Source organism: Paeniglutamicibacter sp. ORCA_105 (genome assembly GCF_045798545.1).
GTDB lineage: Bacteria > Actinomycetota > Actinomycetes > Actinomycetales > Micrococcaceae > Paeniglutamicibacter > Paeniglutamicibacter sulfureus.
Window position 1 is genome coordinate 55,114 of record NZ_JBIXLM010000008.1, and the last position, 56,052, is coordinate 111,165.

Below are 56,052 nucleotides of genomic sequence, written 5' to 3' on the forward strand. Positions count from 1 at the left end.
CTTTCCTTGGGGGAGCGGTGCCCGCAACGACGGGGTCCGCCCTGGAACTCGAAGGCGCAGCCTACCGGCCGCTACCCTGACCCTAAGCCACCCAACTCACTAAGTCGATAGCTATTCACACGAAAATCAGGCCGCGCCCGCCCGACGGTGATCGAGGTGAGGGTCCACAGGTTGGCGAGGCGCAAAAGATTAGTTCCAAACTCTCCCCAAATCACTATCAAAATAGGTAGTATGCGACGTACATCACTCGTCATTCGGGGAGACCCCCGAGAATCCTGGAGACCAGCATGAAAAAGATCAAGGGGGCCCTGGCCCTGCTTGCGGCATTGAGCCTGGCCGCCTGCGGCAGCGGATCGCCGTCGAGCGGCCCGGCCGAATCGTCCACGGGGGCGGCGACCGGCAGTGGTGCGGCCACCGCGCTGGAACAGATCGAGGTTGGCGTGATCCCGATCGTCGACGTTGCCCCGATCTACCTTGGCGTCAAGGAGGGGCTCTTTGAAAAGGAAGGCCTAGACGTCAAGCTGACCCTGGCCCAAGGCGGAGCGGCCATCGTCCCGGCCATCACGAGCAAGCAGATGGACTTCGGCTTCTCGAACGTCACCTCCATGATCGTGGCCCGTTCAAAGAACCTGCCACTGAAGATGGTGGCACCCGGGGGCAGCTCCACCGGCGACACCAAGGCGGACTTTGCCGCGGTGATGACCAAGCCGGACAGCGGCATCAAGGACATCAAGGACCTGGTGGGAAAGAAGGTCGCCGTGAACACCCTGAACAACATTTCCGACTCCACCATCAGCGAGGCCGTGAAGCTGGCCGGCGGAGACTACACGAAGGTTCAATTCGTGGAGATGGGCTTCCCCGACATGGCGGCACAGCTCGCTGCCGGCAACGTCGATGCGATGGCGGCGGTCGAACCCTTCGTGACCATCTCCGAGGCCGACGGAAACGTTCCGGTCTTCTCCAACTACGCCGAGCCGGTCGATGACCTGACCGTCGCCGTCTACTTCACCTCGGATGAGTACATCGAGGAGAATCCCGAAACGGTGGCCAAGTTTGCCCGGGCCATGATTGCCTCGCAGAAGTTCGCCGATGAGAACCCGGATAAGGCCAAGGCGGTTCTGCCCGACTATACCTCGCTGGAACCGGACGTGATTGAGAAGCTCACGATGCCCCGCTTCTACACCGAGGTGAATGAGGCTTCCATTGAGAAGATTGCCGAGATCTCGCTGGACCGCGGGCTCATCGAGCAGGTCCCGGATCTTGCGGCACTGATGCCTGTCAAGTAGCACGCAGCTGACATGACGGCGGTGGCCCGCCGGGAATGGGATTTCCCGGCGGGCCACCGTTGTCGCATGTTGTTGGGCGTCAGTGATGTGCGGCGACCCAGTCCGCGGTCGTCTCGATGCCGCCGAAGGTGTAGAAATGCAGCTTGACCTCACCGTGGACTTCCGAATCATAGTGCCGTGCCAGATCGGCGATAAAGCGCTCGGGACCGGCGGTCCCGAGCAGATTGCCCAACGAAAACCCGTAGCGCTTGGCGACCCCGGCGGAGGAGACCACCCCGAACCTTCGTGCGTAGCCCAGCAGACGCTTGATTCCCGCGGGGCCCGGGACTCCGATGCGCGCCGGCAGCGTGATTCCACGGCCACGCAGCTCAGAGAGCCAGTCCAGCACCGGAACGGTGTCGAATCCGAACTGGGTGATGATTTCCCCCTGCAGGCCCTGCTCTCGCAACGCTGCGTTCTTGGCCTCGAGTGCGGACCAAAGGGATTTGGCCTCGATATCAGCGTGGCCATCGGGATAGCCGGCGATCGACACCTTTTCCACGCCGAATGCCTCGAGCCGGCCGGAGGTGATCAGCGACAGGGAATCGGGAAAGGGGCCGAGGGGCTCGGCCGGATCGCCTCCCACGGCAAAGACGTGGCTTGCCGCCTCGACTTGCCCCAATGCCTTGAGGAAACCGTCAAGTTCAGCGTGGGATGAAAGCCTGCGGGCCGAAATGTGCGGCACGGGATGAAGTCCGGCCTTCTTGACGGCCGCGGCGGCCGCCACCCGCATCTCCAAGTCCTCGTTGCCTAGAAAGGTGACGTTGACCGGGGTTCGGGGCGGCAGTGCGGGTGCCGCAGCCTCGAGTGCCGGGATGTCCTTGCCTGTCATTTCCAAGGAAAATCCGGCTAGCAGGTCGCCGACCGTGACGCTGGAATGGTCCGTTGCCATCGGTGTAGCCCCTTCCGTGCCCCGTGGGGCAGATCGACGTCATTGCCTATGTCCATAGGTATATCCCGGATGCCGGCCAGTGTCCATGGCCCGAGGTGGTGCGGCGGCACAGCGCAGTGCTCGAGGTAGACATCCGACTACGGGCTCTGGCCGTCATCAAGGGCTATGCGATGTTAGTCCGCTGGGGGCGAGGGGAGTCGCTGCTCGCTGTTGAGCCGATCGACGAGCTTGAGCCCGCGCCGCGCCCAGGCGATCTCGGCTTCGGCCTGAGTGATGAGTCCCTCGTAGGTGAAGGTCTTGTAGGCCTTGGTCTTCTCGCGGTCCGCATCTGAAGTCTTGGACAGGCGCCGGTTGAGCATGGCGCTGGTGCCGTCTTCTATCTCCGTGATCTTTTCCCGCCACTGTTCCAGCAGTCCGGTGTGGTGCTCGATGTGGACGCGCAGTTGTTCCTTGGCTGCCTCCGGGTCCGCCCATTCCAAGTAGGCGGCCTTCAGGTGCGCGGGGTCGCGGGTGCGCGCGTATTCCAACGGGGTGTTCATCCAGGTCCTGAATGCCGCCTTGCCCGCCTCGGTGACGTGGTACTGGCGTTTCTTGCCGCGCGGGCCCCAGGGGATCTCCTCGCCCTCGAGCAACCCCTCGGATTCCATGCGCTTGAGCTCCGGATAGATCTGGGAGTCGGGGGCATGCCACACATGTCCGACCGAGGACTCGAACTGCTTGTGCAGGTCGTATCCGGTCATCGGTTCGACGACGAGCAGGGCAAACAATGCGTTACGGAGACTCATGGCAACTTTCCTCGGACGCGGGTGTTGCAAATCACTATATCCGCAGTTAGTCTTTGACCAACGCCACTAACTATGTCGATAGGTAGTTAGCTACCGTATCGAAAGGAAAATCCCATGACCGTCGTCTCCGCCACCAGCTCCACCACCAACAAGGTCCTGCCACACCCGCTGAACGCCTGGTACGTGGCCGGCTGGGACCACGAAGTCACCCGCAAGCCGATGTCCCGTCGCATTGCCAATCGCCCGGTGGCGCTTTACCGCACCGAGGACGGCAAGGTCGTTGCGCTGGCCGATGCCTGCTGGCACCGACTGGCCCCGCTGTCAAAAGGCAAGACCGTGGGCAAGGACGGGATCCAGTGCCCATACCACGGCATCGTCTACAACTCGGCCGGTCGCTGCGTCTCCATGCCCGCCCAGGAAACCATCAACCCGTCCGCCACGGTTCCGTCGTTCCCCATCGTGGAGCGCTACCGTTACGTGTGGATCTGGATGGGCGACCCCACACTGGCCGACCCGGACCTGGTGCCGGACATGCACCAGATGACCAGCGACGAATGGGCAGGCGACGGGCTGACCATCCACGCGGCCTGCAACTTCCAGTTGGTGCTGGACAACCTCATGGACCTCACCCACGAGGAATTCGTCCACTCCTCCTCGATCGGGCAGGAGGAGCTGAGCGAGTCCGACTTCGTCACCGTGCGAGAGGGCAACAAGGTGACGGTCACCCGCTGGATGCGCAATATCGATGCCCCGCCGTTCTGGCTGAAGAACATGCGCGACAAGTTCCCCGGCTTCGAGGGGAAGGTGGACCGCTGGCAAATCATCAACTTCGAGGCCCCCTCCACCATCAACATCGACGTGGGCGTGGCCAAGGCCGGAACCGGCGCGCCCGAGGGCGACCGCAGCCAGGGCGTCAACGGGTTCGTCATGAACACCATCACCCCGGAAACCGACAGGTCCTCCCACTACTTCTGGGCGTTCATGCGCAACTACGCACTGGACAGCCAGCTGATCACCACCCAGCTGCGCGACGGCGTGCACGGGGTCTTCGGCGAGGACGAGGAAATGCTCATGGCCCAGCAGGCGGCCATCGACGCCAACCCCGACTACGAGTTCTACAACTTGAACATCGACGCCGGCGGCATGTGGGTGCGCCGCATCCTCGAATCCATGCTGGCAGCCGAAGGGCGTCTGGCAGTCTCCGCCTAACGGCGCGACAGACCTGACACGGACGGAAAACGGACAAGAACCATGGCTGCAACAAACATCGAAACCTGGCAATCGGCAACCGTCATCGAGACCATTCCCGTGGCCGACGGCATCGCACGCATCGTGCTCGAGCCCTCCCTGCCGATCAAGGCCGAACCCGGATCGCATATCGACCTCATGGTCGAGATCAACGGGGAGCCGACCAAGCGCTCCTACTCGGTGGTCGAATCCACCGACGACGGAACTCGCCTGGTGATCAGCGTAATGAGGGCGCCGCTTTCGCGCGGTGGCTCGATCTTCATGCACGGGCTCGTGGCGGGCCAACGGCTGGAAATCACCCAGCCCCTGCAGAACTTCCCGCTGCGCGTCGGAGCGCAGCGCTACATCCTGCTCGCCGGCGGCATCGGCATCACCGCCATCGCCAACATGGCCGCGGTGCTCAAGCGGCTCAAGGCCGACTACACCCTGGTGTACGTCGGGCGCAGCCGCGGTGCTATGGCCTACCTAGGCGAGCTGGCAGAAGTACACGGGGAAAGGCTGCAGGTCCACGTCGATGACGAGGGAAGCTCGCTGAAGGTCGCCGAGCTGGTGGGGCGCGCGGACGCCGGCACCGAGCTGTACATGTGCGGGCCCATCCGCCTGATGGATGCGGTGCGCCGCACCTGGGTCGAACGCGAACTGGACCTGCCGAACCTGCGCTACGAGACCTTCGGCAACAGCGGCTGGTACGACCCCGAGGAATTCATCGTCAAGGTTCCGAAGCTCGACCTCGAGGTCAGGGTCCCGCAGGGCCGCTCCATGCTCGAGGCCCTCGAGGACGCCGGGGCGGAGCTGATGTTCGACTGCCGCAAGGGCGAATGCGGTCTCTGCGAGGTGCGCATCATTGAGCTCTCCGGGACCATCGACCACCGCGACGTGTTCTACTCCGAACGCCAGCAGCGGCTCTCCACCAAGATGAACTGCTGCGTCTCGCGCGCCGTCACCTCCGCCACCGGTGCCCGCTCCGACGCGGCCCACGCGGGCCCGGCCGTCATCACCATCGAGCCGAACTAGCCCCTTCCCCGAGCGATACATCGCCCCCAAGAATCCAGTCGGGAGCCTTGGGGGTGATTTGCCGAACCCAAATCACGGAAGTCCACCCCAACCCCGAGCGCGTTGATCTTTTCGGCGATTCCGGGCATTCAACCGGTAATGACGGAACGAGCCGGCGGGTAGCAATAACAGCAATAGTGGGGAAGAAACCACTCGAAAAGACCGGCAAGGGCACAGACTCCAACCCCGTCCGCCCTCGACTTCGTGGCAACGATCGACATCGAGGTCAGCCCAACCATCGATATCGGCACCACTGCCCAGGGCATCCTTCGTGTGGCACCGATCCGCGGGGGCAGGGTGAGCGGATTCGGGAAGTCCGGGAAAGTGCTCGACGCTGGAGCCGACTTCCAACGGTACCCGACGGCCGACCTCGCGCACTTGGAGGCGAACTACGTCCTCGAGCTGGACGATGGCCACCGGATCCTGGTGGAGAACCGTGCCGTGCGCTCGGCAGACCCCGAGGACCTGAACCGAATGATCGCCGGTGAGACAGTGGAGCCGTCACGTGTCTATTTCCGTTGCGTTCCGGCTCTTTCCGCCGATGACTCGGGACCCCACGCGTGGATGAACCGCACGCCGTTCGTCGGTCACGGCGAACGCATCGCTACCGGGGTCCTCATCGACGTGTTCCGCGTTCGGTAGGCATCCCGCCACAGGTCCGCATGGGGCCGGGCACACCGATGCGGCTGCCAACCCAAGGAAGCTGTGTACCGGCCCGGCATGTACACAGCTACTTCAATGTTCTGCGGGTCAGCCGACGACCGCGATTGCATTGGCATGTGCCTTGGGATCGAACCCCGGCTCGCGGCATTGCTCGGGTGTCACCCCGGATCCATGGTCCAAGATCTCATTGGCGGCAACGTGGTCGCCCGGTCGATTGACGGATTGGACCGCAGTGAGCGTGTCCGAGTTGAAGCAGAAGACTGAGAGCTTGCTGTTTTCCGGATTTCCCCTGAACACCGTTTCGTTGCCCGGGGATGCCAAACCTGCAATTTGCAGGCGTGCATTACCTTGGATTGGCCGGAACCACGGACGACGCACGTTCTCCCTCGGTGTAGATGTCGGGATCTTGGGTTCACGGCCTCTCATTCACGATGATTCCGATCTCGAATGTCTGGCCCGCGCACTGCGCCATTGCCTTATGGTGAGCAACGCCGAGATCTACCACCACCAGATTCACCGGACATCGAGTACTGGTTCTCTAAACGACTGAACCAGTCAGTTGAACCGGAAATGCCCGGGACAAACCGTTCAACACGGTTTGTCCCGGGCATTGGTCCGCATGTGCGGGTGGCTCAGCTTTGGATGGCCGCGCTGCTTTCGCGGCGGATCGGTTCGGCAGTCGGGCCATGAGCAACGGTGCCCATGTCCGCATCCAGGTTCTGGATATCGGATCCGGAGCGGTCCTTGGAATACAGCAGGGCAACCAGCGACATGGCCGAGAAGGACATCCACAGCAGGGCAACCAGCCAGAGGTCCCCGCCACCGGCAATGACCAGGGCGGTGGCGATCATGGGGGTGAACCCGGCGCCCAGCGTCGATGCCATTTGGTAGCCGATGGAGGTCCCCGAGTAGCGCACCGCAGTCGGGAAGAGCTCGCCGGCGAAGGCACCGTAGGGGCCTGAGGTGAAGCCCTGAACCAGGCTCAGGCCCAGCACAATGGCCAGCATGAACGCCATGGTGCTGCCCATGTCGAGCAATGCCATCACCGGGAAGGCCAGGACGATTGCTCCGGCGTTGCCCCAAATGAGGATCTTTCGCCGGCCGAGCCTATCGCTGAGCTTCGAAGCGGTGATGATGGCCAGCACCGTGAAGACGCCGCCGATGGCCTTGATGTTCAGCACCTCGGTCTGGGCCAGGATGGCCTGCTGCACGGCGAAGGAGATCGCCCAGGCACCCATAAGACCCTGTGCCATCTGGCCCGAAAGTCCCGAAACCATGGCGATCAGCAGCGGCTTGCGGTGATCCCGGAACAGTTCTGCCACCGGGATGCGCCTCTTGGACTTCTCGGAAGCCGCGGAAACCTCGGTGAAGATCTTGGACTCGGACACCCGCATGCGGATGAAGATGGCCAACATCATCAGTACTGCGGAGAACACGAACGGGACACGCCAGCCCCAGGCCAGGAACTGGGCCTTGGGCAGGGTGGACATGGCGGAGAGGATCAACGTGCCCAGAATGGTTCCCGCGGGTGCGCCCATGTAGGCAAAGGCCGATGCGAAGCCACGGGAACTCTTTTTGGAGTTCTCGAAGGCCAGGAGCATCGCCCCGCCCCATTCCCCGCCCACGGCCAGGCCCTGGAAGATGCGCAGCGAAACCAGCAGGATGGGAGCCCAGACGCCGATCTGTGCCGTTGTCGGCAGCAGCCCGATGAGGGTGGAGGCGATGCCCATGGCCAGGACCGTGGTGATCAGGATGGCCTTGCGGCCGATCTTGTCGCCCAGGTTGCCGAACAGGAATGCCCCCAGCGGCCTGGCAATGTAGCCCACGGCCAGGGTCCCGAAGGATACGAACAGCGCCGCATTCGGGTCGAGCCCCGCAAAGAACACCTGGTTGAACACAATGCCTGCGGCCGTGGCGTAGAGGATGAAGTCGTAGTATTCGACGGCCGTTCCCAGGAAGCTGGAGAACAGGATCCGGCGCATCTCCCTTGGACTGGCGTGATAGACCGTTCCTTCCGGTGCCGGGCTTGCGGGGACGGAACTGCTGCTGTGGCTCATGGCTAAGTCCTTTCAGTGCGTGACGTTGGATGCTAGCGACTGGTGGTGCTGGGCTCTGAAGCAGGCGCGGCGGCGCGGGCTGCGGGGCCGAAGGGGATGACCTGGAGGTCATCGGGAATCGAGAGGGGTCCTTCGAAGGCCGTGCGGGCTTCTTCCCACGCTTCCGGAGGGGAATAGCTCGGCACGAGGTGGTGCAAGGCCAAATGCGCGACTCCGGCATCGGTGGCGATGCGACCGGCTTCGGCGGCCGTGGTGTGGGCACGGCGGTGGTGGTCCATCGTCGCCTGCAGCATCTGCGCGTCGGAGTATTGTGCGGCGAGGACTTCCAGGTTGATGGCCTCGTGCAGCAGCAGGTCGGTGCCCCGGGCCAACCGCACCATGTTGGCGCACGGAGCCGTGTCCCCGGAAATGGTCACGGAGCCGCCAACGGTCTCGAAGCGGAACGCGTAGGCGGGTGCCGTGGGGTGGTGTGAGACCAATATGGCGCTCACCGTCACGTTCCCATCCCGGAAGACTTCGATTGGTTCCATCTCTGGTGCCACATTGATATCGGGATCGAAGCCAAGCCCTTCGGGCAGCTGGATCTCCCTCGGATCGAACTGCACCGCGGGAGAAACCGCCAGTGAATCGAAGATGCGGTCGTTGCAATCAGTCGCATAAGCGGACAGGATGCCCGAGACCAGGCCCTCGATGCCCGGGGTCGGGCGGTTCGGGGCAATGGGCGTCGGGGTGGTGGTGGCCCGCGGGGAAAGCGGGGGAAGCTTGCCGCGGTCGCCCGGTCCCACGACGGGGATCGGTCCGCGGGGGCTGTTCTTGAGCTCGAACGCGCCGAAGAGCAGGAGCGAGGGCAGGTCAACAGTGTGGTCGGAATGCATGTGGGTAATGAAGATGCCGCCGAGGTCGGTCATGGACAGGCCCGCCGCATTCGCCTGGCGTCCGGCGCCCTGCCCGCAATCGACCAAGTACCAGGTCTGACCCACCACCACGGCGGTGGCTATGCCAAACCTCGGTGTCCCCTCGTGGTCCTTCCACCAGCGCGGGCCACCCGCAGTTCCCAAGGTGACAACGTAGGGAATCAGCGGCACGTGCTTGGTTTCGGTCATGGTGAAGGTTCTCGCTTTCGGCGGGTGCAAAGAGGGGTGTCGGTCCTGCCGGACTCCGGTAGGGGAGGCGGGGGCGACTGCTTGCTTCCTTCCAGTGTGGTGGCGTCGATCACATTTGCCTAGCTAGTATTACTGGACAAGGCCATAAGGAGAACTAATGAGCGAAGTAACGCTGCGACAACTGGAGTATTTCGCTGCGGTCGCCGAAACCCAGTCGGTCACCAACGCGGCCCGCTTGTGCCATGTCAGCCAAGGTGCGGTCAGTCTGGCGTTGGGGCAGCTTGAGCATGCGCTGGGGGTGACACTTGCCATGCGGCAACGCGGACGTGGCATAGCGCTGACACCGGAAGGCCAGGAAGTGGCAACGCGTGCGCGGTTCATCACCGAGCAAGTCGAGCGGCTGCGCGAAGCCGTCGCCCAGGTGCACACCGGTTTGTCCGGGCGGTTGGCCATCGGCGTTTTCACCACTGTTGCCGTCCACGTGGTCCCGCACTTGATTGACTGGTTCTGCACCCGGCACCCGGACGTCCAGTTGGTGTTCGTGGAGGGCAGCGGTCCGGAGATCCAGGAAGCCCTGTTTGCCGGACGCACACAGCTGTCCATTGGCTACGAGGCGCAATTCGGGCAGGACTGCGACAGCGAGGTCATCCACGAATTCCATCGCAAAGTGCTCTTGAGCCCGTCGCATCCACTGGCGGAGTTCGACGAGATCAGTTTCGCGCAGCTGGCCCAATACCCTGCGGCGTTTCTGGACCTGGAGCCCGCACTGCAATATACATTGGCCGAATTCCAGCGCTATGGGGTCAGCGCAAATGTGGGCTGGTTGTTGGCAAATGTTCCATCGATCCACTCCGTGGTGGGCCGTGGATTGGCCTACTCGCTGCTCATGCAGCCCGCCGAAAGCAGTGTGGAAGACCGACCCCTGGTGTTCCGCCCACTTTCCGATGCGACGCATTCAAATTCCTTGGTGGCGGCGATGCCCGTTGGCATCAGCCGAAGCGCCATGGTCTCGGAGGCAGTGGCCTGTCTGCATGCCCAATGGACGTGACGTCGTTCGGGCAGGGTGCCTCACGGACGGCAGTCCGTGCAAAAACATTCCACCGCGGAACTTGCCCCTGTTGTCACGGACGGCGCAACGGACCCCCGCCAAATTCCGCACGAGGAAGGCCTCGGGGTCGAGCCGGATTCCCTCGATCCCGGAAACATATCGACGGCGGTGCAGCCGGGGTCAAGCCATCTCGATAGCCCGCACACCCAGCGCATAATCGCTCCTGGCCGCCTTGCCGGTCCGGCGAAGGATTGCCGTGACCAGTTTTTCCGGCTGTTCGTGGTCCGGAAGGGCGGCAAGATACGCCTTGTGCGCGCCGAGCGAGGCGACTGCGCGGTCCACCGACTGCTTGCCGACGGGTATGGCGTGGGTGTCTTGGGAACCGGCGACCAGCAGCAAGGGGACTGCCCACGCTTTGGACCCCTCACCCGTGCGCTGGGTGCGAAAAAGCCAGGGGTTGGCGGCATCCCGGATTGCGTCCACGACGGAAAGGCCCGCAACCCTGTGGTCCACGTGGTTGATCCCCCACGGGGTCTCCAGGTCCCAGGTCATGGTCACGACCACATCGGGTTTGAACCGGCGGATGTGGTGGACTATCCGTTCCCGCAGCGCGAGCCCCGGCTCCAGCAGCCCATCGGGAAAATCCAGGATGGCAAGGTCCGTCACCCCCACGAGTTCGCAGGCACGCTTTTGCTCCTCGGCACGCAGCGGGCCCGCGATTCCCGGGTCCATCGTGCGTATGCCTGCTTCGCCGGAGGTCAGCAAAAGGTAGCCCACCTCGATTCCCCTGGACGTCCACTCGGCCACGACAGCCGAGGCCCCGTATTCCATGTCATCGGGGTGCGCCACCACGCACAACACGCGCTGTATGGCTGAATCGTCCAAAATCGGCAGCGGGATAGTCTGCCCGGCATGTTCTGGATCCGCGGAATTGTTGCCCATTCATTGAGTGTAGGGGCTCGGTGGATTGCGCGGGAAGCTGGATTGGCCGGATCCCCGGCGGGCGCCCCGGGGGACACGACGCGGCAATTTAACTGTCCGCACCCGGGCCCAACGCCCGCGAGATGCCGCGTGCCGCGGTGCGCAAGGCCATGACGGCGGCAGGCAACAGGTCCGCCCCGCGCGGTACCACCACGGCCAAAACCGCCAGTGCATATCCGCGCTCGTCGAGGATCGGTACCGCGGCCCCGGTGGTGTCGGTGTCGATGAAGCCGTCGAAGGTCGCGTATCCGGTGCGCCTGATCTCGGCCAGTTCGTGCCGCAGCCTGGGGTGCTGGCCGAGCATGGTTTCGCCGTGGCGTTCCAAATACCCTTCCAGCACATTGGCGGGGGAGTAGGCCAGAAGAGCCATGCCCATGGAAGTCAGGTGCACCGGCATGCGCCCGGCGACATTGGCCTGGTTGACCACCGAGCCGGGGCGGGAAAGCCGCTCGATGACCAACACGTCGTCCTCGTGCAGCACGGCGAGCTGGGTATTTTGCCCCACCAGCTGGTTGATGTCCTCCATGAAGGGCAGTGCCGCTTGGCGCAGGTTGAGCGTGGAGGCGCTGCGGTTGGCCAATTCCCACAGCCGCAGTCCCAGGCGTACCTGCCCGTCGGAATCGCGGGCCAGCAGGCCGTGCGACACCAGGTTCTCCAACAATCGGTAGGTGGTTGCCCTCGGCACATCGGCCCGGCGGGCCAGCGCATTGACCGTCAACGTGGGATTTTGCGCGTCAAAGGCATCAAGGATCCGCACGAGGCGGTCCAGCATCGAGTCCCCGCTCGGAGAATTGGCCATGAAACCACTGTAGAACAGTCGGCTTGCCCCGTTTGCCCCGGGGGATCCGTGGGCCGGCGACGGCCCTCGCGGGGTGGTCCAGGCTCCCTGCATCGCGAATCAGGGTCGGCGGCGCGGTCGCTGGAGATTAAGGTAACCACGGCCAATCTTCCTGATCCGAGGAATGAAAGCCTACGATGATGAAGCAAGACAACCAGGTGCACACCGGTCTATCCGACCGCCGCTCATTGGGTTTGACAAGCGGTTCTTGATTTTTTGGACGGCCAACCGGCAACACCCTGGTCCACAGAACAAAGGAGAACCACGTGGCCGAGCCAGAAGACCCACAGATGTCGGGGAGCGAGCGGCCCCAGCCCATGGTGGAGCGCAGCCGCTTCGGCGTCAGTGAACGGCGCAAGGACCCGGTCGCCGAGGAATTCCGTGCCCCGATCACCAGCACCGAACTGAGCAAGGGGCCCGGCGAACTCGTCGAGCATGCTGGCCCCACGGTCAACTGGCGCGTCTTCCTGATCTCCGCGGCCATCATCCTCGCCTTTTCCATCTGGGCCATCATCGTGCCGGACAACGCTGCTGCCTCGATGCGGGCGGCTGTCTCCTGGATCTCGATCAATCTCGGCTGGTTCTACGTCGTGACGGTCACCCTGGTCGTCCTTTTCGTCCTCTGGGTTGCCTTCTCCAAGGAGGGCAGCGTCAGGCTGGGACCCGACCACTCGCGACCGCAGTACAACCTCTTCACCTGGGTTGCGATGCTCTTTGCCGCCGGCGTGGGCATCGACATGCTCTTCTACTCGGTGACCGGACCCATCACCCAATTCATCGCCCCGCCCTCCGTCGACGCCGAGTCGGCCGCCGCAGCCCAGGACGCGGTCGTGTGGACGATGTTCCACTACGGCATCGCCGGCTGGTCCATGTATGCGCTGCTGGGCATGGCCATGGGCTACTTCGCCTACCGCTGGGGCATGCCGCTGTCGATCCGGGCCGCGCTCTACCCGCTGCTGGGCAAGCGCGTGCGGGGAGTGACGGGCGATGTCATCGACATCTTCGCCCTGGTCGGCACCGTGTTCGGCGTGGCAACCTCGATGGGCATCGGCGTGGTGCTGCTCAACGTCGGGTTCTCCTGGCTCTTCGGCCTGCCCGAGGGCCTGGCCCTGCAGATCGCCCTGGTGCTGGTGGCGGTCATCATGACCATTGCCGCCTGCACTTCCGGGGTCGACAAGGGCATCCGGCTGGTCTCCGAGCTGAACCTCTGGTCTGCGGCGGCCATGATGCTCTACATCCTGATCACGGGCAAGACGTCCTTCCTGCTCACCGCCCTGGTGGAGAACATCGGGCGCTTCATCTTCACGCTGCCCGAACGCACCCTGCAGACCTTCGCCTACGAGGACGGCGGGGCCGAGTGGATGGGCAGCTGGACCCTCTTCTTCTGGGCATTCTGGCTGGCCTGGGGCCCATTCGTCGGGCTCTTCCTGGCCCGCATCTCGCGCGGGCGCACACTGCGCGAATTCGTCATTGCCGCGATCACCGCACCGGTGCTCTGCGACTTCTTCATCGTCTCGATCTTCGGCAACAGTGCCATGAGCGAGGTGCTGGGCGGCAACACGGAATTCGCGAAGCTGGCCATCGAGAGCCCTGAACACGGCTGGTACGCGCTGCTGGAGATGTTCCCCGGCGCCCCGTTCCTGATCGGCCTGGCCACGCTCTCGGGCCTGCTTTTCTACCTGACCAGCGCCAACTCCGGCGCGATGATCATGTCCAACTTCTCCTCATCCATCCCCGACCCCTCGCAGGACGGGGCCAAGTGGCTGCGCATCTTCTGGGCGCTGGTCACCGCGGTGCTGACCGTGGCGATGCTGATTGCCGGCGGGGTGACGACCATGGAGCACGCGACGCTGATCTTCGCGCTGCCGGTGACGATCATCGCCTACCTGGTCATGGCATCCTTCTCCAAGGTCCTGCGGATGGAGCGTGCCGAGCGCGAGGGCCAGGTCATACGCCGCCGCTCGGTCGCCGCGCACGGCGGTGCCGCCCCGGAGAAGACCTGGCGCCAACGGATGGCGCAGCTGCGCGCCTACCCGTCCAACAAGGCCGTCGCGCAGTACGTGCAGCGGACCATCCACCCGGCCCTGGAAGAGGTGGCGGGCGAGTTCAACGAGCTGGGCTACCAGGCGGAGCTGACCTCCACGCCCAACGCCAAGACGCACATCGACGAGCACACGCTGCTGGTCCACATGCACGACCACCGCAATTTCCACTACCAGGTGGCGGCGGTGGAGGCCCCGGTGCCCGCGTTCGGCGCGCGCACCGTGTCCCGCGAGGTCGATGTGTACTTCCGCCTCGAGGTCTTCACCCAGACAGGAACCGAGGGGTACGACCTGATGGGCCTGAGCAAGCAGCAGGTCATCAACGACGTGCTTGACCGCTACGAGGCGCACCTGTCGTTCCTGAAATACTCCTCCGAGCACGACTACGCCTCGATGCTCACGCCCCCGCGTCCGGCCACGGGCATGATCCCGCAGGTGCCCGAGGACCCCGACCATGAGGACGGCAAGGGCAGGGAGTAGTCCCTTGGAACACCGCGGCCGGCCCGAGGTGTTCCAAGGCATCCTCAGGAGCGTCTCCCGTGGAAGTCGCGAATCGACGGCGCACTGCAATACTTCCCAAACCCCTTGATGGGAGCCGGGCCACCTGATAAAGTTCATTTAGTGAACAAGCGTTCGCGATGCGAACAAATTGACCAGGAAGCCAGGACACACACCATGAAGCAGGCGTACCTCTACGACGCGATCCGCACCCCCTTCGGCAAGATCGGCGGAAGCCTTTCCTCGCACCGCCCCGACGACCTGGCCGCGCACGTGGTCCGCGAGCTCGTCGCCCGCGCGCCGCAGCTGGATCCGGCTTCCATCGACGAATCGATCTTTGGCAACGCCAACGGCGCCGGCGAAGAAAACCGCAACGTGGCCCGCATGGCCACCCTGCTGGCAGGCCTGCCCACCTCGCTGCCCGGCACCACCATGAACCGCCTCTGCGGCTCCTCGCTGGATGCGGCCATCGCCGCCTCCCGCCAGGTCAACACCGAGGACGCGGACTTGGTCCTGGTCGGCGGCGTCGAATCCATGAGCCGCGCCCCGTGGGTGCTGCCCAAGACCGAGCGCCCCTTCCCGATGGCCAACCTGGAACTGGCAAACACCACCCTGGGCTGGCGCCTGGTCAACCCGGCCATGCCCAAGGAATGGACCGTGTCCCTGGGCGAGGCCACCGAGCAACTGCGTGAAAAGTACCAGGTCACCCGCGAGGACCAGGATGAGTTCGCGGCCCTTTCGCACACGCTGGCTGCCGCGGCTTGGGCCGACGGCAAGTACGACAACCTCGTCGTCTCCGTGCCGCCTGCCAACAAGCGCGGCACCGAGGTGACCATGGATGAGACCATCCGCCCCGGCTCCACCGCCGAGACCCTCGCCGGACTGCGCCCCGTCTTCCGCGATGCCGCCACCGGAACCGTCACCGCGGGCAACGCCTCGCCGATGAACGACGGAGCCTCCGCAGCCTTCATCGGCTCCGAGCGCGGCGGCGAGCTGCTGGGAGCGGCGCCGCTGGCCCGCATCGCCGGCCGCGCGTCCTCCGCCCTTGACCCGCAGTACTTCGGCTTCGCCCCGGTCGAAGCCGCCAACAAGGCGCTGGCCAAGGCAGGCATCTCTTGGTCGGACGTCGCCGCCGTGGAGCTCAACGAGGCCTTCGCCGCCCAGTCGCTGGCCTGCATCCGCGCCTGGGACATCGACGCGTCAATCGTGAACGCCTGGGGCGGAGCGCTGTCCATCGGCCACCCGCTGGGCGCCTCCGGCCTGCGCATCCTGGGCACCCTGGCACGCCGCCTGCAGGAGAACAACCAGCGCTGGGGCGTTGCAGCCATCTGCATCGGCGTCGGCCAGGGCCTGGCCGTCGTGCTGGAAAACCCGAACGCCACCGCCTAAGCACCCTCGGGGGAGTTGAACCCCCATCCCCTGACCGAACAGATTTAGGAGAGAACAACCTATGGCACCACGTATTGCCACCTCCGCCGCGGACGCCGTTTCCGGCATCCAGACCGGCGCCACCGTGCTCATCGGAGGGTTCGGCAACGCCGGCCAGCCGATGGAACTCATCGACGCCCTGATGGACTGCGGCGCCACGGACCTGACCGTTGTGAACAACAACGCCGGGCAGGCCGACGCCGGCCTGGCCCTGCTCATCAAGGAACGCCGCGTCAAGAAGGTCATCTGCTCCTTCCCGCGGCAGTCCGACTCCTGGCACTTCGATGAGGCCTACCGTGCCGGGGAAATCGAGCTCGAGCTCGTCCCGCAGGGCAACCTCGCCGAGCGCATCCGCGCCGCCGGCGCCGGCATCGGCGGCTTCTTCACCCCCACCGGCTACGGCACCATGCTCGCCGAAGGCAAGGAAACCCGCGTGATCGACGGCAAGGGCTACGTGCTCGAGACCCCAATCAGCGCCGACTTCGCCATCATCAAGGCACTGCGCGCCGACACCCTGGGCAACCTGGTCTACCGCAAGACCGCACGCAACTTCGGACCCATCATGGCCACCGCCGCGAAGAAGTCCATCGTGCAGGTTTCCCAGATCGTTGAGGCCGGCCAGCTGGACCCGGAAAACGTCGTCACCCCCGGCATCTTTGTCGACACCCTTGTCACCATTGGAGGCACCAAGTAATGAGCGAATACACCTCCACCGACGCCGCGCTGACCCGCGACGAAATGGCCAAGCTGGTCGCCGCCGACATCCCGGCCGGCGCGTTCGTGAACCTTGGCATCGGGCAGCCGACCAACGTGTCCAACTTCCTCACCTCGGAGCAGGGCGTCACCCTGCACACCGAGAACGGCATGCTGGGCATGGGCCCGGTCGCCACCGGCGATGACATCGACGAGGACCTGATCAACGCCGGCAAGATCCCGGTGACCGAGCTGCCCGGCGCCAGCTACTTCCATCACGCAGACTCCTTCGCGATGATGCGCGGCGGGCACCTGGACGTCTGCGTGCTCGGCGCCTTCCAGGTCTCGGCCGAGGGCGACCTGGCCAACTGGCACACCGGCGCCCCGGGCGCGATCCCGGCAGTCGGCGGGGCCATGGATCTTGCCATCGGCGCCAAGCAGACCTGGGTCATGATGGGCCTGTTCACCAAGACCGGCGAGTCCAAGCTGGTCGAGGCACTTTCCTACCCGGTCACCGGGCTGGGTTGCGTTTCGCGCATCTACACCGAGTCCGCGATCTTCGTCATCGACGAATCCGGGGTCATCGTTCGTTCGACGCACGGCATCACCTTCGAGGAACTCGACGCCAAGATCCCGGTGGACCTGATCAAGGCATAGCCCTGCAAGTCTGAAAGAATGGGGGCCGCCGAAAGAACGCCCCCATTCTTTTTGCCTTCCCTCGTCCATGCATTTTTGGGCGGCAACCACCGATGAATACACAGGAGCCATTAGCCATGAGCCAGGATGAAGGAACCACCGCAGCTGGCGGCTCCACCTCGGTCCAGTCCCTGGCCCGAGGCCTGGATGTCATCTGCGCCTTCGACGCCGAGCACCCCTCGATGACCCTGAGCGACGTCGCCAAGCGCACCAACCTTTCCAGGGCCACGGCCCGCCGCTTCCTGCTCACCCTGCAGGAACTTGGCTACGTGCGCGGGGACGGGAAGTTCTTCGAACTCACCTCCAAGGTCCTGCAGCTGGGCTACTCCTACCTCTCCAGCGCCACGCTGCCGCAGCTGATGGAACCGGTGCTCGAGGAACTTTCCTCGCAGGTCCATGAATCGGCCTCCGCCTCGGTGCTCGAGGGCAGCGACATCCTCTACATCGCGCGGGTGCACACCCGCTCGATCATGCGCGTGGGTATCAGCGTCGGTACGCGCTTCCCCGCGACCAACACCTCGATGGGCCGGGTGCTGCTGGCCTACCAGGCACCCGGGGTGCTGGAGCAATTGCTGTCCGCGGGCGTCAGCGCCCCGACCGGACACGGGATCAACACCGTCGAAGAGCTGCGCGCGGAACTGGAGCGGGTGCGGGCCCAGGGCTTCGCGATCGTCGATCAGGAGCTGGAGATCGGGCTGCGCTCGGTCGCGGTTCCGGTGTTCGCGGCCGACGGAAGCGTCGTTGCCGCCATGAACGTTTCCATGGGCGTGGGCCCGCAATCGCACGTCAGTGCCCAGGACGCCGCGCAGGGTGTCTTGCCCGCGCTTCAAAAAGCGGCGCTACAGGTCCAGGACGCGTTGGCCGCGAGCCGCTGACCCCCCGTTCCGCACACGGCTGCCCGCGAAGCAGGCAGGCATTGGATGTTGTGTGCATCGCCGCACGGCACATGTGCCCAAACGGACGATGTCATCCCTGGTGCAACCGCTTCCAACTTTGATGTGACCTGGGCCATACTCGTGGGGTGATCGGCAAGCGGCAATTGCCCCAAGTGCCATCCATGGAACCTTCGGAGGTTGGAAGTGGCTTCATCTCGCCCCAGCAGTGCCAGTATCCAGGAGCGTAAAGGACTTAAGCGCGTGGTCGTCGCCTCGATGGCCGGAACGGTCGTCGAATGGTACGAGTTCTTCCTGTACGCAACGGCCGCGACCTTGGTCTTCAACAAGATCTTCTTCCCTGAAGCGGCAAACGAGCTGGACAACATCATCAAAGCGTTCCTGACCTACGCCGTCGGCTTCATTGCCCGTCCGATCGGCGGCATCGTCTTTGGCCACTTCGGTGACAAGTACGGCCGCAAGCACCTGCTGCAGGTGGCCATCATCCTGGTGGGCGTCACCACCTTCCTGATGGGCTGCCTTCCGACCTTCGACGCAATCGGCTACGCGGCCCCGATCCTGCTGGTGGTCCTGCGCTTCTTCCAGGGCTTCGCGGTCGGCGGCGAATGGGGAGGGGCGGTGCTTCTGGTCGCCGAGCACGCGCCGGACAAGGAACGCGGGTTCTGGGCATCCTGGCCGCAGGCCGCGGTGCCGGCAGGCAACCTGCTCGCAACCATCGTGCTGCTGGTGCTCTCCTCGACGCTGTCCGAGGAAGCCTTCCTGGCATGGGGCTGGCGCATCGGCTTCTGGCTCTCGGTCATCATCGTGGCCGTGGGCTACTACGTCCGCACGCGGATTTCCGACGCCCCGATCTTCCAGGAGGCCAAGGCCGAGCTGGAGCAGAACGCGGAGGCCGGCTACGGCGTGGCCGAGGTCTTCCGCCGCTACCCGCGTGGCGTGTTCACCGCCATGGGCCTGCGGCTGGGCGAGAACATCCTCTACTACATGGTGGTGACGTTCTCGATCACCTACCTGAAGACCCAGTTGAAGATGGACACCTCGACCATCCTGCTGCTGATGCTGGTGGCACACGCGATCCACTTTGCCGTGGTTCCGCTGATCGGTCGCTACACGGACAAGCTGGGCCGCCGCCCGGTGTACGCGCTGGGCGCCTCCCTCATGCTGGTCTGGGGATTCGTTGCCTTCCCGCTGTTCAACACGCAAAACGACTTCGTGATCCTGCTGGTGGTCGTCGCGGGCCTGCTGGTCCACGGCCTGATGTACGCCGGGCAGCCGGCCATCATGGCGGAGATGTTCCCGACCCGCATGCGCTACTCCGGAGTCTCCCTGGGCTACCAGGTGACCTCGATCGTGGCCGGCTCCATGGCCCCGATCATCGCCACCTTCCTGCTGAGCATCTACGGGTCGTGGGTGCCGGTGGCCATCTACATCGGCATAGCGGCGATCATCACCCTGGCCGTCGTGTACTCCATGCGTGAAACCAACGGTATTTCCCTGCACGACATCGACGAGGCCGACCGGGCCCGGACGATCGTCATCAACACGGAGGCTTCGGAGGCCGCGGCGCGCGACAGCGTGAAGTAGTCCCGAGACATGAGGCAACAATGCCTGTGGGAAGCGGCGATGGCCGCTTCCCACAGGCATTTGCGCGCCAGGTTTCTTACGCGGTGGCATCTCCCATGGCAGCAACCGCAGCCAGCACCGCCGGGTTGCGCAGCGACTCTTCGCGCCCGACCACCCAATAGGTGGCGGCATACGCATAGTTGCCCGGCAACAGACGCACCAGATCGGTCTCGAGGTCGGCCAGGAAGTCCGGCAGGATGCCGATCCCGGCCGAGGCCTTGGTCGCCGCAATATGGGAGAACACGCTGGTGGAGGTGATGCCCCGGGGCATCGGCGGCAGTGATTCGGTCGCGCTGTCCAGCTCGTCGATGGTCAGCGCGGATTCAACGTAGTAGTTCAGGCGGTGCGAGACGAGATCGGCAAGACCTTGCGGTTCCCCGTGGTCGGCAAGGTACTCGCGGGAGGCGTAGAGCCCCAGGCGGTAGGTGAGCAGCTCGGTCGCCACCGCCTTGTGCACGTGGGGCTTGCCCACCACCACTTCCAGGTCGACGCCCGAACGGGTTTGCCTAGCGCGCTGGCTTGCGCTCATCAGCTCGACGGCCAGCCGTGGATGCTTGCGTTGCAGGGCGGCCATGGCAGGGGTCGCAAAATGCGCGGCGAAGGCGTCAGGCACCCCGATGCGAACCGTTCCGGCGAGTTCGCCGGTGGCTCGTGTCTCGGTGAGGCCCGTTAGTGCCCGCTCGATGTCCTCGGCGACCCCCAGGGCGCGACGTCCCAGGTCTGTGACCTCCCAACCGGAGGGTGTGCGCGTGAGCACGCGGCCGCCCACTGCCTTTTCGAGGGCGGCAATGCGGCGCGACACGGTCGAATGGTTGACGCCCAGCACGTCGGCCGCCGCGGTGTAGCGCCCGAGTCGCGCCACCGAAAGAAAGGTGATCAAGGATTCCAGGTGGTGGTGGTCAAGGGTGCGTTCCATGTACTCATTGTGCGTTGACGCACATGAGTGGTGCAAACCTGGGCCCATCTTGTGCGTTGAACGTCAAGAAGTGGACACATAGTGTGGTGGCTATCACAGCCCGATCGGGCGGACCACGGCGCAGGAGGAATCATGGCAGTTTACGGCTGGATCGGACTAGGAAACATGGGCGGGCCAATGACCGCAAATCTCGTTGCGGCCGGACACCAGGTCAAGGGATACGACCTCAACCCGGAGGCCTGCATCGCAGCGAAGGAACACGGCGTCGAAATCGTTGGCTCCATTGCCGAGGCGGTCCAGGGATCCGATGCGGTCTTCACCATGCTCCCCAAGGGCGAGCACGTCCGCAGCGTCTACGAGGGCAATGACGGAATCTGGGCCCACGCCACCGCGCAGACGCTGCTGCTGGACAGCTCGACGGTAGACATCGAAACCTCGCGCTTTTGCCACGAAGGCTCGCTTGAACGCGGCCTGAAATTCGTCGACGCACCGGTCTCCGGGGGAATCTCGGGGGCCGCCGCCGCAACCCTGGCCTTCATGGTCGGGGGAATCCCGGAGCACACGGCCGAAGCGGTGGAGCACATCAAGCCGCTGGCGGGCAAGACCATCGTGGCAGGCGGGGCCACGACCGGCATCGCCGCCAAGATCTGCAACAACATGATGCTCTTCATCGACCTGATGGCCTCGGCCGAGGGCTCCCAGTTGGCCGAGAAGCTGGGGCTGGATCCCAAGGTCTTCTGGGAGATCGCCTCGGTCTCTTCGGGACGCTCGTGGGCGCAGCAGACCTGGTACCCGGTGCCGGGCGTCATCGACACCTCGGCTGCAAACAACAACTTCGATGCAACGTTCCGGGTGGACCTGGCCCGCAAGGATGTCGGGCTGGCCCTGGACGCCGGCGAGATGACGGGAGTCAAGCTCCCCGCGGCGACCCTGGCACGCGAGCACTTCGACGCACTGATCGCCGAAGGCCTGGGAGACAAGGACTGCTCCCTGATCGTCAAGAACGTTTCCCCCAACGGCACCGTAGCCGGCTACACCCAGGAGAAGAACTAACCATGTCGCAAACCCTTGAACACCTAGCCGTGTCCACCATCGGCCACCACATCGGAGGAACGTCCGTCACCGACTCCGAACGCTTCGGCCCGGTCTACAACCCGGCCACCGGGGAACAAACGGGCCAGGTCGCCCTTGCCAGCGCACAAACCGTCCGTGAGGCAACCACGACCGCGGCTGCGGCACAGCGCGGTTGGCGCCGCCTGGGACTGGCCAAGCGCAGCCAGATCCTCTTCACGGTCCGCCAGCTCATCGACGAGCGCCGCGGCGAACTCGGCGCCATCATCACCGCCGAACACGGCAAGGTCCTTTCGGATGCCGACGGGGAGATCGTCCGCGGCCTGGAAAACGTGGACTTCTGCACCGGGCTGATGCACCACCTCAAGGGCGAATACGCCGAACAGGTCGCCACCGGCGTCGATGTCCACCAGACCCGGCAGCCCCTGGGCGTGGTCGCCTGCATCACCCCCTTCAACTTCCCCGCCATGGTTCCGCTATGGATGATCACCACCGCCATCGCCGCCGGCAACGCGGTCATCCTCAAGCCCAGCGAGCGCAACCCCTCGGCGGCGAACTGGATCGCCTCGATCTTCGAGGAGGCGGGTCTGCCGGCCGGGATCCTGAACGTCGTGCACGGTGACAAGGAAGCCGTCGACGAGATCCTCGCCAACCCCGGGATCACCGCAGTATCCTTCGTCGGATCCACGCCGATCGCCAAGTACGTGTATTCCACCGCCGCTGCGAACGGCAAACGGGTCCAGGCGCTGGGAGGCGCGAAGAACCACATGGTCGTGATGCCCGATGCGGACCTGGATGCCGCCGCGGATGCCGCGATCTCCGGTGCCTATGGCTCGGCCGGGGAACGCTGCATGGCCGTTTCGGTCGTCGTGGCCGTCGGCTCCATCGCCGATGAACTCGTTGCCAAGATCTCCGAGCGCATCCCCGGGCTCAAGGTCGGCGACGGGACGCACCCGGACTCGGAGATGGGCCCGCTGATCACCGCCGCCGCCCGGGACCGGGTGGCCGGATTCATCGCCTCGGCCCAGGAAGAAGGCGCCGAGGTGTTGGTCGACGGCCGAAACCAGCACTTCGACTCCAACGGCTACTTCATCGGCGTCTCGCTCGTTGACCACGTGAAGCCCGGGATGCGGGTCTATGACGAGGAGATCTTCGGACCCGTCCTGGCAGTGGTGCGCGTGGATGACTACGCGCAGGCCGTTGAGCTGATCAACTCGAACCGCTTCGCCAACGGCACGGCGGTCTTCACCCGCGACGGCAAGACCGCCCGGGAATACGAGTTCGACATCGAGGTCGGGATGGTGGGCATCAACGTGCCGATCCCGGTGCCCATCGGCGCCTTCAGCTTCGGCGGGTGGAAGGACTCGCTCTTCGGCGACACCCACATGTACGGCCCGGAGTCCTTCAACTTCTACACGCGGCGCAAAGTCGTCACCAGCCGCTGGCCCGACCCGAGCGAATCCCAGATCGAGTTGGGATTCCCCACGCACTGACCGAGTTTCCTCGCCAGGATGGGTCGGGAACCCCCACGGGGGCGCCCGACCCATCCTGCCGTGGGGACCATCGAACACAGCCATAGATTTCGATTTAACCCAGAACAGGATGACGCGACATGCCCGAGACCATGAACGCCGTGGTGGTTTCCGAACACGGAGGCCCGGAAAGCCTTGAAATCCAGCAGGTCGGACGTCCTGCCCCCGATACCGGGCAGGTCCTGGTGCGGTTGTCCGTCGCCGGGGTGAACTACCTCGACGTCGCCCAACGCAAGGGGGCCACGCCGCTGCGGGCCCCGTTCCCTGCAGGGGTCGAGGGCGTCGGCGTCATCGAGGCACTGGGCGAGGAGGTCACCGGGCTTGCGCCCGGACAGCGCGTTGGGTGGCTTGCCGGAGGCCAGGGGAGCTTCTCCGAGTTCGCGGTGGTGGATGCCTCCAAGGTGGTGTCGATCCCCGACAGTGTCGACGACGCCACCGGCGTGGCGGCACTGATGCAGGGCATCACTGCCCACTACCTGGTGCACGACACCTACGCCGTCGGTCCGGGCGACACCGTGCTGATCCATGCGGCCGCCGGGGGAGTGGGCCAATGGCTGACACAAATCGCAAAGCTGAAGGGTGCACGGGTCATCGGGACGGTTTCCACCAAGGCCAAGCAGGACGTGGCCCTGGCCAACGGGGCGGATGAGGTCATCGGCTACGACGGGTTTGCCGACAAGGTCCGCGAGTTCACCGGAGGGGAAGGCGCATCGGTCGTTTACGACGGGGTTGGGAAGGCGACCTTCGACCAAAGCCTGCGGGCCCTGCGGATACGCGGCGTGCTGGTCGCGATCGGCGGCGCCAGCGGACCGATTCCAACCCTGGACGTGAACTCGCTGGCCGGGCTTGGTTCCCTGTTCGTCACGCGGCCGACCGTGGTCCACCACGTGCGTACGGCGGAGGAAATTGCCGGGCGCGCCTCGGACATCTTTGACTGGATCGCTTCGGGGGCCATCAAGGTTCCCCAGGTGACGCAGTACGCCATCGCCGACGTCGTCGAGGCGTTCAGGGCGCTGGAATCCCGCGGCACCACGGGCAAGGTGGTCCTGAAGCACGCGGCGGACAGCAGCCACATGGAGTAACCGTCGTGCCCGGGCGGATGGGTCCGAATCCCGCCGGCTCCCGGGGAAGTCAATCCTGTCCGACGGCGTCGTACGCGGGATCTTAATGCGCGGTTCACCTCACCGTGGCCGCAGCGTTGTTCGGGACGGGCAGCGTGGTGGGTGTCCGTCCCCGACATCGAAGGATCCCCATCATGAGGCTTCGCACCATCACCCTTGGAACACTCACCGCATGCCTGGCCGCAGGGCTGGCAGTCCCGGCCGTTGCCGCGCCAGTCGTACCGCAGGAGAACGAGGCGCCGATCCTGATCGGCCACCGCGGAGCAGCCGGCGTCGCACCGGAGAACACCCTGGCCGCAGTCAAGGCCGGCAGCCAGTCGGGTGCCGACTTTGTCGAGATCGACGTCCAGCTGTCCAGCGACGGCATCCCGTTCATCTTCCACGACAACACCCCCGCACGCACCACCAACGTCGCCGAAGTGTTCCCGGAGCGCGTGAACGACCCGATCACTTCCTTCAGCTGGAACGAGCTGCAGCAGCTCGATGCCGGATCCTACTTCTCGGCCGACTTCGCCGGCGAGAAGATCCCGCACTTCGATGCCGTGGCCGACGTTCTCACCGGGGAGACCGGCGTGTTCGTCGAGATCAAGTCCCCGTCCCAGTCCCCGGGCGTCGAGCAGGTCGTTGCCGATGCCCTGGCCAACGATGCCGAATGGAGCGAGCTGGAAAAGGCCGGCAAGATCGAGGTCTTGGGCTTTGACGCCGCCTCGAACAAGGCGTTCGCGGAGCTGGCCCCGGAGGTTCCGCTGCAGCAGCTGACCGGCACCGTCCCCGGCGACGCGGTCCTGGCCGACTACGCAACCTACGCCGATTCCTTCGGCACCAGCTACCGCACCCTCGACGCGTCCGGCGCCGCGCGGGTCAAGGAAGCCGGGCTGGGCCTCGGCGTTTACACCGTGAATTCCACCGAGGCCGCGGATGCAGCCCTGGAACTTGGCGTCGAGCGCATCACCGGCGACTTCCCGCAGCAGGTCAACCGGCACCTCAATGGCCAGAAGGTCTTCCCATCGAACAACGGAGTTGTCATCTCAAACGCGATCAACGACGTGCCGGGCAACGACCTTCAGCCGGAAACCGGCGAACACGTCATCCTGACCAATAACGGCAACCGCACGATCGACGTCGGCGGCTACGTGCTGCGCGATGCTGCCAACAACATCCTGCGCATCGGCAAGGGCTTCAAGCTGACGCCGGGTGCGGAACTGCGCGTGTACTCGGGGCCCGGAACCAACACCGCCGAGGCGTTCTACCTGGGCGGCGAGACCGCAGTCCTGAACAACGGCGGCGACTCACTCGGCCTCTGGAGCGCCAAGGGCCAGCTGGTCGATACCTTCGCCAACTAGCTCCGGCAGCAGCAACTGCCGTACCAAGACGGCCGGGCCCACCCCAATCGCTCTAGGGGTGGGCCCGGCTTTCTTGTGTCTGCCTACAATGTGCGCACATCGCGCCGGATCGGGTGGTCCTCCGGAACCTGCACCAGCACGATCCGGGTGCCGTCCGGGTCCTGGATCCATCCCTCGATCAGCCCCCAGGGCTCGGTCCGCGCCTCCCGAGCGATCCCGACGCCGAGGCCCGAAAGTCGCTCCAGCTCCGCCTGGACGTCCCGTACCTGCAGCCACAGCACCAGGGACGAGTCGCTGCCGACCTCGCGGGTGCCTGCAACCTCGAGCAGGCCGTTGCCCAGGAAGAACACCAGCCCAGCGTGCTCGGCCGTGCCGAACTCCCGGGACACCGCCAGGCCCAGCACGTCGCGGTAGAACGCTTGGGTCTCGGGCAGGTTCACGGGCCGCAACAGCACTCGGCTTGAGAGAATCTCCATGGACCCCAATCTACCGGCGGCAGGGGTCCCTAGCGCCAGGAAACCTCGTCGGCCAGCCCCTGGCCCTCGGCCACATAGCCTGCCATCTCCGCAGACGGGACCATGGAACCGCCGGTTGACCACACCACATGGGTCGCGTTGGCCAACGCCGCATCATCCAGCCCGAACGCGGCGCGGTATGTTTCGTCTTCGAGGATGCGCCACGGGCCGGCGAACCCGGCCGCGGCGGAAGGCTCCACATCGATGCCCTCGGTGTCGTGCAACAGGCCGACGAACGCCTTCATGCGCTCGTCGGTGACGGTCACGTAGCCATCGATCAGCTGCTGCAGGTGTTCGCCGACCAGCCGCGAAGGGCGGCCCACTGCCAACCCGTCCGCCGCGGTGAGCCCGTCCAGGCCGATGTCCGCCACGGAAATTGAATCGTGCAACCCGGTGCGCACGCCCAAGGACATGCAGGGCGAGTTGACCGGCTCGGCGAAGACGCAGTGGACCGCGTCCCCGAAGGCCGCCTTGAGCCCGAAGGTGACGCCTCCCGGTCCGCCGCCCACCCCGCAGGGCAGGTGCACGATCAGCGGGTGCCGCTCATCGACCCTGACGCCCAAGAACGCCAGCTGCCCGGCCAGGCGGGCTCCGGCGACCGAGTAGCCGGCGAACAGGCTCAGCGAGGCCTCGTCATCGACGAACCAGACGCTCGGATCCTCTTCGGCGGTGCGGCGCCCGGCGGCCACCGCGTCGGAGAAGTTGCCCGCGTGCTCCACGACGTTGACGCCGCGGGAGCGCAGCAGGTCCTTTTTCCAGGCCCGGGCATCCATCGACATGTGCACGGTGGTGTTGAACCCGAGCTCGGAGGCGACGATGCCGATGGACAGGCCCAGGTTGCCGGTGGATCCCACGGCAATCCCGTGGCGCGAGAGCACCTCGCGCACCTCGGGCAGTTCCAGCACGCGGGCATCGTCCGTCCCGGCCATCAGGCCGGCGGCGATGGCGATGCGCTCGGCGACCTCAAGCACCTCGTGGATGCCGCCGCGTGCCTTGATCGACCCGCTGACCGGAAGCGCGTCGTCGCGCTTGAGCCACAGCTTGCCGGGCAGGTCCGTGCCAAAGCGGGCGCCAAGTTCGGCCTGCATATCGGGGATGCCGACCAGCGGGGATTCCAAGATGCCGTGCGTAGCGCGGGTGTCAGGGAAATGCTCGGCGAACCAAGGGGCGAAGCGGCCGAACCGGACCCGGGCGTCGTCCACGATGGCCGGGTCGATGCCCGAGGCCTCGATTCCCGCCGGGGTATCGGTCGGCTTGGCGGCGAACCAGGCGGTCTCCTCGGCCCGGGCCAGGGCCGCGACGACGGGGTCGGTAAGGAGTTGCTCGAGGTCGAAGGCTTGGTTCATTGTCGTGGGATTCTCCATGTTTGCGGGCATTCTGCTTCCCAATGTAGGACACCGGATTGTCGGCGGCGAATCGGCGGCGGTCAGACCCGGCAGGAAGGATGTTCGTAAGGCACCTCAGTGGTGGAGGGACGCACCGGTGGGAACGACCGTGGAATTCACGAGTGACAACCGTTAGCGTGAGTCCCGTGAAGAGTTTGCCCATCCAGCAGGAAGAAGGCACCACATGCGGGCGATAGTTTTCGAGGAATGGAAGCAGTTTCCGACGCTCAAGGAAGTCCAAAAGCCCGAGGCAGGTCCCGGAGAAGTCCTACTTAAGGTCGCAGGTGCCGGGGCATGCCATTCAGACGTGAGCATCTTCCAGGATTTCACGGCAGAGATGCCGGGCAACATGAAAGCGGGATTTACGCTCGGGCATGAAAACTCCGGGTGGGTGGAGTCAGTCGGCGATGGTGTCAGCGGTGTCAACATCGGAGACGCCTATTTGGTCTATGGTCCCGTTGGCTGTGGCCGGTGCAAGGCCTGCTCGCGTGGACAAGACACGTACTGTGAAAACGCCGCGACCAATCCGTACGCCGGGATCGGACTGGGGCGCGATGGCGGCATGGCCGAGTATGTCGCGGTCCCGGCACGCAACTTGATCCCGCTGGGCGATGCCGATCCGATTGCCGCTGCACCGCTCGCGGACGCGGCCCTTACCCCCTATCACGCGATCAAGGGTGCGCTGCCGCACCTGAATGCAGGCGGACGATTTGCGTTGGTCGTGGGCCTGGGTGGACTGGGCCAGATCGCGGTGCAGATACTCAAGGCGCTCACCGGCGCCACCATCATCGCCACGGACATGAAGCCCGAAGCGATGGCCAAGGCCGAGGAGGCCGGGGCAATCACCGTTCCATCCGGACCCGACCAAGTCCGGATGATCAGAGAAATTACGGGCGGACGTGGGGTCGATGCGGCATTCGATTTCGTGGGTGTCACGCCCACCTTGGCGACCGCCACGGCTTCAATGGCGCAGGGCGGCAAGCTCGTCGTCGTCGGGATCGCCGGTGGCGTGCATGAGTGGAGCTTTTTCACCACTCCGTACGAGTCGGTCATCACCAACACCTACTGGGGAACCATTGAGGAGCTCCACGAGGTTGTCGATATGTATCGGGCGGGCCAGATCACTCCGGAAATCGAGACGTACTCGTTGGAAGACGGACTGGAGGCCTACCGGAAAATGGTGGCGGGCAAGCTGAACGCCCGGGCGGTCATCGTTCCGCACCAGAACTAACGAATCGATGCCCCGTCGCCGCTTGCGCAAGCGGCGACGGGGCATCCGTCATGGGGTCGTCGTCGTTGATGAATGCCGCGCCAACGTGGCTCGGGCATGGCGCAGCAGCGGTTCGTCGACCATTTGCCCCTCGAAGGTGAACACACCGGCCGATTTCTCCGCCGCCGCCAGGACGTTTTTGGCCCTGTCGACCTGCTCGGTGGTGGGAATGAAGGCCTGGCGGATGAACGGCATCTGCCCCGGATGGATCGAGGCCTTCGCCCCGAAGCCCGAGGCCGCCGCGTCAACGGACTCGCCCAGCAAACCCGCGTGGTCGTCGATGTCGATGTAGACCGAATCAATGGCAACCTTGCCATAGGCTCCGGCTGCCAGCAGGACCTGGGACCTGGCATGCCTGACCACATCCCGGTACGTGCCCGACTCCCTGCGGGAAGACGATCCTCCCAAGGAGGCGACCAGATCCTCGGCACCCCACATCAGGGCCACAACGTTGCGAGTGCCGGCAATGACTTGGGCATTGAGGATGCCCAGCGCGGTCTCGCATAGGGCAACGACCGCGTAGGAGGACAGCCGGGACAGGTCCTCTGCCCCCTCGGTCTTGGCGAGCATGATGGTGCGGTAATCGGTGGAGGACAGGGCCCGCAAGTCCGCGCTGAAGTCAGCGGTGCCCACCGGGTTCACCCGGACGATGGTGCGCTCCGGATCCAAGGGGTTCTCCACCAGTGCCTGGCGGGCAGCCGACTTGTTCTCCGGTGCCACCGCGTCCTCGAGATCGAGGATCACCGCGTCGGCGCGTTCGAGCGCCTTGGCATATCGATCGGGGCGGTCCGCAGGGCAGAACAGGATTGCGGGTCCCATGGTGAAGATGCTCATGGTGCTTCGTCCTCGGTGTCGTAGGTGAGTGTTGCGACAATTTGGTTGGCCTTGACCAGGTCACCGACCCGCAAACGTCCCATCTGTACGGTACCCGTCCCGGGGGCCCTCATGGGGTGTTCCATCTTCATAGCCTCGATTGTCACCAAGATCTCACCGGCTTCGACCCATTGCCCGTCTCTGACTCCCACCGCTATGACGGTTCCGGGCATGGGGGAGCGGACATCGGGTGAGGCCTCGCCGGCAACGTGGTCGCGGTTGGCCAGTTCCCGGCGCAGCAGTTCGTCCCGGTCGGGGAATCTGACGGAGGCAACCCAGCCGTCGTGGCTGAGCCACAGGGTGGATTCGTCGCCAAATGCCGTTGCAGGATGTTGTTGAATCCCATCGACGGCAACCGAACCTCCGGGCAGGAACGCGACGTCGAAGTCCCTGCCGTCCATGGTGAACGTGCGTCCGGCTGCGGTGGGAGCCGACGAGAGGGTGCGAATCCCGTCGTTCACCTCGAGGGTGGTGGCCAGCGCCGCGGGGGTTCCCGTCCTCCAGGAGTCCCGCGCGTGCCAGGTGCCGCCTCGGCCCGGGTGCCGCGTCATCTCCAGTGCCGCCGCGAAAACCATCTCGGTGTCGGTGACGGCGCGGAACGCCATGGATGACATCTTGCGTTCGATCAGCGTGGTGTCGAGGTTTCCCTCGCGCACGTCGGGGTCCTCCAGCAGCAGACGCAGGTATTCGATGTTGGTCAGCACCCCCAGGATCTCGGTGTGCCCGAGAGCGGCATCCAGCCGGCCCAGCGCAGCGTCCCGATCGGCACCCCACGCAATGACCTTGGCCAGCATCGGGTCGTAGTGCGGGGAGATTTCAAGGCCGGTGGTCAAGGAGGAATCCACGCGCACATGCTCCCCTTCCGGTTCGCGCACTGCCAGCAACCGTCCGGTGGAGGGCATGAAGTCGTGGGCCGGGTCCTCGGCATAGACGCGTGCCTCGATGGCGTGCCCGTGCAGGGACACCTGCTCCTGGGGGAAGCCCAGCGGCAGGCCAGCGGCGATGCGCACCTGTGCCTCGACCAGGTCGATGCGCTCGCCGTCCACCCGGGCAACTTCCTCGGTGACGGGGTGCTCGACCTGCAGGCGGGTGTTCATTTCCATGAAGAAGAATTCGCCCGGTGCCTCGTCCGAAACCAGGAACTCCACGGTCCCGGCACCCACGTAGTTCACCGAGGCGGCGGCGGCCACGGCCGCCGCACCGATCTCCTCGCGGATGCGCGCCCCCTCCGGGTGGTTCTCCAGCAGCGGGGAAGGTGCCTCCTCGATGACCTTCTGGTGGCGGCGTTGCAGGGAACATTCGCGCTCGCCCAGGTGCACTGTGTTCCCCTGGGTATCGGCCAGGATCTGGACCTCGATGTGCCGCGGGCTGCGCACCAGGCGTTCAAGGAAAAGCGTGTCGTCGCCGAAGGAGCTCAATGCGGTGCGCCGGGCGCTGGCCAGCGCCTCCGGCAGCTTGTCCGCGGAATTCACGGCGACCATGCCCTTGCCGCCGCCTCCCGCGGAGGGCTTGATCAGCACCGGGAAGCCAATCTCGGATGCCGCGTCGATGAGTTCCTCGTCGCTGAGCTCGGGCTCGGCAATGCCGGGGGTCACCGGCACGTCGTGGGCAGAGACGTGGTTCTTGGAGCGGATCTTGTCACCCATGAGCAACAGCGCATCCACCCCGGGTCCGATGAAGGTGATGCCGGCATCCTTGCATGCCCGGGCAAACTCGACGTTTTCCGAGAGGAACCCGTAGCCCGGGTGCACCGCCTGGGCACCCGAGGCCCGGCAGGCGGCAATGACGTTGCCGATGTTCAGGTAGCTTTCGGCGGCAGGGGAGCCGCCCACGTGGATGGCAACGTCGGCCTCGCGCACATGCAGCGACCGGGCATCCGCATCGGAGTAGACGGCAACGGACCTGATGCCCATGCGCCGGAGAGTGCGGATCACCCGGACGGCGATCTCGCCGCGGTTGGCAACCAATACCGTGTCAAAGAGTTTCGTGGTCATGTGCGCATCACATCCTGAAGAGGCCGAAGGAGGTTTCGGGCAAGGGTTGGGTGGCGCAGACATCCAGTGCCATGCCAAGGACGCGCCGGGTGTCCACAGGATCGATGACCCCGTCGTCCCAGAGCCGGGCGGTGGAGTAGTAGGGGTTTCCCTGGTCCTCGTACTGTTGCTTCAGGGGTGCCTTGAACGCGTTCTCTTCCTCGATGCTCCACGTGGAACCGGCGGCCTCGATCCCATCGCGTTTCACTGTCGCAAGCACCGAGGACGCCTGGTTGCCGCCCATGACGGAGATGCGCGCGGCCGGCCACATCCACAAAAAACGCGGGGAGTAGGCCCGGCCGCACATCGAGTAGTTGCCAGCACCGAAGGACCCTCCGATGATGACGGTGAGCTTGGGGACCCGCGCCGTGGCGACCGCGGTGACCATCTTGGCGCCGTGCTTGGCAATGCCGCCGGCCTCGTAGTCTCGGCCCACCATGAACCCGGAGAGGTTCTGCAGGAATATCAGCGGAATGCCGCGCTGGTCGCAGAGCTCGATGAAGTGGGCGCCCTTGAGTGCGGACTCGGAGAAGAGCACACCGTTGTTGGCAACGACGCCCACGCGATGGCCGTGGATGCGGGCGAACCCGGTGACCAGCGTGGTTCCGTAGTTGGCTTTGAATTCGTGGAATGCGCTGCCGTCAACGATCCGGGCAATGACCTCGCGCATGTCGTAGGTGGCGTTCACGTCGGTGGGTACGGCGCCGTAGATTTCTGCCGGGTCCGCGATCGGAGCAGCGACCTCAGGGATGACATCCCATACCGGCTCGGGGGTGCGCGGCAGCGTTTCGATGATGTCGCGCACGATGGAGATGGCGTGGGCGTCGTTCTCGGCCAGGTGGTCGACCACGCCCGAGGTCCTGGCGTGAAGGTCCCCGCCGCCGAGTTCCTCGGCCGTGACCACTTCGCCGATCGCTGCCTTCACCAAGGGAGGACCACCCAGGAAGATGGTCCCCTGGTTGCGGACGATGACTGTCTCATCACTCATGGCCGGGACGTAGGCGCCTCCCGCAGTGCAGGATCCGAGCACCGCGGCGATCTGCGGGATCTTGCGTGCCGAGAGGTTGGCCTGGTTATAGAAGATGCGGCCGAAGTGTTCGCGGTCGGGAAAGACCTCGTCTTGCATGGGCAAGAAGGCGCCACCGGAGTCCACCAGATAGACGCAGGGAAGCCCGTTTTCCAAGGCGATTTCCTGGGCACGAAGGTGCTTTTTCACCGTGATGGGGAAGTATGTCCCGCCCTTGACGGTGGCGTCGTTGCAGACAATCATCACGTAGCGGTCATGGACCAAGCCGATGCCCGTGATCAGTCCGGCGCCCGGGCTGCCGCCCTCGTACATGTCCTCCGCGGCCAGCGGTGCGATTTCCAGGAAGGGAGAACCGACATCCAAGAGTGCCTGGACGCGGTCGCGGGGCAGCAGCTTGCCGCGGTCCACGTGGCGTTGCCGGGTCTTCTCCGAACCACCCTTGGCAGCGGTGGCCAGGCGTTGGCGAAGTTCGGAAACCAGCGCTTCCTGTTCGGTGGCGTTCTTGAGGAAGGCGGGGGCGGTCGTATCAATCGTGCTGGACAGTATTTCCATGAATCCTCTTTCCTCTCGTGGTGTCTTGGCGGCGCATGGCCTTAACCGGAAATTGTGACCGAAGTTCCGGTCGGCTCGCTGGCCACGACGACAGGCGGGCGAATGTAGTCGATACCGTCGAGCATGGTTTGGTTTGCCGAGAGGATCTTGCAGGCCATGGCCACGAAGTTGTGTTGAACCTCGATCAGTGTCAGCCGACCGTCGGGCCGGTACCAGTGGGCCACACCGGTTCCCATTTCCATCAGGGCAAGGCGCGCCATGGTGGCGTCATCGGTGGAGAAATCGCCGACGCGGATCCCTCGCTCGACGACCTGCGCAAAGAGCGATTCGTAGTCATCGCGCAACTTCTGCATGGCCGTGCGGTTATCGGTTGAGAGTGCGCGCATCTCGTATTCGGCCACCCGTGCCGTGAGCGGATTGGTGGCGGTGAAGCCAACATGCGACGAAACCAGGGCCGCCAATTGGATGGTCGGCTCGGCGCTGATGCGCATTGCCGCCGCTCCGGAGGTGATCATCTCGTCAAGGCAGCTGCGCATCACCTGAACCAACAGTTCTTCCTTGCTGCCTGCATAGTGGTAAATCGTGGCGGAGTTGATGCCAGCGGCCCCGCCCAGCTCTCGGATCCCGGTCGCGGCGAACCCCTGCCGGGCAAAGAGCAGTACGGCAGCCTGCTGTACCTTGCCGATGTTCACCATGGACCCCGCTGCTGAGTATGAAACTCGAGCCAATCAATCGATTGGCTTCATGACTCCAGCAAACACCGTGATACGGGTCACTGTCAATCAACTGATTGGGAAAGGTTCGTGCATGGCTGACGCTGCAGGTTACCCGGGTGCGCAACCATGGCCTCGCCCGGGAGCTGGGCGGCGATACGCACAACGCGAAACCGCCCGCCGCCGCCACAGATCCGCGGCTACGGCGCGGTAATGACCTGGCCGGCGTAGGACAGCCCGCCACCGAAGGCGAATAGCAGGATCGGGGTGCCCGAGGGCAACGGCTGTTCCGCCATCATTTTGGACAGTGCCAAAGGCACCGAGGCAGCCGAAGTATTTCCCGAATGCACCACGTCGGTGGCGACGATTGCGTTGGGGGCACCGATCTTCGCGGCCAGCGGCTCGATGATGCGCAGGTTGGCCTGGTGCAGCACGATTGCCCCGATTTCTTCGGGGTCCAGCCCGGCGCGTTCGATGACCTTGCCGGCGATCGTCGGCAGTTGGGTCACGGCCCAGCGGTAGACGCTCTGGCCGTTCTGGGCGAACTTGCCGTTGTTGGATTCCTCGATGCGTATCGCATCGGACATCGAGGGCACCGAGCCCCACAGCACCGGGGAGATCCCCGGTTCCGCGGAGGCCGTGACCACCATGGCTCCAGCACCGTCGGCGGTGAGCACGCAGGTGGTGCGGTCGGTGAAGTCGGTCGCGTCGGTGAACTTCTCCGAGCCGATGACCAGCGCGTTGGTGGCGCTGCCGGCGGCGATGGCGTGCTGGGCCAGTGCGAGTGCGTGGCAGAAGCCGGAGCAGACGGTGTTCACGTCGATGGTTGCAGGTCCCTGATCCATGCCCAGCGCGTTGGCCACGCGAGCGGCCATGTTCGGGGAGCGGTCCCGCTCGGTGCAGGTGGCCACGATGACCAGGTCGATTTGTGTAGCGTCGAGGTCCCCGGCATTGGCAAGGGCCATGCGACCGGCCTCGGCGGCCATGGAGTCCACGGTGTCGGATTCCCCTGCCCAGCGGCGTTCCTTGATGCCGGTGCGGCGGGTGATCCACTCGTCGCTGGTGTCCACCAGCTTTTCCAGTTCCGCGTTCGGCACGATGCGCCGCGGCTGGTAGTGGCCGAAGGAAACAACTTTGCTGGCGGTCAAAGGGTTGGCTCCTGCTTGCGGGAATGATCTCGCCTGCAAGGGTACTGCCTGGGGTGGTTGGCCGGTTATTTGCGTGACGCGGGGCAGGCCGTCAGAGCAACTGCCCGCCGCGCTTGCGCGCCTGCAGCACCATGGTGCTCTGCAGGTGGGTCATCGACTTGCTCCACGAAGGATCCGACAGGAAGTCGTAAAGCTGAGCAGGGTTTGCGACCGTGATGTCGGCAACCAGCTGGCAGTCCCCGGCCACCGCGGCCGCGTAGCGGACCTCCGGGCGCCTGGCCAGGGCAGCGCCGAGGGCCTCGACCTGGTGCGGGGCGGTGTGGATCCACAGCAGCGCCTCGGTGTTCAGCCCCAGCGCCTCGGGCTCGACCAGCGTGCGGATCGCCAGGTGGGAGTTGCGGATCAGCCAGTCGATGCGCCGGGACACCGTGGACTCCGACAACCTGACCTGGCGTGCGACGGCCTCCACGCTGGCGCGGCCGTCGCGCTGCAGGGCCTGGATGATCAGTTCGTCGTTTTCGGTGAGCCGGGCCGCTGCCTCGCGCACGCCCTGCTGCCGCGTGTCGTCCTGGGTCAGCTCGGTGTGCAGCGCGAGCTCCTCCGCGGCGGTCAGCACCCCGATGCGCCAGCCGCGGATGGTGCGGAAGTACTTCAGCACCGGATAGGTCGAGCAGGAGATCAACCCCGGGGTCGAGGGGACCTGTAGGGTGAGCAGCTCATTCAAGGCGTTCGCCTCGCAGATGACCTCGGCTACCACGTCGCCGACCCCCGTCACCATGTAGCTGAAGGTGGTGTCGGCGCGCTGGGCCAGCGATTCGCAGGCAAGCCTGGCCGTTCCCGGCGTGCACGCCAGGCGCATGATGACCGACGATTCGCGCATGCGCAGGGCAGCGACGGCGATGGCCTTGGAGGCGAGAAGCTCCGAGCCCTGCCTCGCCACGGTGCGCTCGTGCTCGTCGAGCACCTGGGCGATTTTGCGCCAGGTGGCGCGGCCGTCCACCTGGAGGGCGCCGATGATGCGTTGTTGCAGTGCGCTGAGATCGCCTTGGGCCATGGGGTCCCCTTTGTTGTGGAAGCTCGCCGACCACGGGTCGGCCAATGACTGGCAGGCAATGGCCGTGGCAACAGCGTATCCAATGCCCGTCCCGCTGTGGACTCCCCTGCAGGAACCAGCGCCCGGCACGCGCCATTACCGGATTTCCTGTCCCTTCAGTCCTGTTGCAACCCACTGCGGCGCGCGCTCGGCGAAGCTCGTTCGCTGCTCAAAGTCTCGGGCGTAGCCCAGCAGTTCCACGTCCTTGTAGTGGTTGGCCGTCATTTGCAGGCCCACGGGCAACCCGTCGGCGGTGAATCCGGCGGGCATGGACAACGCCGGCAGCGAAGTGCCGGAGATCAGGCACGCCGAGCGCATCCAGTCGAGGTAGGTGGTGGCCGGGACTCCGGCGATCCCCTGCGGGTAGCGCCAGCTGGCGTCGAAGGGCAGGACCTGTGCAGCGGGGCTCAGGAAAAGATCGTAGTTGGCGAAGAACTTTTGCACGGCGATTTCCAGCCGGGTTCGTGCCGCGGTGGTGGCGATCAGGTCATCGGCGTCCAGCGCCCACCCCTTCTCGACATTCCAGATGACTTCCGGCTTGATGATCTCGCGCCGGGAGCGCACCAGGTCGCCCAACATGGCGGCGAAATCGTACGCTCGGGTGTTGCCGAAGACCAGGTCGGCGTCTCGCAGGTCGATGCAGGCCTCTTCCACGTGGGCTCCGGCCGCCTCGAAGACGGCGATCTGCGCGTCCAGCACCTCCAGGACCTCCGGTTCGACCGGGACGCCGATCCCGAAGTCCCTGCTGTAGCCGATCCGGATTCCGCGCAGCGCGTTTGGTTCCAGCTGCGCGAAGTCGCGGCCGGAGAGCGTGTTGGGTGTCAAGACCCTGTCGCTGTCGCCGGCGGTGGCCTCCATGAACAAGGCGATGTCGTCCACGGTCCGCGCCATCGGTCCGCTGCGTGCCAGCCATGACCACGCATCCGTTGGCGCGGGCATGGGGATCACGCCGTAGGACGGGCGGAAGCCAACCACGTTGCAAAAGGATGCGGGGATGCGCAGCGAACCGCCCATATCCGAGCCCTCGCCCAGGGGCTGGATGCGGGCGGCAATGACGGCGGCAACGCCCCCGGAGGAGCCGCCGGCACTGAGCGCGGTGTCGTAGGGGTTCGTGGTGGTGCCGAAGACCTCGTTGAAGGTGTGGGAACCGGCCCCGAACTCGGGAACGTTGGTCTTGCCCGTCCGAATGGCCCCGGCCGCGGCCAGCCGCGCGATTTGCAGGTCGTCGGTCTGCGGAACGTTGTCCTTCAGGGCGAGCGAGCCCTGGGTCGTGAGCAGGCCCGCGGTGTTGAACGTGTCCTTGTGCGTCATCGGCAGTCCATGGAGCAGCCCGGTGGGCTTGCCCTGCGCGGTGGCCTCGTCGGCCTTCGCGGCGAGTTCGCGGGCGCGTTCGAAATCGGTGGTGACGACGGCATTGATCGGGCCATTGACCCGCTCGATCTGCTCGATGTGGCTCTCGAGGGCTTCCCGGGCCGACAGGTCGCGGCGCTTGATCGCTTCGGTCATCTCCCGGGCGCCCATGTCTTGAATCGCGTTCACGTTTTCCACGTCCTTGCTTGATTTGTTAGTCGATCGGCGCTGGGCCGAGATTCCTGATGTCCACAGTCTGTGCGCGCCGCGGACCGTGTGAATAGTCTGGTCGGGAAATTGGTCCAGAATGCATGAAAACGACAAATCCATGACGAAATCCCTCATTGGTTGCCAGAATCCCGGGGGCGGCGCAATCTGGAACGAAAGAGACGTGGCTCACAGTTTAGCCGGGAATGTGGCTGACGGCGGCGGCGTCGATGAGACCAAAGGAGAAGTTGCCGTGCCGCAAATCCACCCCCTCGCTGCAAACCCGACATCCACGGATATCTGGGCCGTGGCGAACACCCCGATCCTCTGGATCTGCGCACTGGGCGTCTTCGCCGTGATCTTCGTGCAGACCTATCTCTATATCAAGGCCGCCCGCCGCGCGGCGCCGCACATCGGCATGCCGACGCGCGAACTGAAGGAATCCTTCCGGGCCGGGGCCGTGGCCTCCATTGGCCCCTCGCTGGCGGTGGTGCTGGTGGCCATCGCCCTCCTGGCGCTGTTCGGGACCCCGGCGGTGCTGGTCCGCATCGGGCTGATCGGCTCCGCCTCGACCGAAACGGCCTCGGCGTCCCTGGCGGCGATTTCCATGGGCACCGTGCTCGGCGGGCCCGAATACACGCAGCAGGTCTTCGCCGTCGCGTTCATGGCCATGTCCCTCTCGGGCGGCATGTGGATGCTCTCCACCTTGGTGCTGACCCCCGTGCTCAAGCGCGGCGGCAAGAAACTGGCGAAGGCCAACCCGGCGGTCATGGCACTGATCCCGGCCGCCGCATTGCTCGGCGCCTTTTCGATGCTGGCCATCGCGGAGCTGCCCAAGTCCAACATCCACGCGGTCACCTTGATGATTTCCGCGGCAACCATGTGCATGTGCCTCTTCCTGGCCAGGCTGCTCAAGGTGAGGTGGCTGAAGGAATGGGCGCTGGGCTTTGCCATCATGGTCGCCATCGCCGCCGCCTACCTGATGCACACGGCCTAGCCCCGCGTTCCCTGCAAACAAGAAAGCAGAAAAACCATGACCACCCCCGTCGCCACCCATTCCGATGCCTCCATGGCCCGTTTTGAATCCGAGACCACGCGCTACGGATCGCTGACCATGCTTGCCGGTCTCGTCTTCTCGCTGCTCGGACCCGTCTACCTGGTCTTCTTCTCGGGCCTGGAGATCACCGGACCCATGGTCTGGATCGCGTTCGTCGCGGTCGCGGCCACCTTCGGGGTCTTTTGGTTCGTCGAGCCGCTGACCTACTTCCCGATCCTCGGCTCGGCCGCGATGTACCAGGCGTTCATGATCGGGAACATCTCCAACAAACTGCTCCCCGCCGCCATCGTTGCCCAGTCCAGCATCAACGCCAAGCCCGGAACCCGGCGCGGCGACCTGGCGGCCGTGATGGCCATCGGCGGGGCGGCAACCGTCCACCTGACCAGCCTGCTGGTCTTCGTCGGGCTGCTGGGCACGTGGCTGGTCTCGCTGGTACCCGCCAGCATGATCGAGGTCGCCCGCCTCTACATCCTGCCCGCACTCATGGGGGCCGTGCTCGTGCAGGCCATCGTGAGCATGAAGCGCCTGCGGCCCACAGTGATCGCGGTGGCCCTGGCCCTGCTGGTCCAATTCGTCATCGTTCCCGCCGCACCGAAGATGGCCCTCTTCGCCACCGCGCTGGTGGTCGTCTGCTCGATCATCCTGTCCTGGGTGCTGCGGGACCGAAAAGAGATCCACACCGCCGTCGAAGTCGACTGATCCAACTCTCCGCAGGCCTCCGCCACACACGGCGCCGGACACCGAACGAAAGGAAGCACCACATCATGACCGCACCAACCCTGGACCTCGAGGGCATCGCCACCGACTGGATGCACGAGCAGTACCTGCACCTGCACCGGCATCCCGAGCTCTCCATGCAGGAGCACGAAACCGCCGCCTACATCCAGGCGCGCCTGGCCGAACTCGGCATCGAGAACTTCCGCTGCGGCGGCACAGGCGTGGTGGGAATCCTGCGCAACGGTCCGGGCAAGACCGTGGCCTTCCGCGCCGACACCGACGGGCTGCCGATCAAGGAGGACACCGGGGCCGACTACGCCTCGACGGCGACCTCGCATTTGCCCGACGGCACCGAGGTCCCGGTTATGCACGGCTGCGGCCACGACACCCATGTCGCGGTGCTGCTGGCCGCGGCGCGATTCCTCGCGGAAAACAAGCCGGCGTGGCACGGGACCCTGGTGCTGGTGTTCCAGCCCGGGGAGGAAACCGGTGCCGGGGCCCGGGCCATGGTCCAGGACGGGCTCTGGGAGCGGGCGCCGCGGCCGGACGTCGTGCTCGGACAGCATGTCTTTCCCTACGCGGCCGGATCCGTCCACATATCCTCCGGCACCGCGATGGCCCTGGCCGACGCCCTGAAGGTGACCCTGCACGGGAAGCAGTCCCACGGCTCACAGCCGCAGGACTCCATCGACCCGATCCTGCTCGGCGCCCACATCATTGCCAGGCTGCAGGGGATCGTTTCCCGGGAGCTGGCCCCCACGACGCCGGCGGTGGTGACGGCGGGGACGTTCCACGCCGGCCTGAAGGAAAACATCATTCCCGACCGGGCGGAGTTCACGCTCAATGTCAGGACGCTGACTCCCGAGGTCCGCGCCACGGTGCTGGAGGCGATCACCCGGATCGTCAACGCGGAGGCCCAGGCCTCCAATGCGCCCGCGCCCGACATCGAGCACGTCTACGATTTCCCGCGCTGCTATAACGATCCGGACCAGACGCAGTCGGTCATCGCGTCGTTGCGCGCCGAGCTGGGCCAGGAGCAGGTGGTCCTGGCCCCGCCGGTCATGGGCAGCGAGGACGTGGGGTGGCTCGGCGATTCCATCGACGTGCCCACCGTCTACTGGTTCTTCGGCGGATTCCCCGCGAACCAGGAGCATCCGCCGGTGAACCACTCGCCCTACTTCCTGCCCGAGATGGAACCGACCCTTTCGGGCGGGGTCCGGGCGGCGGTCGCGGCCATATCGGGCTACCTGGCCTAGAAACCAAACGGGTGCGGAAGGCGACGATGTCTCCTTCCGCACTTGCATGTTCCGGCCCGGCACCGCCTCATCTTCCCGTCCTCCGGTGCGGGGAAGTGGCCGTCCACAGTCCGCCGGATGAAGGCGCTGTCGCGAGGTGTGCCGGCGCATCCGGCGGACTTGGAGGTGGAGCTGGTCGACGTCCTGCGGGTGGGAATACGCCAGCAAAAACAGTTGTATCGTGAGACGATACACGATACGGTAATTCCGTGATCGTCAGTTTCCGGCACAAGGGGTTGGAAGCGCTCTATCGCGACAATTCCAAGAAGGGCGTGCAGCCCGCGCATGCGGCCAAGCTCCTCCGCATCTTGGGCGTGCTCGATATTGCGCAAACACCGGCAGACCTCGCCATTCCCTCGTTCCGCACGCATGAGCTCAAGGGCGACCTTGCCGGACACTTCTCGATCTGGGTCAACGGCAATTGGCGTGTGACGTTCCGATTCGCTGGACAAGACGTCGAGCTCGTTGACTACAAGGACTACCACTGAAGGAACAGCACCATGATGAAGAACCCACCGCACCCGGGTGAGATCATTCGCGAAGACGTGCTCGCCGAACTCGGCTTGACCATCGCTGAAGCCGCGCTGAGGTTGGGGGTCTCCCGCGTGACCCTGAGCCGCGTTGTCAACGGACGTGCCGGCATCAGCCCGAACCTGGCCGTCAGGCTGGAGCTTGCCGGGACCGGTACCGCCCGAGGATGGCTTGCCATGCAGGTGAACTATGACCTTGCCCGGGAGCTGAACGGCAAGACACACGACGTGAAACCACTCGACGCCGCCTGAACAGTGGGCTAAACACGGGCACTCCCACGCTTCGATGAAGTGTGGGAGTGCCCGTGTTCGCGTTCGGCCAATGTGAGGCCCGAGCTTGTTGGCGCTACAGCGCCCTTAGAATCACGGCGCTTCCCTGTCCGCCGCCGCCGCAGATGCCGGTGGCGCCCACGGATCCGGCGCCGAGCTCGGCGAGCTGGCGGGCAAGGGTGCCGACGATCCGGGCGCCCGAGGCACCGATCGGGTGGCCCAGGGCGATGGCCCCGCCCTTGGCGTTGACGATCTCCGGGTCGATGCCGAGCTTCGCGGTGGAGCGCACGCCCACGGCGGCAAAGGCCTCGTTGATCTCGACCGCCTTAAGATCCGCCGGCGCAATGCCGGTGCCTTCCAGCGCGGCCAGGATGGCGTTGGCCGGCTGCTCGTGCAGCGTGACGTCGGGTCCTGCCACCAGGGCGTGGGAGACGATCTCGGCAATCGGCTTGATGCCCAGGCGCTCGGCGGCGGCCTTGCTGACCAGCACCACCGCGGCGGCGCCGTCGGTGATCTGCGAGGCGTTGCCCGCCGTGATGGTGCCGTCCTTGGAAAAGGCCGGGCGCAGTTTGCCCAGGGAATCCGCCGTGGTCTCGGCGCGGATCCCGTCATCGGCGGAGACGACGGTGTCCCCGCGCCGGGAGGAGATGGTGAAGGGGGCGATCTCCCCGGCGTGGAAGTCTGCTGCTGCGGCGGCCAGCTGGTGCGAGCGGGCGGAGAACTCGTCCTGCTCCGCACGCTTGATGCCCATGGAAGTGTTGCCGTCCTCGGTGGAGGAACCCATGGAGCGGGCCTCAAACGCGTCGGTGAGTCCGTCGAATTCGAGGGTGTCGATCATTTCGATGGCGCCGTACTTGGTTCCGGCCCGGGCGCGCTGGACGTGGGGGGCCAGCGACATGGATTCCTGGCCGATGGCCACCACCACGTCCGCCTCGCCGGCGGCGATCATGCGGGTTCCCGCCACCACGGCCTCGGTGCCCGAGAGGCACACTGCGTTCAGGGTCAGGGCGGGCACATTGAGGCCGATGCCCGCGCCCACGGCGGACTGGCGTGCCGGGTTCTGCCCGGCACCTGCCTGCAGCACCTGGCCGGCGAAGACCCGCTGGACCTGGTCGGCGGGAATCCCTGCACGTTCGAGCGCCGCAGCGGCGGCGTGGGCTCCCAAGTCAGTGGCCGACACGGTGCCGAAGGCCCCGTTGAATCGGGCAAACGGGGTGCGGGCGTACCCGGCGATCAGTGCGCTCATGCTGCTTCTTCTTCCTCAAGGTCAATGGTGAATGCGGCCCCCGTGGCCTCGTGCAGGGACTCGATGGTGATCCCCGGCGCCACGGCGCGCAGCACCAGGGCGGAGTCAACCACGTCGAACACCGCGCGGTCGGTGATGATCCTGTCCACCACGCCGACGCCAGTCAGTGGCAGGTCGCAGCGCTCGACGATCTTCGGCGTGCCGTCCTTGGCCACGTGGTCGGTGATGACGATGACGCGCGGGGTGCCGGCGACCAGGTCCATGGCCCCGCCCATGCCCTTGACGAGCTTGCCGGGGATGGTCCAGTTGGCCAGGTCGCCGTTGGCGGCGACCTGCAGGGCGCCGAGGATCGCGGTGGCCACGTGCCCGCCGCGGATCATGCCGAAGGAGGTGGCCGAGTCGAAGTAGCTGCCGCCGGGCAGCAGGGTGACGGTCTGCTTGCCCGCGTTGATCAGGTCGGCGTCCTCTTCCCCCTCGAAGGGGAAGGGGCCCATGCCCAGCAGGCCGTTCTCGGATTGAAGGGTGACGCGCACGCCCTCGGGCAGGTTGTTGGCCACCAGGGTCGGGATGCCGATGCCCAGGTTCACGTATTGGCCGTCCGTCAGTTCGCTGGCGGCAATGGCCGCCATTTCATCACGTGTCCACATGCTGTTTATGCCTCCTGGCGGACGCGCACGGTCCGCTGTTCGATGTCCTTGACGCCGTCGGTCGCGACGACGTGCTGCACGAAGATGCCCGGGGTGTCCACGAGGGTCGGATCAAGGTAGTTCTCGTGGATGAGCTCGGCCTCTGCGAACGTCACGCGGCCGGCGGCGGCGACGAGCGGATTGAAATTCCGTGCGGTCATCCGGTAGCGCAAGTTGCCTTCCGGGTCGGCCTCGAAGGCGCGGACCAAGGAAATGTCCGCGACGATGCCGCGCTCCAAGATCGCGGCCCGGCCATCGAATTCCATCACTTCCTTGCCCTCGGCGACCGGGGTGCCCACGCCGGTGGGGGTGTAGAAGGCGGGGATGCCCGCACCCCCGGCCCGCAGGCGCTCGGCCAGCGTGCCCTGCGGGACGAACTCGACCTCGAGCTCGTTGTCCAGGAACTGCTGGGCGAAGAGCTTGTTCTCGCCCACGTAGGAGGCCAGGACCTTGGATACCTGCTTGTTTTCCAGCAGCACGCCCAGCCCCTTGCCGTCCACGCCCATGTTGTTCGAGACGATGGTCAGCCCGGTTGCGCCCGAGTCGCGCAGGGCGGTGATTAATCGATTCGGGATTCCGCTGAGGCCGAAGCCGCCAACCGCAATGGTCATTCCATCGCGCACGGTTGCGGCCAACGCCGAAGAGGCGTCGCCGATGACTTTCGTTGCCATGGTTCTCCTTGTGTCGTCCACGATGTGGAGTACGTTGATGTCCTGCTCTGACCGTACTGATCCGGCGTTCTCCCGGTCAATGGATCGGAGTAATGTGACCTGGATTGCTCGATGGGTGGTTAGTTGGGTGAATCTCGACCATAATATGGACATGAATTCCTCGTTCCCCGGTGCCCAGGTGGTGGGCCGCATGGCGGCAGTGCTGCGTGCCGTCAGCACCGCGATGCCCAGGGGCATCTCCACGACGGAGGTCGCACGAAGCACCGGACTTGCCCGCCCGACCGTCCACCGGCTGCTCGCCGCACTGACGGCCGAGGGGTTTTGCGACCACGACAACCAGGAGGGGCTGTGGCTGCTGGGCCCGGAAATGTACCTGATGGGGACCGTTGCGGCCGAACGCTACGACATCACCGAGATTGCCCGCGACCACGTTGCCGCCCTGGCCGAGGCGACGGGTGAAAGCGCGTTTCTCTCGGTGCGGCGGGGAGATGAGACCGTCTGCCTGCTGCGAGCTGACGGGGCATTCCCGATCCGCTCCTTCGTACTCTACGAGGGCAAGCGCTTCCCGCTCGGTGTGGCCTCCGCGGGGTTGGCGATCCTGTCGTTCCTGCCCGAAAAAGCGATGGAGCGCTATTTGGAAGGCAGGGATCTGGCTGCGGAACATGGAAGCGACCACGCGCCGGAGCCGTTGCGCCGGCGCATCGCCGAGACGCGGGGGCGCGGCTGGGCGGAGAACCCGGCACTGATCGTGGAGGGAAGCTGGGGGATGGGGGCCGCGGTCTTTGACGCCGCGGGCCAGCCCGCTTGGGCGTTGAGCCTGACCGGCGTCGAATCGCGGTTTTCGCCCGAGCGGCGCCCCGAAATGGGGCGGCTGCTGATGCACCACGCCCACGAGCTGTCCAAGAAGTTGCGTGGCGAGCAGGCCTTGCCCGCGCGCTGAGCCTGATTGCCTCGACTCCAGGCGTCGCGCAAGCATTGCCCTTTTGCCCCACCTGCCTCTCGTTGGGCCATTTCGCGGTGGATGTCGATTGCTCGCCCTATGACCTACCGCAGTGCCCGCCCCGGTTCTAGGCTTGGAGCATGTCGCAGGAAGATCAGTCCTCCGCGGACATAGGGACAACCGACAGGCAAGCCGCCAAGAATGCGACGCCACCCAAGGCGGGGCACCGCACGTTCATGCACGTGCTGGTCAATACCGCCGTCGCCAATGTAACCACCAGTTTCCTCTGGTTTGCCCTGACCTTCTGGGTGTACCTGGAGACCCGTTCTGTGCTGGCCACCGGACTCATCGGCGGCACCTACATGCTGTTGGTCGCGTTCTTTGGCCTGTTCTTCGGGGTGCTCGTTGACAGGTACCGCAAGCACGCGGTGATGGTGGGCTCCACGCTGTTCACCGTGGCCTGCTTCGCGGTGGCTGGAACGATGTTCATGCTGGTCCCCGAGGCCGAGATGCTGAGCCTGACCGGGATCTGGTTCTGGCTCTTTGCCCTCGTGGTGCTCATCGGGGCGGTGGTCGAGCAGCTGCGCAATATCGCCCTGTCCACCACCGTGACGCTGCTGGTCCCGGCGGACCGCCGGGCCAATGCCAACGGCCTGGTGGGGACGGTGCAGGGCCTCGCGTTCATGATCACCTCCGTCTTTAGCGGGCTGGCCATCGGGTTCCTGGGCATGGGAGGCACGATCATCATTGCGCTCGTGGCCTGCGGTGCGGTGCTGGTGCACCTGCTGGCCCTGAGGATTCCGGAACCCAAGATCGTGCGGGCCGAGGGGCGCGAGAATTTCGCCGAGCTACGTGCCGGGATCGCGGCGGTCCGCGCGACGCAGGGCCTGTTTGCCCTGATCCTGTTCACCACCTTCAACAACCTGACCGGCGGGGTATTCATGGCACTGATGGACCCCTATGGCCTGACGATCTTCCCGGTGGAGATCTGGGGCGTGGTGCTCGGGGTGACGGCCACCGGGTTCCTGATCGGTGGCGGATTGGTGGCCAAGTTCGGCCTCGGCAAGAACCCGATCCGCACGATGCTGATCCTGGTGGCCTGCACCGGCGTGCTGGGTGCCACGTTCACGATCCGCGAGTGGTGGTGGCTTTATGCGGTGGGGATTTGGGTCTTCATGATGATCATCCCCGCGGTCGAGGCGGCGGAGCAGACCGTGATCCAGAAGGTGGTCCCGTACAAGGTCCAGGGCAGGGTGTTCGGCTTCGCCATGACGTTCGAGTCGGCTGCCGCTCCGATCACCGCGTTCATGATCGCGCCTCTGGCCGAGTTCTGGATCATTCCCTACATGGCATCCGACCCGGGCAAGCAAAGCTGGGGCTGGCTGCTGGGGGAGGGTAACGCCCGCGGGATCGCGATGGTGTTCCTGGTCTCCGGGATCGCCTCGATCTTCCTTGGGCTCGCCGCCCTGGCCACGCGGTCGTATCGGCGGCTCTCGATCGCCTACGCCACGGCTCCGGAGAGCGCGCCGATCGCGGAGGGCCAACTGGACGTGGAAGCCACTTCCGACGAGGAGTCCTGAACGCCGGCTCAGGCGGGTTGATGCCCCGCGCCGAGGTTGCGCTCGATCCGGCGATCCGGGACCAGCCACAGGATGGCGACGACCACGAAGAACGCGACGCCCAGGTAGCCCCAGACCTTGTCGTGCTCGCCGCCCAGCAGGGCAGCAAGGATCCCGGCGGTGTAGAGCACCAGGGACGCCTTGCCTTTTCGGTCCCGTCCCATGGCGCGTTTGAGCGCCGAGTCGGCCCCCTGCCCGCGGATGATCACGCGCTGCAGGATGAGGTAGGCGGCTGCCGCCGCCAAAAGATTGATGCCGTAGATGACGACGGGTGTCTTGGCCAGGGCGCTTTCATCCATCCAGGCGGTGCTGAACGGCAGGAGGGACAGCCAGAAGAGCAGATGCAGGTTGGCCCAGAGGACTCCGCCGGTGATCTTCTCGGTGACCTGGAACATGTGGTGGTGGTTGTTCCAGTAGATGCCGATGTAGACGAAGCTCAGCAGGTAGGTCAGCAGGCTGGAGCCGATGACCGGGAGGAGCGAAGCCATGTCGTGGCCCTCGGGGACCTTGAGTTCCAGGACCATGATCGTGATGATGATGGCCAGGACGCCATCGCTGAATGCTTCCAAGCGGCTGGTGGGCATGCCCGGCCGTCTCCCTTCCCACATGCCGATTCCCTCGCGAAATCGCTGAACCCGATACTTTCACACGCGTGCGGGTATACCGTGTCTTTCATCTGCACGAATTGCCATGGGTCGGCCGCGACCGGCCGCCGAAGGCTTTGAGAGGAGCACGACATGGAGAAGAAAACCGCTCCGGAACCGGTGCGCGACCAGGCCCGGGACCACCTGCTCACGCCGCAGAACTGCGTGTTGGCGTTGATTGATTTCCAGCCCGAGCAGTACGGGACCGTCACCTCGACCACGCGCGAGCGGATCGACCTCAACGTGGTGGCGCTGTGCCGGCTGGCCACGAAATTCGGGGTGCCCGTGGTGCTGTCCACCGTCGGGGTGGACATGGGCGTGAACCAGGGAACCAGTCAGGTGATCAAGGACGAGTTGCCCGGTGTGAGGGAGATTGACCGCAGCGGGGTGAACGCCTGGGAGGACGCGGACTTCCGCGCGGCGATCGAGGGCACCGGGCGCCGCAAGGTGGTCATTGCGGGATTGTGGACCGAGGTCTGCCTGACCTTCCCGACCCTGGACATGCTCGCCGAGGGTTATGGCGTCTATCCCGTGGCGGACGCCGTCGGGGGAATCTCCCAGGTCGCCCACGACCGCGCCTTCGACCGGATGATCGCCGCCGGGGCCCAGCCGGTGACGGCGATTTCCTTCGGTTCGGAGCTCATGCGCAACTGGGCCCGCGAGGACTCGGACAAGCTGCGTGAGGTGATGCGCTGGTACTTCCCGCGCAAACAGGAACTCGACGCGGACGGCAAGTAGGACCGCTACCTCCCGGACGCTCAGCGGTGCAACCGCAGCGCGCCCGATGTCCGCCGGGCCCGGGCGTACTGTCGTGCCGCGGATCTGGCGATGCCTTCCTCCCGCTTGAGAATCTTTTCGCACGCGTGCCGGGCATCCTCCCGTAGGGAAGGTTCGGCGACCAGGGATGCGAGGAAAGCGCGGGTCATCACGCTGTCCTGGTGGTTGCCCAGGATCTTCTGCAGCCGGCGTGCCCGGCGGGCCAGAGTGGCGGCCCGTTTCGAGTGGATCCCGGCGGCGGATTCCGCGGCGTGCAGCAGCCGCTTGGTGTCCTTGCGCAGCCGGTGCAGCGCCACATCGCGGTCGTGCCCGGGTTCGGTGCGCACCATGGCCCGGTACGCGCGGTCAACGATCCTGGCCTGGTCGTTGACCGATGCCGCGACCTCGGTGCCGGCGGGGCGGCGGGCAGGTTCCCTGGCCGGGGGATCGTCCCGGAATCGCTCGAGGTCCTCCAACAGCCGACGATAGCGCCTGGACTTCAAGGTCTTGCCCACCCGCCGGTGTCCGGCGTCGAGGGCATCACCGAGCCCGCGTTCGAGGGACTCCACGAGAACCTCGGTCCGCCACTTCGCGGGCAGCTCCTCGATACGGTCACGGAGTCGTTCGCGCACGACCTCGGCATCCCGGGAACGGCCCAGGGCCTTGGCCAGCCATTTGAGCTCGTGGCCCAGAATCCGGCGTGGGCTTGCCTCGAAAAGATGCCCGTAGATTTCCAGGGCGGAGCGCAGTCGCCGGGTTGCCGATCTCATGTCGTGGACCGCTTCCGGGCTGCCGGTACGAACCTCGGGATCTTGGATGAGCAGTTCCTTGATTTGGTCGTCCAGGTAGCCGATGGCCACATCCAGGACGATCCTGTTTTCGCGCCTCGCCGGGTCGCCCGAGGTGTGGCCGGGCGGCGGCGGGTCGGCGGGTCTCCGGGCATTGGCCATGGTGCGCATCCTTTCCCGGAACCTCGAACACGGGTGGCCTCCGCGGGCAGATCCCGGGCGGCCCGCCTCGGTTGCGTCAATCCCGATTCTAGAACCGGGAAGCCAACCCCGACAGATGGGGACCGGGGATCGGCAAGGCGGGCAGGCCACGGATCCGGACCCGGCCCCGGCACACGTTGGCTAGATAACCCCGGGCAGGTCCTTCACTCCGTCCAGCACCCAGTCGTGGGGGTGGGCCTCGAGCTGTTCACGGTCCAGCGCCCCGGTGAGCACGCCCAGGGTACGCACGCCCGCATTTCGTCCGGCGAGCAGGTCGACCACGGTGTCACCGCCGGCCACGACGGCACGGACATCGTGCACGCCGGTTGCCTCCATGACCCGGTGGATCATGAAAGGCGCGGGGCGCCCGGCCGCCACCTCGTCGCTGGTCACCACCGCATCCAGCAGCTGGCCTTCGCCGATGCCCCAGCCCAGGGCCGCAAGGATCGGCGCGGCCACATCGCGGGAGAACCCGGTGGTCAACCCGATCTTGATGCCGCGGGCCTTCAGCTCGGCCAGCGCGGCCTCGACGCCGGGTAGCGCCACAGGCGGGTTTTCGGCGTACACCTCCGACAGGTGCCCGCGGAACGCGTCAAATTGCTGCTCCACCAGTGCGGGGTCGGCCTCGACGCCGCCGAGTTCCAGCAGCGCGGCGATGGCCTCGGTCTTGTCCGCCCCCATCCACGCCTGGAGGTCCTCCGGGGTGAGGGTCGCCCCGGCCGAGGTGACCGCGTGGGCCAGGGCCTTGTAGACATCGCCGTGCTCGTTGATGGTTGTGCCGGCCATGTCCAGCACCACTAGTTCGATCATGATTCTTTTCCTTGCGTTTGTGGATGGATGGCCCGCCACGAAGGCGGCGGGCGGAACGGCCGTGGCCGGAGCTAGAGGAAGGTCACCGAGTTGCGCAGGATGCCGCCGGAGGGAGGAGCCATGAGCGAGCCGAGTTCCGTGGCCGGGGCCGGCGGCGCCACCAGCGAGCCCCAGTCGTGGACGTCCCGGGTCTCGGCGAGGAAATCCATGGCCTGCTGCAGGTGCCGCGGTTCGTAGTTGTGCACGCCGGTGATGGACAGCAGCGAGCGGACCAGCCGTTCGGGGTCAAGGGCGACGGCGGGCCCGGGGGAGACCGAGCCCGCCAGCACCAGCCGGCCACCGACGTCCAGCGCATCGAAGGCGGCCAGGACCGCGGGTTGGGCCCCGGATAGTTCCACGGCCACGTCATGGACGCCGGCTGCGCTTTCCTCGTCCGCGCGCCGGGTGGCGGTGGCGCCGAATGCGCGGGCAAGAGCCAGGCGTTCGCGGTTCAGGTCCCTGACCTCCACCGCGGCTGCCCCGCGCTGCCGTGCCACGGCGCAGGCGACGATGCCCAGCATCCCCGCGCCGCTGACCAAGACGCGCTTGTCGCGCAATTCGCCGGCGGCCTCGAGCACCGCCATCACGGTGGCGGTGGCGCAGGCCGCGGGTGCGGCCGCCGCATCGGTGACGGAATCGGGCACCGAGACAAGGGTGATGCCGCGCGGCAGCAGGATGTGCGAGGCGTATCCGCCGGAAATCCCCCACGGTCCGTCGAGCGGTTCGTGGCCGGTCTTGAGCAGGGAGCGGCATTTGGCGGTGCGCCCGGCGGTACACCGGTCGCAGTGCCCGCAGGAAACCGTCACGCTCCAGATGACCCGGTCGCCCGCGTTCAGTTCGTTGCCCTGGAAATCCTGGACGCCGCCCGGACCGGTGGCGAGGATCGTGCCGACCGCCTCGTGGCCAAGGATCGAGGGGAAGGAGCCGGGCCGGCGCCCGGAGACCGTGTGGATGTCGGATCCGCAGACGGTGGCCAGGTCGATCCTGGCCACCGCCTCGCCTGCGGCGAGCTCCGGCAGCTCGAGGGTGCGGGCCTCGAAGTCCCGCCCTCCGGTCCAGAGTTGCGCGCCCAGGGTCAGGCGACGTGTTTGCGTATCCATGCGGACAGCCTTTCGATGATGAAGACAATGGCGAAGATGATCAGGATGATGGTTCCGGCCACGTTGAAGTTCAGCGTGCGCACCGATTCCATCAGCAGGAACCCGATGCCGCCGGCGCCCACGATGCCCAGCACCGTGGAGGTGCGGATGTTCACGTCCAGCATGTACATGGCGTGGCCCACCAGTTGCGGCAGGGCCTGGGGGATCACCGCATTCAGCAACTGGTCCCACCAGCTCCCGCCGACCGCGCGCACCGCCTCGAGGGGACCCACCGGGATTTCCTCGATGGAGTCGGCGACCAGCTTGCCCAGGAAGCCAATGGTTCCCACGGCCAGGGCCATGGCGCCCGCCATGGGTCCCAGGCCGATCGCCGCGACGAAGATGACGGCCAGGATCAGCTCCGGGATGGCCCGCACCACCAGCACCACGGCGCGGGCCGCGGCATACACGGGACGCGACGGCGAGATATTGGAGGCGGCAAGGATGCCCACCGGCACCGCAAGCACGGCACCGATGACGGTGGCCACCAACCCGATCGCGAGGGTTTCCACCACCGCGGTCAGCAGCAGCTTCTCCACGCCCTCGATCGAGGGCGGCAGCAGGCGGCCGAAGACCGCGGCGAGTTCGCCGAAGCTCGTCAGCGGCGTCAGCGGGTTGATGCGCAGGTGGATGAAGGAATAGATGATTGCGGCGAACAAGGCGAGACCCGCGAGGCTGCGGGTCAGCCGGTCACCGGTCCACGGAGGCCTGACGGCCGAGCCCGGATCAATGACCCGGGGGGCTGGTCCGGAGCTGGACGGGTTCAGCAGGGTGCGGCGCAGCCCGATGGAGGCCAGCTCCATGGCGGCGATGACCAGCAGGATGACCAACACGATCCCCATGGCGCTCTCGTACATCAGCCCGCGCAGGGAATCCTGCAGGGCGAAGCCGATGCCGCCGGCACCGACGAAGCCCAGCACCACGGAGGTGCGCAGGTTGATGTCGATGCGGTAGATGAAGGTGCCGAGCCAGGCCGGGACCACCTGGGGCAATACGCCCATGACGAGTTCGCCCAGGCGTCCGGCACCGGTGGCGCGCACTGCCTCGCGGGGTCCGGCCTCGGAGGCCTCGATCGCGTCCGCGAAGAGCTTGGCCATCATGCCCACCGAGTGCAGCCCCAGGGCCAGGATGCCCGGCAGCACGCCGATGCCCAAGGCGCGGACGAACAAGACCGCGAAAACCAGGTCGGGGATGGCGCGGCACATTGTGATCACCATGCGCGCGGCACGGTGGACCAGCGGGTGCGGGGTGGTGTTCGCCGCGGCCAGGAAGGCCAGCGGGATCGAAATGACGGTGGCCAGCACGGTGCCCAGCAGCGCCATCATGAGGGTTTCGAGCAGCAGCTCGCCGATCCGCGGGGGATCGCTGAGCTCCGGCGGGAGCATGCGTGCGAGCAGGTTCGCCACGTCGCTGAAGCCGCCGCCCAGGGCGCGCAGGTCGAACTCGATGTGGCCGGCACCGGCCAGGGTCAGCGGGACCAAGGCTGCGAGCAGGAGCCAGAGGGTCAGTTTTTCGCGGGTGACCGGGGGCAGCAACGTCGCCGGCCGGCCGGGTGCCGGGGCGTCGTTCGGCTTCGCGGGGGCCGCGGGGCGGGTCTCGGTGGGCATCATGGGGTGGTGGCACCCGCGCCCGGATCCAGCTGCCGGTAGACATCAAGCACGCGTTCCTTGGTCAGCGTGGAGGTGGCCTCGTCCAGGACCTTTTCGCCGTTGCGCAGGCCCACGATGCGGTGGGCCCAGTCCAGGGCCAGGTCCACCTGGTGCAGCGTGCACACCACGGTGATCCGGTTTTCCAGGCAGACCTGGAAGAGCAGGTCCATGACGTTTGCCGCGTTCTGCGGGTCCAGGGAGGCGACCGGTTCGTCGGCCAGGATGATTTCGGGCTTCTGCATCAGGGCCCGGGCGATGGCCACGCGTTGCTGCTGGCCCCCGGAGAGTGAATCGGCGCGTTGGAAGGCCAGTTCGCCCAGGCCCACGCGTTCGAGGTGGCCCAGGGCCTCGCGCCGCTGGGCCTTCGTGTAGCTGAGCAGGCCGTAGCGCGGTCCGCGGATCCGCCCCGCCGCCCCGATCAGCACGTTTTCCAGGCAGGACAGCCGCCCGACCAGGTTGAAGTGCTGGAAGATGAAGCCCACGCGCGAGCGCAATGCACGGAGCCGGCGTGACTTGGTCTTGTGCACGGGTTCGCCCAGTACCGTGGCCTCGCCGCCGGTCAGCGGGTGCAGCCCATTGAGGCAGCGCAGCAGGGTGGACTTGCCGGATCCGGAGAGGCCCAGCAGGACTGTCATTTCGCCCTTGGCCACCTGCAGGTCGACGCCCTTGAGCGCGTGGGTGGCCCCGAAGCTCTTGCGCAGCCCGGACGCGTCGATGGCGATTTCGGATTCGGGTGCCATCTCATGCCCCGGTTCGACGTGGGTCCCTTGCATCAGGCTCATGATTCGCACTTTTCGGACTTGGTGGCGGCGCAGACGGTGCGGATGCCGTCGTAGTCGGTGTCGGTGGCCGGCACGACGCCCCAGGCGTGTTCGCCGGTGATCAGGCAGTCCTCGTCCTGGCAGTAGCCCTGGGATTCGAAGTAGTCGGCATTGGCCTTTTCGGTGAACAGCGCGGTGAGCTTGTTGGTGGTTTCATCGCCCAGGGAGTTGCGGACGGCGAAGACCGAGCCCGGGATCTTCTCCGAGGTCCAGACCGATTTCAGGTCCCCTTCGGCCAGTTCGCCCTTGCCCGGCAGCGTTTCCTCGACCATTGACTGCATGGCGAAGCCGACTTCGCAGTCGCCGTTCTTCACCGAGAGGGCCGAGGCGTCGTGGCCGCCGGCGTAGATGGGCTTCAGCGCGGCGCTGATGTCAGCTTCCTTGCCGCTTGCGGCAACCCCCGCCTGGATGAGTCCGGCCGAGGGGTAGAGGAACCCGGAGGTGGAACCCGGATCGACGAAGCAGGTGTCCTTGCCTGCGAAGTCCTTGATGTCAGTGACCCCGGTGTTCCCGGCCTGGGTGATGCCCAGTGCGTGGTAACCCGAGGGTTCCCCCTTTTCCCCGGCCAGCGCGCCGAGCGGCTTGATGTCGGCCTGGTTGGTGGTCGCGATGACGTAGGAGAACGGGCCGAGGAAGGCGATGTCCACGCGGTCGGCGATCATGCCCTCGACGATGCCCGCGTAGTCGCTGGCCTGCTGCAGCTTCACCGTGGAGCCGGTTTCCTTCTCGAGCATCTTGATCAGTGGATCGTAGGTGCCGGTAAGGTCGGCGGAGTTTTCGTTGGGGATGGCGCCAATGACAATTTCGGCGGGGAATCCGGCGGCGTTGATTTCGGGTTCGGCCGGGGCACATGCGGTGAGCAGGGTGGCTGCTGCCAGTGCGGCGGTCATGGCGAGTGCTTTGCGTTTCATGGGGAAACCTGTTCTGCGGTGTGGGGTTTGGGCCGGGCCTCGAAGTCGGGCTTCGGTGGCGCGTTCGTACCCAGCTTGGTCGCTGGCAAAGCAATTTGTCTAGACAGATTGGGGTCGTTTGTTGAATGTTCACCTAACGTTTGTTCCCCTGTTTCATAAGGAATTTCACGGATTTTGGGCTAGGATCTGGATATGCAAGCAGAAGCCACCTATCTCAAGTTGTCCCAACAGATCTTGGATCAGTATGCGGATGTTCCGCCGCAGCGTCCGCTGCCTTCCGAGCATGTTCTGGGGGCCCAGTTTGGTGTCAATCGCCAGACCATCAGGGCCGCGCTGGAGGAGCTGGAGCGTCGTTGGCTGATCCGGCGGGTCAAGGGCAGCGGGACCTTCCGCACCCGGCGCTATGAGTACCGGATCGGCCCGGACATTGCCCCGTCCTTCACGCGCACCGTGCGGGCAGCCGGCGCGGAACCACGCACCGAGAACGGCAAGCCCATGACGCGGCCGGCCAATGCGACCGAACGGGAAATCCTCGGTCTGGCGGCCAGCGCCCAGGTGGCGGTGCTGGAGCGTGTGCGCTTCATCGACGGGGCGCCCGTGAGCACGGCAACATCGGTGTTGCCCGCGGCCAGGGTGCCGCGCCTTGCGGCGGCAATGGCCTCCGACGATTCGCTGGATGCCGTGCTGCGCCGGGTCTACGGCTACACACCGGTGCGGCAATGGAGCCAAAGCCGGCTCGCTTCGCCGCCGCCCGAGGTCGCCGAGGTGTTGGGGCTGCGCGGACGCCCGCCGCAGATCCTGCTGCGCGGACTCGTGTCCTGCGGAGAATCCGGGCAGAAGCTTGAATACGTGGAAAGCTACCTACGCCCGGACGTCTTTGACGTGGTCACCGAGGTGGGAAAGTGGTAGACACCTACACCCTGGGGCACGTCCGGGCGCTCGCCGGGGACCGGATCCTGGAGGACCGGCTCATCAGTGTGGTGGACGGGAAAATCGAGGAAGTGCGTGCGCATCCGGCCGGCTTCCGCGCCGACATCGATGGCCGCGGCATGCTCTGCCTGCCGGGCCTGGTGGACCTGCACAGCGACGCCCTGGCCAGGGAATACCGTCCCCGCCCGGGTGCTTTTCTTCCCATCGACTTGGCGATGCAGGCGGCCGAGGGCAACCTGCTGGCGGCGGGCGTCACCACCGCCTTCCACGCCGTGGCCTTCCAGCTCAAGTCGGCCGTCGGGATTCCCATTGGTTCGC

53 protein-coding genes (1 of these 53 only partly in view) are annotated in these 56,052 nt (G+C 65.7%); 26 read left to right on the plus strand and 27 right to left on the minus strand.

Annotated elements, in window-relative coordinates:
• Positions 1-287 precede the first annotated feature (287 nt).
• Positions 288-1,286, plus strand: coding sequence for an ABC transporter substrate-binding protein (locus tag ACIPUB_RS05950; RefSeq protein ID WP_407606535.1), 999 nt, complete (start codon positions 288-290; stop codon positions 1,284-1,286).
• Positions 1,287-1,365: 79 nt separating this feature from the next.
• Here ACIPUB_RS05950 and ACIPUB_RS05955 read toward each other — a convergent pair whose 3' ends face one another.
• Both ACIPUB_RS05955 and ACIPUB_RS05960 read right to left on the minus strand, forming a co-directional pair.
• A complete protein-coding gene (locus tag ACIPUB_RS05955; RefSeq protein ID WP_407606536.1) occupies positions 1,366-2,217 on the minus strand; it encodes a methylenetetrahydrofolate reductase in 852 nt (283 codons plus the stop codon).
• A gap of 173 nt (positions 2,218-2,390) precedes the next feature.
• Complete coding sequence (locus tag ACIPUB_RS05960; RefSeq protein WP_407606537.1) at positions 2,391-3,002, minus strand: PadR family transcriptional regulator; 612 nt, start codon at positions 3,000-3,002, stop codon at positions 2,391-2,393.
• A 114-nt stretch (positions 3,003-3,116) separates the two neighbouring features.
• On the opposite strand from ACIPUB_RS05960, the gene ACIPUB_RS05965 reads away from it, so the two are divergent.
• The 3 genes from ACIPUB_RS05965 to ACIPUB_RS05975 all read left to right on the plus strand — a co-directional run bounded on the left by ACIPUB_RS05965 (position 3,117) and on the right by ACIPUB_RS05975 (position 5,945).
• On the plus strand, positions 3,117-4,211 hold the full coding sequence (locus ACIPUB_RS05965) for a Rieske 2Fe-2S domain-containing protein (RefSeq protein WP_407606538.1): 1,095 nt from the start codon (positions 3,117-3,119) through the stop codon (positions 4,209-4,211).
• A 42-nt stretch (positions 4,212-4,253) separates the two neighbouring features.
• Positions 4,254-5,264, plus strand: coding sequence for a PDR/VanB family oxidoreductase (locus tag ACIPUB_RS05970; RefSeq protein ID WP_407606539.1), 1,011 nt, complete (start codon positions 4,254-4,256; stop codon positions 5,262-5,264).
• 243 nt (positions 5,265-5,507) lie between these two features.
• Positions 5,508-5,945 (plus strand): DUF3237 family protein, encoded by a 438-nt coding sequence (locus ACIPUB_RS05975; RefSeq protein ID WP_407606540.1) that lies wholly within the window; start codon positions 5,508-5,510, stop codon positions 5,943-5,945.
• A 108-nt stretch (positions 5,946-6,053) separates the two neighbouring features.
• Here ACIPUB_RS05975 and ACIPUB_RS05980 read toward each other — a convergent pair whose 3' ends face one another.
• The 3 genes from ACIPUB_RS05980 to ACIPUB_RS05990 all read right to left on the minus strand — a co-directional run bounded on the left by ACIPUB_RS05980 (position 6,054) and on the right by ACIPUB_RS05990 (position 9,126).
• On the minus strand, positions 6,054-6,344 hold the full coding sequence (locus tag ACIPUB_RS05980) for an oxidoreductase C-terminal domain-containing protein (RefSeq protein WP_407606541.1): 291 nt from the start codon (positions 6,342-6,344) through the stop codon (positions 6,054-6,056).
• A 254-nt stretch (positions 6,345-6,598) separates the two neighbouring features.
• Positions 6,599-8,023 (minus strand): MFS transporter, encoded by a 1,425-nt coding sequence (locus ACIPUB_RS05985; protein WP_407606542.1) that lies wholly within the window; start codon positions 8,021-8,023, stop codon positions 6,599-6,601.
• 32 nt (positions 8,024-8,055) lie between these two features.
• On the minus strand, positions 8,056-9,126 hold the full coding sequence (locus ACIPUB_RS05990) for an MBL fold metallo-hydrolase (protein WP_407606543.1): 1,071 nt from the start codon (positions 9,124-9,126) through the stop codon (positions 8,056-8,058).
• Positions 9,127-9,283: 157 nt separating this feature from the next.
• On the opposite strand from ACIPUB_RS05990, the gene ACIPUB_RS05995 reads away from it, so the two are divergent.
• Positions 9,284-10,174 carry a LysR family transcriptional regulator gene (locus tag ACIPUB_RS05995; protein WP_407606544.1) on the plus strand — a complete coding sequence of 297 codons (891 nt, stop codon included), beginning with the start codon at positions 9,284-9,286 and terminating at the stop codon, positions 10,172-10,174.
• 180 nt (positions 10,175-10,354) lie between these two features.
• On the opposite strand, the gene ACIPUB_RS06000 is transcribed toward ACIPUB_RS05995, so the two are convergent.
• Positions 10,355-11,116, minus strand: a complete 762-nt coding sequence (locus ACIPUB_RS06000) for a PIG-L deacetylase family protein (protein ID WP_407606545.1) — start codon at positions 11,114-11,116, stop codon at positions 10,355-10,357.
• An 88-nt stretch (positions 11,117-11,204) separates the two neighbouring features.
• Positions 11,205-11,954: an IclR family transcriptional regulator gene (locus tag ACIPUB_RS06005; RefSeq protein ID WP_407606546.1), complete on the minus strand. Its 750-nt coding sequence runs from the start codon at positions 11,952-11,954 to the stop codon at positions 11,205-11,207.
• 329 nt (positions 11,955-12,283) lie between these two features.
• On the opposite strand from ACIPUB_RS06005, the gene betT reads away from it, so the two are divergent.
• From betT to ACIPUB_RS06035, 6 genes are all read left to right on the plus strand, one after another.
• Positions 12,284-14,515, plus strand: a complete 2,232-nt coding sequence (gene betT / locus ACIPUB_RS06010) for a choline BCCT transporter BetT (protein WP_407606599.1) — start codon at positions 12,284-12,286, stop codon at positions 14,513-14,515.
• A 195-nt stretch (positions 14,516-14,710) separates the two neighbouring features.
• Positions 14,711-15,922 carry a thiolase family protein gene (locus tag ACIPUB_RS06015; protein WP_407606547.1) on the plus strand — a complete coding sequence of 404 codons (1,212 nt, stop codon included), beginning with the start codon at positions 14,711-14,713 and terminating at the stop codon, positions 15,920-15,922.
• Positions 15,923-15,983: 61 nt separating this feature from the next.
• Positions 15,984-16,655 (plus strand): 3-oxoacid CoA-transferase subunit A, encoded by a 672-nt coding sequence (locus ACIPUB_RS06020; RefSeq protein WP_407606548.1) that lies wholly within the window; start codon positions 15,984-15,986, stop codon positions 16,653-16,655.
• Positions 16,655-17,311, plus strand: coding sequence for a 3-oxoacid CoA-transferase subunit B (locus ACIPUB_RS06025; protein WP_407606549.1), 657 nt, complete (start codon positions 16,655-16,657; stop codon positions 17,309-17,311). The genes ACIPUB_RS06020 and ACIPUB_RS06025 overlap by 1 nt, the downstream gene beginning before the upstream one ends.
• Before the next feature lie 116 nt (positions 17,312-17,427).
• Positions 17,428-18,225, plus strand: coding sequence for an IclR family transcriptional regulator C-terminal domain-containing protein (locus tag ACIPUB_RS06030; protein WP_407606550.1), 798 nt, complete (start codon positions 17,428-17,430; stop codon positions 18,223-18,225).
• 204 nt (positions 18,226-18,429) lie between these two features.
• Positions 18,430-19,827, plus strand: coding sequence for an MFS transporter (locus ACIPUB_RS06035; protein ID WP_407606551.1), 1,398 nt, complete (start codon positions 18,430-18,432; stop codon positions 19,825-19,827).
• Positions 19,828-19,903: 76 nt separating this feature from the next.
• Here the strand turns inward: ACIPUB_RS06035 and ACIPUB_RS06040 are convergent, their stop codons facing one another.
• The gene (locus tag ACIPUB_RS06040) at positions 19,904-20,782 is read right to left on the minus strand and encodes a LysR family transcriptional regulator (RefSeq protein WP_407606552.1); all 879 of its coding nucleotides are present in this window, start codon (positions 20,780-20,782) and stop codon (positions 19,904-19,906) included.
• Positions 20,783-20,914: 132 nt separating this feature from the next.
• Between ACIPUB_RS06040 and mmsB the strand changes: the two genes are divergently transcribed.
• The 4 genes from mmsB to ACIPUB_RS06060 all read left to right on the plus strand — a co-directional run bounded on the left by mmsB (position 20,915) and on the right by ACIPUB_RS06060 (position 25,849).
• Positions 20,915-21,835, plus strand: a complete 921-nt coding sequence (gene mmsB, locus ACIPUB_RS06045; RefSeq protein WP_407606553.1) for a 3-hydroxyisobutyrate dehydrogenase — start codon at positions 20,915-20,917, stop codon at positions 21,833-21,835.
• A 2-nt stretch (positions 21,836-21,837) separates the two neighbouring features.
• Positions 21,838-23,346 carry a CoA-acylating methylmalonate-semialdehyde dehydrogenase gene (locus ACIPUB_RS06050; protein ID WP_407606554.1) on the plus strand — a complete coding sequence of 503 codons (1,509 nt, stop codon included), beginning with the start codon at positions 21,838-21,840 and terminating at the stop codon, positions 23,344-23,346.
• A gap of 119 nt (positions 23,347-23,465) precedes the next feature.
• Positions 23,466-24,467, plus strand: a complete 1,002-nt coding sequence (locus tag ACIPUB_RS06055; protein ID WP_407606555.1) for a quinone oxidoreductase family protein — start codon at positions 23,466-23,468, stop codon at positions 24,465-24,467.
• Between the two features lie 173 nt (positions 24,468-24,640).
• Positions 24,641-25,849 carry a glycerophosphodiester phosphodiesterase family protein gene (locus ACIPUB_RS06060; RefSeq protein WP_407606556.1) on the plus strand — a complete coding sequence of 403 codons (1,209 nt, stop codon included), beginning with the start codon at positions 24,641-24,643 and terminating at the stop codon, positions 25,847-25,849.
• Positions 25,850-25,932: 83 nt separating this feature from the next.
• Here the strand turns inward: ACIPUB_RS06060 and ACIPUB_RS06065 are convergent, their stop codons facing one another.
• On the minus strand, positions 25,933-26,325 hold the full coding sequence (locus ACIPUB_RS06065) for a VOC family protein (protein ID WP_407606557.1): 393 nt from the start codon (positions 26,323-26,325) through the stop codon (positions 25,933-25,935).
• Positions 26,326-26,354: 29 nt separating this feature from the next.
• Positions 26,355-27,710 carry a D-serine ammonia-lyase gene (locus ACIPUB_RS06070; RefSeq protein WP_407606558.1) on the minus strand — a complete coding sequence of 452 codons (1,356 nt, stop codon included), beginning with the start codon at positions 27,708-27,710 and terminating at the stop codon, positions 26,355-26,357.
• A 223-nt stretch (positions 27,711-27,933) separates the two neighbouring features.
• On the opposite strand from ACIPUB_RS06070, the gene ACIPUB_RS06075 reads away from it, so the two are divergent.
• Positions 27,934-28,980, plus strand: a complete 1,047-nt coding sequence (locus ACIPUB_RS06075; protein WP_407606559.1) for an NAD(P)-dependent alcohol dehydrogenase — start codon at positions 27,934-27,936, stop codon at positions 28,978-28,980.
• A gap of 48 nt (positions 28,981-29,028) precedes the next feature.
• On the opposite strand, the gene ACIPUB_RS06080 is transcribed toward ACIPUB_RS06075, so the two are convergent.
• The 7 genes from ACIPUB_RS06080 to ACIPUB_RS06110 all read right to left on the minus strand — a co-directional run bounded on the left by ACIPUB_RS06080 (position 29,029) and on the right by ACIPUB_RS06110 (position 37,979).
• Positions 29,029-29,853: an HpcH/HpaI aldolase/citrate lyase family protein gene (locus ACIPUB_RS06080; RefSeq protein ID WP_407606560.1), complete on the minus strand. Its 825-nt coding sequence runs from the start codon at positions 29,851-29,853 to the stop codon at positions 29,029-29,031.
• On the minus strand, positions 29,850-31,886 hold the full coding sequence (locus ACIPUB_RS06085) for a biotin carboxylase N-terminal domain-containing protein (RefSeq protein ID WP_407606561.1): 2,037 nt from the start codon (positions 31,884-31,886) through the stop codon (positions 29,850-29,852). Before ACIPUB_RS06085 ends, ACIPUB_RS06080 begins: the two co-directional genes overlap by 4 nt.
• Positions 31,887-31,893: 7 nt before the next feature.
• Positions 31,894-33,504 carry a carboxyl transferase domain-containing protein gene (locus ACIPUB_RS06090; protein ID WP_407606562.1) on the minus strand — a complete coding sequence of 537 codons (1,611 nt, stop codon included), beginning with the start codon at positions 33,502-33,504 and terminating at the stop codon, positions 31,894-31,896.
• 41 nt (positions 33,505-33,545) lie between these two features.
• Positions 33,546-34,232 (minus strand): TetR/AcrR family transcriptional regulator, encoded by a 687-nt coding sequence (locus ACIPUB_RS06095; RefSeq protein WP_407606563.1) that lies wholly within the window; start codon positions 34,230-34,232, stop codon positions 33,546-33,548.
• A 185-nt stretch (positions 34,233-34,417) separates the two neighbouring features.
• Entirely contained in the window at positions 34,418-35,365 is a 948-nt protein-coding gene (locus ACIPUB_RS06100; RefSeq protein WP_407606564.1) for a beta-ketoacyl-ACP synthase III, read from the minus strand.
• Between the two features lie 91 nt (positions 35,366-35,456).
• A complete protein-coding gene (locus tag ACIPUB_RS06105) occupies positions 35,457-36,419 on the minus strand; it encodes an Lrp/AsnC family transcriptional regulator (RefSeq protein ID WP_407606565.1) in 963 nt (320 codons plus the stop codon).
• 135 nt (positions 36,420-36,554) lie between these two features.
• On the minus strand, positions 36,555-37,979 hold the full coding sequence (locus ACIPUB_RS06110) for an amidase (RefSeq protein ID WP_407606600.1): 1,425 nt from the start codon (positions 37,977-37,979) through the stop codon (positions 36,555-36,557).
• Positions 37,980-38,277: 298 nt separating this feature from the next.
• On the opposite strand from ACIPUB_RS06110, the gene ACIPUB_RS06115 reads away from it, so the two are divergent.
• From ACIPUB_RS06115 to ACIPUB_RS06135, 5 genes are all read left to right on the plus strand, one after another.
• A complete protein-coding gene (locus ACIPUB_RS06115) occupies positions 38,278-39,012 on the plus strand; it encodes a DUF5058 family protein (protein WP_264268911.1) in 735 nt (244 codons plus the stop codon).
• A 36-nt stretch (positions 39,013-39,048) separates the two neighbouring features.
• Positions 39,049-39,771: a hypothetical protein gene (locus ACIPUB_RS06120; RefSeq protein ID WP_407606566.1), complete on the plus strand. Its 723-nt coding sequence runs from the start codon at positions 39,049-39,051 to the stop codon at positions 39,769-39,771.
• A 65-nt stretch (positions 39,772-39,836) separates the two neighbouring features.
• Positions 39,837-41,045, plus strand: coding sequence for an amidohydrolase (locus ACIPUB_RS06125; RefSeq protein WP_407606567.1), 1,209 nt, complete (start codon positions 39,837-39,839; stop codon positions 41,043-41,045).
• Between the two features lie 248 nt (positions 41,046-41,293).
• Entirely contained in the window at positions 41,294-41,572 is a 279-nt protein-coding gene (locus ACIPUB_RS06130; protein ID WP_407606568.1) for a type II toxin-antitoxin system RelE/ParE family toxin, read from the plus strand.
• 12 nt (positions 41,573-41,584) lie between these two features.
• Positions 41,585-41,866, plus strand: a complete 282-nt coding sequence (locus ACIPUB_RS06135) for a HigA family addiction module antitoxin (protein ID WP_407606569.1) — start codon at positions 41,585-41,587, stop codon at positions 41,864-41,866.
• Positions 41,867-41,960: 94 nt separating this feature from the next.
• On the opposite strand, the gene ACIPUB_RS06140 is transcribed toward ACIPUB_RS06135, so the two are convergent.
• Genes ACIPUB_RS06140 through ACIPUB_RS06150 form a run of 3 tightly spaced genes read right to left on the minus strand, consistent with a single transcriptional unit; the run spans position 41,961 to position 44,487 of the window.
• Entirely contained in the window at positions 41,961-43,130 is a 1,170-nt protein-coding gene (locus tag ACIPUB_RS06140) for an acetyl-CoA C-acyltransferase (protein WP_407606570.1), read from the minus strand.
• A complete protein-coding gene (locus tag ACIPUB_RS06145) occupies positions 43,127-43,777 on the minus strand; it encodes a CoA transferase subunit B (protein ID WP_407606571.1) in 651 nt (216 codons plus the stop codon). Before ACIPUB_RS06145 ends, ACIPUB_RS06140 begins: the two co-directional genes overlap by 4 nt.
• A 5-nt stretch (positions 43,778-43,782) precedes the next feature.
• Entirely contained in the window at positions 43,783-44,487 is a 705-nt protein-coding gene (locus tag ACIPUB_RS06150; RefSeq protein ID WP_407606572.1) for a CoA transferase subunit A, read from the minus strand.
• Between the two features lie 151 nt (positions 44,488-44,638).
• On the opposite strand from ACIPUB_RS06150, the gene ACIPUB_RS06155 reads away from it, so the two are divergent.
• Both ACIPUB_RS06155 and ACIPUB_RS06160 read left to right on the plus strand, forming a co-directional pair.
• Entirely contained in the window at positions 44,639-45,427 is a 789-nt protein-coding gene (locus ACIPUB_RS06155) for an IclR family transcriptional regulator (RefSeq protein WP_407606573.1), read from the plus strand.
• Between the two features lie 140 nt (positions 45,428-45,567).
• A complete protein-coding gene (locus tag ACIPUB_RS06160; RefSeq protein ID WP_407606574.1) occupies positions 45,568-47,007 on the plus strand; it encodes an MFS transporter in 1,440 nt (479 codons plus the stop codon).
• A gap of 8 nt (positions 47,008-47,015) precedes the next feature.
• On the opposite strand, the gene ACIPUB_RS06165 is transcribed toward ACIPUB_RS06160, so the two are convergent.
• Positions 47,016-47,630, minus strand: a complete 615-nt coding sequence (locus ACIPUB_RS06165) for a TMEM175 family protein (protein ID WP_407606575.1) — start codon at positions 47,628-47,630, stop codon at positions 47,016-47,018.
• Between the two features lie 153 nt (positions 47,631-47,783).
• On the opposite strand from ACIPUB_RS06165, the gene ACIPUB_RS06170 reads away from it, so the two are divergent.
• Positions 47,784-48,428, plus strand: a complete 645-nt coding sequence (locus ACIPUB_RS06170) for an isochorismatase family protein (protein WP_407606576.1) — start codon at positions 47,784-47,786, stop codon at positions 48,426-48,428.
• A gap of 20 nt (positions 48,429-48,448) precedes the next feature.
• Here the strand turns inward: ACIPUB_RS06170 and ACIPUB_RS06175 are convergent, their stop codons facing one another.
• The 6 genes from ACIPUB_RS06175 to ACIPUB_RS06200 all read right to left on the minus strand — a co-directional run bounded on the left by ACIPUB_RS06175 (position 48,449) and on the right by ACIPUB_RS06200 (position 54,804).
• The gene (locus ACIPUB_RS06175) at positions 48,449-49,396 is read right to left on the minus strand and encodes a CHAD domain-containing protein (protein WP_407606577.1); all 948 of its coding nucleotides are present in this window, start codon (positions 49,394-49,396) and stop codon (positions 48,449-48,451) included.
• 180 nt (positions 49,397-49,576) lie between these two features.
• Positions 49,577-50,245 (minus strand): phosphonatase-like hydrolase, encoded by a 669-nt coding sequence (locus ACIPUB_RS06180; protein WP_407606578.1) that lies wholly within the window; start codon positions 50,243-50,245, stop codon positions 49,577-49,579.
• 71 nt (positions 50,246-50,316) lie between these two features.
• Positions 50,317-51,384 (minus strand): zinc-binding dehydrogenase, encoded by a 1,068-nt coding sequence (locus ACIPUB_RS06185; protein WP_407606579.1) that lies wholly within the window; start codon positions 51,382-51,384, stop codon positions 50,317-50,319.
• On the minus strand, positions 51,360-53,030 hold the full coding sequence (phnE, locus tag ACIPUB_RS06190; protein ID WP_407606580.1) for a phosphonate ABC transporter, permease protein PhnE: 1,671 nt from the start codon (positions 53,028-53,030) through the stop codon (positions 51,360-51,362). Before phnE ends, ACIPUB_RS06185 begins: the two co-directional genes overlap by 25 nt.
• On the minus strand, positions 53,030-53,854 hold the full coding sequence (gene phnC, locus ACIPUB_RS06195; RefSeq protein ID WP_407606581.1) for a phosphonate ABC transporter ATP-binding protein: 825 nt from the start codon (positions 53,852-53,854) through the stop codon (positions 53,030-53,032). The genes phnE and phnC overlap by 1 nt, the downstream gene beginning before the upstream one ends.
• On the minus strand, positions 53,851-54,804 hold the full coding sequence (locus ACIPUB_RS06200; protein ID WP_407606582.1) for a phosphate/phosphite/phosphonate ABC transporter substrate-binding protein: 954 nt from the start codon (positions 54,802-54,804) through the stop codon (positions 53,851-53,853). The genes phnC and ACIPUB_RS06200 overlap by 4 nt, the downstream gene beginning before the upstream one ends.
• Positions 54,805-54,996: 192 nt before the next feature.
• On the opposite strand from ACIPUB_RS06200, the gene ACIPUB_RS06205 reads away from it, so the two are divergent.
• Both ACIPUB_RS06205 and ACIPUB_RS06210 read left to right on the plus strand, forming a co-directional pair.
• Positions 54,997-55,713: a GntR family transcriptional regulator gene (locus tag ACIPUB_RS06205; protein WP_407606583.1), complete on the plus strand. Its 717-nt coding sequence runs from the start codon at positions 54,997-54,999 to the stop codon at positions 55,711-55,713.
• Positions 55,707-56,052, plus strand: the beginning of a protein-coding gene (locus ACIPUB_RS06210; protein ID WP_407606584.1) for an alpha-D-ribose 1-methylphosphonate 5-triphosphate diphosphatase. The gene runs 797 nt beyond the window's last position; the window shows 346 of its 1,143 coding nt (coding positions 1-346); it begins with the start codon at positions 55,707-55,709; its stop codon lies off the right edge, out of view. The genes ACIPUB_RS06205 and ACIPUB_RS06210 overlap by 7 nt, the downstream gene beginning before the upstream one ends.

Coding starts and splice junctions, on each gene's coding strand:
- ACIPUB_RS05950 (WP_407606535.1), top strand. CDS start 288: ATGAAAAAGATCAAGGGGGCCCTGGCCCTGCTTGCGGCATTGAGCCTG.
- ACIPUB_RS05955 (WP_407606536.1), bottom strand. CDS start 2,217: ATGGCAACGGACCATTCCAGCGTCACGGTCGGCGACCTGCTAGCCGGA.
- ACIPUB_RS05960 (WP_407606537.1), bottom strand. CDS start 3,002: ATGAGTCTCCGTAACGCATTGTTTGCCCTGCTCGTCGTCGAACCGATG.
- ACIPUB_RS05965 (WP_407606538.1), top strand. CDS start 3,117: ATGACCGTCGTCTCCGCCACCAGCTCCACCACCAACAAGGTCCTGCCA.
- ACIPUB_RS05970 (WP_407606539.1), top strand. CDS start 4,254: ATGGCTGCAACAAACATCGAAACCTGGCAATCGGCAACCGTCATCGAG.
- ACIPUB_RS05985 (WP_407606542.1), bottom strand. CDS start 8,023: ATGAGCCACAGCAGCAGTTCCGTCCCCGCAAGCCCGGCACCGGAAGGA.
- ACIPUB_RS05990 (WP_407606543.1), bottom strand. CDS start 9,126: ATGACCGAAACCAAGCACGTGCCGCTGATTCCCTACGTTGTCACCTTG.
- ACIPUB_RS05995 (WP_407606544.1), top strand. CDS start 9,284: ATGAGCGAAGTAACGCTGCGACAACTGGAGTATTTCGCTGCGGTCGCC.
- ACIPUB_RS06000 (WP_407606545.1), bottom strand. CDS start 11,116: ATGGGCAACAATTCCGCGGATCCAGAACATGCCGGGCAGACTATCCCG.
- ACIPUB_RS06005 (WP_407606546.1), bottom strand. CDS start 11,954: ATGGCCAATTCTCCGAGCGGGGACTCGATGCTGGACCGCCTCGTGCGG.
- betT (WP_407606599.1), top strand. CDS start 12,284: ATGTCGGGGAGCGAGCGGCCCCAGCCCATGGTGGAGCGCAGCCGCTTC.
- ACIPUB_RS06015 (WP_407606547.1), top strand. CDS start 14,711: ATGAAGCAGGCGTACCTCTACGACGCGATCCGCACCCCCTTCGGCAAG.
- ACIPUB_RS06020 (WP_407606548.1), top strand. CDS start 15,984: ATGGCACCACGTATTGCCACCTCCGCCGCGGACGCCGTTTCCGGCATC.
- ACIPUB_RS06025 (WP_407606549.1), top strand. CDS start 16,655: ATGAGCGAATACACCTCCACCGACGCCGCGCTGACCCGCGACGAAATG.
- ACIPUB_RS06030 (WP_407606550.1), top strand. CDS start 17,428: ATGAGCCAGGATGAAGGAACCACCGCAGCTGGCGGCTCCACCTCGGTC.
- ACIPUB_RS06040 (WP_407606552.1), bottom strand. CDS start 20,782: ATGGAACGCACCCTTGACCACCACCACCTGGAATCCTTGATCACCTTT.
- mmsB (WP_407606553.1), top strand. CDS start 20,915: ATGGCAGTTTACGGCTGGATCGGACTAGGAAACATGGGCGGGCCAATG.
- ACIPUB_RS06050 (WP_407606554.1), top strand. CDS start 21,838: ATGTCGCAAACCCTTGAACACCTAGCCGTGTCCACCATCGGCCACCAC.
- ACIPUB_RS06055 (WP_407606555.1), top strand. CDS start 23,466: ATGCCCGAGACCATGAACGCCGTGGTGGTTTCCGAACACGGAGGCCCG.
- ACIPUB_RS06060 (WP_407606556.1), top strand. CDS start 24,641: ATGAGGCTTCGCACCATCACCCTTGGAACACTCACCGCATGCCTGGCC.
- ACIPUB_RS06065 (WP_407606557.1), bottom strand. CDS start 26,325: ATGGAGATTCTCTCAAGCCGAGTGCTGTTGCGGCCCGTGAACCTGCCC.
- ACIPUB_RS06070 (WP_407606558.1), bottom strand. CDS start 27,710: ATGAACCAAGCCTTCGACCTCGAGCAACTCCTTACCGACCCCGTCGTC.
- ACIPUB_RS06075 (WP_407606559.1), top strand. CDS start 27,934: ATGCGGGCGATAGTTTTCGAGGAATGGAAGCAGTTTCCGACGCTCAAG.
- ACIPUB_RS06080 (WP_407606560.1), bottom strand. CDS start 29,853: ATGAGCATCTTCACCATGGGACCCGCAATCCTGTTCTGCCCTGCGGAC.
- ACIPUB_RS06085 (WP_407606561.1), bottom strand. CDS start 31,886: ATGACCACGAAACTCTTTGACACGGTATTGGTTGCCAACCGCGGCGAG.
- ACIPUB_RS06090 (WP_407606562.1), bottom strand. CDS start 33,504: ATGGAAATACTGTCCAGCACGATTGATACGACCGCCCCCGCCTTCCTC.
- ACIPUB_RS06105 (WP_407606565.1), bottom strand. CDS start 36,419: ATGGCCCAAGGCGATCTCAGCGCACTGCAACAACGCATCATCGGCGCC.
- ACIPUB_RS06110 (WP_407606600.1), bottom strand. CDS start 37,979: ATGGGCGCCCGGGAGATGACCGAAGCGATCAAGCGCCGCGACCTGTCG.
- ACIPUB_RS06120 (WP_407606566.1), top strand. CDS start 39,049: ATGACCACCCCCGTCGCCACCCATTCCGATGCCTCCATGGCCCGTTTT.
- ACIPUB_RS06125 (WP_407606567.1), top strand. CDS start 39,837: ATGACCGCACCAACCCTGGACCTCGAGGGCATCGCCACCGACTGGATG.
- ACIPUB_RS06135 (WP_407606569.1), top strand. CDS start 41,585: ATGATGAAGAACCCACCGCACCCGGGTGAGATCATTCGCGAAGACGTG.
- ACIPUB_RS06140 (WP_407606570.1), bottom strand. CDS start 43,130: ATGAGCGCACTGATCGCCGGGTACGCCCGCACCCCGTTTGCCCGATTC.
- ACIPUB_RS06145 (WP_407606571.1), bottom strand. CDS start 43,777: ATGTGGACACGTGATGAAATGGCGGCCATTGCCGCCAGCGAACTGACG.
- ACIPUB_RS06150 (WP_407606572.1), bottom strand. CDS start 44,487: ATGGCAACGAAAGTCATCGGCGACGCCTCTTCGGCGTTGGCCGCAACC.
- ACIPUB_RS06155 (WP_407606573.1), top strand. CDS start 44,639: ATGAATTCCTCGTTCCCCGGTGCCCAGGTGGTGGGCCGCATGGCGGCA.
- ACIPUB_RS06160 (WP_407606574.1), top strand. CDS start 45,568: ATGTCGCAGGAAGATCAGTCCTCCGCGGACATAGGGACAACCGACAGG.
- ACIPUB_RS06165 (WP_407606575.1), bottom strand. CDS start 47,630: ATGCCCACCAGCCGCTTGGAAGCATTCAGCGATGGCGTCCTGGCCATC.
- ACIPUB_RS06170 (WP_407606576.1), top strand. CDS start 47,784: ATGGAGAAGAAAACCGCTCCGGAACCGGTGCGCGACCAGGCCCGGGAC.
- ACIPUB_RS06175 (WP_407606577.1), bottom strand. CDS start 49,396: ATGGCCAATGCCCGGAGACCCGCCGACCCGCCGCCGCCCGGCCACACC.
- ACIPUB_RS06180 (WP_407606578.1), bottom strand. CDS start 50,245: ATGATCGAACTAGTGGTGCTGGACATGGCCGGCACAACCATCAACGAG.
- ACIPUB_RS06185 (WP_407606579.1), bottom strand. CDS start 51,384: ATGGATACGCAAACACGTCGCCTGACCCTGGGCGCGCAACTCTGGACC.
- phnE (WP_407606580.1), bottom strand. CDS start 53,030: ATGCCCACCGAGACCCGCCCCGCGGCCCCCGCGAAGCCGAACGACGCC.
- phnC (WP_407606581.1), bottom strand. CDS start 53,854: ATGAGCCTGATGCAAGGGACCCACGTCGAACCGGGGCATGAGATGGCA.
- ACIPUB_RS06200 (WP_407606582.1), bottom strand. CDS start 54,804: ATGAAACGCAAAGCACTCGCCATGACCGCCGCACTGGCAGCAGCCACC.
- ACIPUB_RS06205 (WP_407606583.1), top strand. CDS start 54,997: ATGCAAGCAGAAGCCACCTATCTCAAGTTGTCCCAACAGATCTTGGAT.